The following is a 57671-nucleotide window of genomic DNA, read 5'->3' as shown; positions in this document are numbered from 1 at the left end:
CCGAAAACCGGCGATGCTTGTCGTCAGTTATCAATAAAAAATCTTTTCGTTGATGATGATAGCTTGCTTTTTCATACCATTAACCGCAATAAGGAAAGTTATGCAGCGGACTTAAAAAACCCGGATGATTTAGAAAAGTTGAAGAAATTAATCAGCAAGGCTGATGTAATGACGCATAATTTCCGCCCTGGAGTAATGGAAAAAATAGGATTGGATTACGATCATGTTCAGGCTATCAATCCTAAAATTATTTATGGAGTGGTAACTGGTTATGGAAACGAAGGCCCATGGAAAAATAAACCAGGTCAGGATTTATTGGTTCAGGCAGTTTCGGGATTAACATTTTTATCGGGCGTTGATACAGATGGACCCGTTCCTTTCGGGCTTTCTGTTTCTGATATTATGTGTGGAAATCACCTGGCTCAAGGCATTTTAGTCGGTTTAATCAAGAGAGCAAAAACCAATAAAAGTGTTTTGGTCGAGGTGAGTTTACTGGAGTCGATTTTAGATGTGCAGTTTGAGGTGATCACTACCTATTTAAATGATGGCGGGAAACTGCCAGACAGAAGTGGGGCAAAGGGTAGCGCACATGCCTATTTAAGTGCACCTTACGGGATGTATGAAACAAAAGATGGGTATATTGCCATGGCGATGGGAAATCTTCCGAATATTTGCGCCATTATTAAATGTGATATTTCCGATTTGTATGTCGAGGCAGGTTCAGCCTTCGAGAATCGGGATAAACTGATTGTTCGTTTAGCCGAAACTTTCAAAAAGGAGGAAACCAAAAACTGGGTTAATCTTTTAGAAAGCCACGGAATTTGGTGTGCAGAGGTATTGAATTACCAAACTGCCACGGCGTTAAATACTTATAAAAATCTGCAAATTGAACAACAGTTGGATTTGGGTGAAGACCTGAAAATCAAAACGACAGTAAGCCCTATTAGGTTAGATAATGAAAAATTATTTGCCCCGAAAGCTGCACCAAAACTGGGTTTTGATACATTGGATATTAATAGAGAATTTGAATTAGAGAATCATCCTTAATCGATTGTCATTCTGAGCACAGTGAAGAATCTGTAAGTTCAGAAACACAACTTAAAATAAAAATAAATAAATCGGTCGTCATTTCGACTGAAGCGAAGCGAAATGGAGAAATCTTTGACCACCGTTGAAGATCTCTCCACTACGGTCGAGATGACGACCGCTTTTAGCTCAAAATAGCAACTTTGATAAATAAACAAAATTATGAGACCGCTTGAAGATTATTTAGTTATCGATTTCAGCCAGTTTCTTTCCGGTCCATCGGCAAGTTTGCGCTTGGCTGATATGGGCGCTCGGGTAATCAAAATTGAACGTTTAGGGGTGGGCGATATTTGCCGCACCCTATACACTTCGAATCTGATTATGAACGGAGAATCGTCTGTTTTTCATGCCATCAATAGAAATAAAGAGAGCTTTGAAGTAGATTTAAAGAATGAAGAAGACAGGGATATGGTGCGTGAGCTGCTTAAAAAAGCAGATGTGATGATCCACAATTTTCGCCCTGGCGTGATGGAGCGTTTAGGCTTTGATTATCCTTCAGTTAGCGCTTTAAATCCAGCCATCATTTATGGCGAAGTTTCAGGCTATGGAACAGATACAGAATGGAAAAATAAACCAGGCCAGGATTTACTTTTACAATCCGTTACCGGACTAACATCTCTAACAGGAAATGCGGATAGCGGTCCTGTGGCAATGGGTTTATCTATTGTTGATATGCTGGCGGGTGCGCATTTGGCGCAAGGACTTTTGGCTTGCCTATATCGCAAAGCGATAAGAAATGAGGGCGGTTTTGTGCAAGTAAGCATGATGGAATCGGCCTATGATTTTCAGTTTGAGACGATTACGACCTTCATGAATGATGGCGGTGCTTTACCAGAACGTTCAAAAAGAAACAATGCCAACGCTTATCTTGGTGCGCCTTATGGGATCTATCAAACCGAAAATGGCTATCTGGCTTTAGCAATGGGTTCAATTCCTCAATTAGGACAATTATTAGACTGCGAAAAGCTGGAAGATTATATAGAATTGAAGGAAGCTTTTGATAAAAGAGACGAAATTAAAGCGATTTTGGCAGAACATCTGCTTACCGCAACTACTGAAAAATGGCTTTCCGTTTTAGAACCAGCAGATATTTGGTGTGCTGATGTATTAAACTGGAATGCACTGATGGCGCATGACGGTTTTAAAGTATTAAATATGATTCAGGAAGTGGAGATGGAGGATGGTTACCAATATGAAACCACCCGATGCCCAATTCGAATTGACGGCGAACTGTTAACTTCCAGCAAAGGTTCACCAAAATTAGGGCAAGACAATGAAAGGATTATAAAAGAATTCATTACGCAGAAAACGATTGCCAATGCATAACCAAATAGAAACTTTCAAAATAGCTGTTCGCAAATTTGCTCCGTTTGAATCCGCGATACGGAAATTCTGGGATCAATATTGCGAATTTTCAGGCTGTACCGTGAAGCTGGACATGGTGGTGATGGATTTGCATGAACTCTATGATAAAACCATTTCAAAAAAAGGTTTAGCGAATGGAGATTTTGATATTGCCCACATCAGCACAGATTGGGTTTTGGAAGGTTATTCTCATCAGGATTTTGAAGTGCTCAATCCTTACATCAACAAAAATAAACCTGAAGATTTTCCGAGAGGATGGAGCAAGTCTTTATTAACGTTGCAGCGTTTTGGTTGGGAAGTGGTAGGCTTGCCCTTCCACGATGGACCAGAATGCTTCATCTTCAGGAAAGACTTGTTCGAAAGCGAACTTGAGCAAACAAGATTTTTGGCAAAGTACGGTAAGCCCTTAGAAGTGCCAAAAACCTGGGATGACTTCCATCAAATTGCCCAATATTTTAACCGTCCGGAAGATAATTTATATGGAAGTATTTTTGCCTGCTACCCTGACGGGCATAATACGGTGTTTGATTTTTGCCTGCAATTGTGGACCAGGGGTGGGAGCCTAACAGATAAAAACGGATTTATCCAGCTTAACACAGAGGCGGCAATCAGCGGGTTAGATTTTTACCGAAAAATAGTGAATGACAAAACTGCGGTCCATCCAAAATCAGCCAAATTTGAATCGGTAGCTGCTGGAATTGCATTTTCGCAAGGAGAAGCGGCCATGATGATCAACTGGTTTGGTTTTGCTGCGATGTGTGAAGTAGATGTAAACTCTAAGGTTAAAGGAAAAGTTGATGTTGGTTTGTTACCAGCAGCGGAGGGTAAAAATTCCGCTTCGTTAAATATTTACTGGCTTTACACCATCGCCAAAGGCAGTAAAAATAAGGATCTTGCTTATGATTTTCTTCGCTTTGCATTAGCTCAGGAACAAGATAAACAACTTACAATGGAAGGCGGAATTGGCTGCAGAATTTCAACCTGGAAGGATCCTGAAATCAACGTCATTATTCCTTATTATCACAAATTGGAAACGTTGCACGAGGTGGCAAATATGCTACCGCAAAAACAAAATTGGGCAGCAATTGCCGCTATTATCGATCAAATGGTTTTACAGGCGGTAAATACTGAAACGCCAAGTGAAGCGCTTATTTTAGAAGCACAGAGCCAGATAAATAAAATTGATAAATGAGTATTGATATAAAATATAAACCAGAATTACCATCAACAAAGCAACCAATTATTATCATTGGTGCTGGTGGAATCGTGGCCGATGCACATCTTCCAGCTTATAAAATTGCTGGTTTTGAAGTGTACGGCATCGTGAACCGAACCAAAGAACGGGCCCAAAAATTAGCAGATGCTTTTGGTATTCCGAATGTATTTAATACCGTTGCTGAAGCCGTAGCAAATGCACCAAAAAATGCAGTTTATGATCTCACAACAATGCCTGCGCAATATATCGATGCTTTAAATCAATTGCCAGATGGAAGCGCTGTTTTAATCCAAAAGCCTATGGGTGATGATTTTGCTCAGGCAAATGAAATTTTAGCGCTTTGCCGTTCTAAAAATCTGAAAGCAGCTATTAATTTTCAACTTCGTTTTGCGCCATTTGTAAGTGCAGCTAGATACCTCATTGAAAAAGGACTTATTGGTGAACTTTACGATATGGAAGTTCGGGTGACGATTAAAACGCCTTGGGAAATTTTTCCACATGTGATCATTCATCCGAGGCTTGAGATTCAATACCATAGCATCCATTATGTAGATCTGATCAGATCATTTTTGGGTAATCCGAACACTGTTTTAGCAAAAACTTTGAGACATCCCGCGAAAAATTTATCATCTTCACGCTCTACAATTTTGTTAGATTATGGTGATACGCTCCATGCGGTGATTAATACCAACCACGATCATGATTTTGGACCAAACCACCAGGAGAGTTATATTAAATGGGAGGGGACAAAAGGTGCGATTGTGGCAAAAATTGGCCTGTTAATGGATTATCCTCATGGTGTGCCAGATGTTTTCGAATACTGTATTGTAGAAGAAGGTGAATCGCCTGAATGGCAAACTGTAAAACTAGAAGGCTCTTGGTTTCCGGAAGCTTTTATTGGAACGATGGCAAATTTGATGAGGTATAATGAGGGTTCGAGTGATGTGTTGTATACAAGTGTTGAGGATGTGATTCAAACGATGGCTGTTGTGGAAAGTGCTTATCAATCGAGTGATACCGGAGGGGTAAATGTTTTAGGTTATAAGTTATAAGTTATAAGTTCGGATATAGGCGATTTCAAGAGCCAAAGCACTTAAAGTCGTTCTACTAAATCCAGCCTAACAAATTTTTCGGGATGCACAGTTAAAGCCAAAGCATTAACTTAAATAGAAAAATTTTAAGCTGGGAGTTTTGTTTCTTTTGCGATCAAAAGAAAAAAGCCCGTCTGGCCAAGACAACGAAAATTTTTAAAAAAAAATAAAATGTATTTCAAATCAACATTTTTTGAAGATTACCAATTACAAGATAAACGTACAACGCTTGGACGTACGATCACAGAAACCGATTTCGTTGTTCACGCCGGCCATACAGGAGATTTTTTTCCGCACCACATGGATGCAGAATGGTGTGCTACGCAGCCTTTTAAACAAAGAATTGCCCATGGAACGATGATTTTTAGCATCGGAATTGGATTAACCGCTTCAGAAATTAATCCGGAGGCGATGAGCAAAGGCTACGATAAACTGCGTTTTGTAAAACCTGTTTTTATTGGTGATACTATTCATTCAGAAATCACAATCTCAGAAAAGGGAGATAGCAAAAGACCCGAATACGGAACTGTAACCGAACACGTAGAAATAATCAATCAGCATGGAGAAGTAGTTTTAGTCTGCGACCATTTGCTTGTAGTAAAGAAAAATCATTAGTTCAGTAGTCAATAGTTCATTGGTTTGGGTGCCGATATTGATGATTTTGATAAAATGCCAACAACACGAAATGGACAAATGTATAGGATAGCTTTGCACTAATGAACCAATGACTAATGAACCAATGAACTAACAAATAAACCAAATATAATGAACCACAACACACAGCCAGAAATTGTAACCGAAGGTGATCCTTCATCAGGGAAAAAATACCTGTTGCCTTTTATCTTAGTAGTCAGCCTCTTTTTTCTTTGGGGAATGGCGCACAACCTCGATTCGATATTAATTCCACACCTAAAAAAGGCGTGTAACTTAAGTAATAGTCAATCTACATTGATTGACACTTCAGTGTTTTTAGCTTACTTTTTAATGGCAATCCCTGCGGGTGTGCTTCTAAAACGGTTCGGGTATAAATCAACCATGATTACTGGATTGCTAGCCTTCGCTTTTGGCGCTTTTTTATTCGTTCCTGCGGCAAATAATTTGTCTTACATTACATTCTTAATAGCACTTTTCATCATTGGTTGTGGTTTAACGTTGTTAGAAACCTCTGCAAATCCTTACGCAGCAATATTAGGTAGTCCTGATAAAGCGGCATGGCGATTGAACCTCGCAGCAACATTTAATGGTTTAGCAGCACCTTTGGCAACAGTTGTAGGTCGATTTATTCTTTCTGGTAAATCTCACACCAAAGAAGAATTAGCGGCAATGACGGAAACTGTTAGAAACAATTATTTTCTAACCGAAGCATCAACAGTAAAAACACCATATATTATTTTGGGAACTATTTTGGTTTTAGTGGCCTTGCTATTTTATTTTATGAAACTTCCAGAGGTTAAAACAGCCAGTAAAGATGGTATTTCTCAAGGTAGTTTTTTGGGCGCTTTAAAACATAAACATTTACGTTGGGCAGTAATTGCACAGTTTTTTTACGTAGGTGCACAGGTTTGTGTAACTAGCTTTTTCATCAGGGCAGCACAACAGGCTGGTGGTTTTGATGAGTATACAGCATTGAATTATCTAGGGTTATATGGTACATTATTTTTAGTTGGGCGATTTGTGGGGACAGCTTTATTACGCTACATCGCATCAAACAAACTATTGGCTATTTACGCTGTAATATGTGTTTTACTTAGTATTGTTGCTATAACTGGAACAGGAGTAGTAGTAGTTTACGCTTTGGGCGGTTTGGGTTTCTTCATGTCGATTATGTTCCCAACCATTTTTGCCTTGGGAATAGATGGTATAGGAGAGGATACAAAACCGGGTTCATCTTGGCTCATTATGTCAATTGTTGGCGGTGCGATATTACCATTCGGGATGGGTTCCCTAATCGATCATTACGGAGATAATATCCAAATTGGTTACAGTATTCCTTTAGTTTGTTATTTAATTATTCTTTATTTCGGATTAAGAGGTTATAAAATCGCCCATAAATAAACAATGTTCCGTTATTACTGGGAGGGATAAAAAAATAAATCGTTATTGCGAGGCCTGGAATGAGTAAGCTGAAGCAGTCTGCTTTACGAGAAAGATTGCTTCAATCGATGAAAAATCGATTTCGCAATGACGAAAAATAAATCAAAATGAAACGAGTGTTTAGTAAAATCTTCCTGTTCTTTCTATTGTGTACTTTTAGCTTTACGCTTAATGCACAACAAAACGAAAATGCTAAACCTTGGGTATTCTGGTATTGGGTAAAAGGTGCGGTTTCTAAACCTGGTATTACAGCCGATTTAGAGGCGATGAAAGCCAATGGAATTGGAGGTGCTTACTTGATGAGTATTCAAGGTCCGGATAAAACGCCAGTTTATTCACCACCAGCAGTTCAGCTTACACCCGAATGGTGGAAACTGGTTGAGTTCGCCATGAGTGAGGCCAAACGTTTAAACTTAAAACTTGGAATGCATGTGAGTGATGGTTTCGCCTTGGCCGGCGGACCCTGGATTACGCCTGAATTTTCCATGCAAAAGGTGGTTTGGTCTAAGACTGTGGTAAATAGTGCAACTCCAAAAATTATCCTGCCTAAACCAGAATCAAACGAAAACTATTATAAGGATATCGCAGTTTATGCTTATCCATCGCCTGTGGGCGAAAACATTTCTACCAGAACGGTTATACCTAAAATTACGGCTAGCAATGATGCTGATGCCACAGGATTGATTAAGTCCGGAAATAAGAAAAACTTTGGTTCCAACGAACCGTGTTACATTCAATATGAGTTTGCAAAACCTTTTACTTGCAGAACAGTAACTATTAAAATTAGTGGAAATAATTATCAGGCACAGCGACTGGCAATTGAAGTGAGTGATGATGGAAAAAGCTTTCGATCAATTGGCAGGCTGGAAGCACCACGTCATGGTTGGCAAGATACCGACGAAGATGTAACGCACTCCATTAAACCAACAACGGCTAAATTTTTCAGGTTTATTTACGATAAAAAGAATTCTGAACCAGGGGCTGAAGATTTGGATGCGGCTAAATGGAAACCTTCTTTGAAACTGGTAAATCTTGAGTTAAGTTCATCTGCCCAAATTAATCAGTTTGAAGGGAAAAATGGTTCGGTTTGGAGAATTAGCAAGAGAAGTACAAATGAACAGATTGCAAAAGAACTGTGTGTTCCATTGAATAAAATCATCAACCTCACGGATAAATTAAATGCAGGCGGAACTTTAAACTGGAAAGCACCGAAAGGCGAGTGGACAATTCTAAGAGTCGGACATACATCAACAGGCCATACAAACGCAACCGGTGGTGGTGGAAAAGGGTTGGAGTGCGATAAGTTTAATCCAGAAGCCGTTAAACTGCAATTCGATAACTGGTATGGCGAAGCGCTAAAATATGGCGGACCAGAAATAGCTAAGAAAGTTTTAAGCGTTTTCCATGTAGATAGTTGGGAATGTGGCAGTCAGAATTGGTCGCCATTATTTAAGGCAGAATTTCAGAAACGCAGAGGGTACGATTTAACGCCATACTTGCCTATTATGACCGGATTGCCTGTAGAAAGCGCTTCAGTTTCTGAGAATTTTCTTTACGACATTCGTAAAACCATCTCCGAATTGGTAGTAGATCAGTTTTACAAAACCTTGGCAAAATTAGCTAGAGAACAAGGGGTAACTTTTACGGCTGAAAGCATTGCGCCAACGATGATGAGCGATGGATTGTTGCATTACAAAACTGTTGATGTACCAATGGGAGAATTCTGGTTGAACAGCCCGACTCACGATAAGCCGAATGATATGTTGGATGCCATTTCTGGTGCTCATATCTATGGGAAAAATATTGTTCAAGCAGAAGCTTTTACCACGGTTCGCATGGATTGGAATGAGAATCCTTCGAATATGAAAACATTGCAGGATAGGAATTATGCGCTTGGAATTAACAAGTTGGTTTATCATGTTTTTACGCACAATCCATGGATGGATAGAAAACCAGGGATGACGCTAGATGGTGTAGGGTTATATTTCCAAAGAGACCAAACCTGGTGGAAAGCGGGTAAAGCATGGGTAGAGTACGCTGAGCGAACACAAAACCTGTTACAGCAAGGTAAGCCTGTGGTTGATATCGCAGTTTTTACGGGAGAAGAATTACCCCGCCGTTCAGTTCTGCCAGATCGGCTAGTAGAAACTTTACCTGGCATTTTCGGTGCTGATGTAGTGGAAACAGAAAAGAAACGTTTGGCCAATGTTGGAGAACCTTTGCGTCAGATTCCGTCTGGCGTAACACATTCTGCAAATATCGCTGATCCTGAAAACTGGGTAAATCCGTTACGCGGTTACGCTTACGATAGTTTTAATCCTGATGTATTGGCTACTGCTAAGGTAAAAAATGGGGAGGTAGTTTTTGAAAGCGGCGCAACATATCAAGTTTTGGTTTTTCCCGGGGCGATGAAAATGAATCCGAACTATCAATACATGAGTTTTGAAATTGTTGAAAAGCTTTATGAATTAATAAAGGCGGGGGCCAAGGTTATCGTTGCAGATAAACCTTTATATCAAAATGGTTTAAAACAGGCAAGTAGAGCTGAGTTTGATCTAATAGTTAATGAGATTTGGGACGATAAAATTGCTACTAATCTTATTAAAAGGATAGGCAATGGAATGATAATTAAAGCGCCCTATTATAGTGAGAATTTCGATAAAATTGGCGTCAAAAAAGATTTGAATATTACTGATGTCAACTATGAGGTCACGGATGTTTCACCTGGGTATTCAAAAAACATAACCTATACACATAGATCAGATGGATCAAAAGATATCTACTTTATATCAAACCAAGAAGCTGAAGAAAGAGATTTTAATTTTTCTTTTAGAATAAGTGGAAGGGTACCTAAAATCTACAACTCGGTAAGCAATGATACAATAGCTTTGAAGAGCTGGTCGATTAGAGATGGAAGGACTTATTTTAACTTAAAATTGCCATCGAATGGTTCGGTGTTCGTAATTTTTAATGAAAAGACAAGTTTAACTCAACTGCAAGCTGGGCCAAATTTCAATAAGTTTAAAGCCATTGAAAATATTTCAACGGACTGGCAAGTACAATTCGATCCAGCTCTTGGTGGTCCGTCAAAGCCAGTTGTATTTAAAGATTTAACCGACTGGACTAAACAGGCTGATAGTTTAATAAAATACTACTCAGGAGTTGCCATTTATTCGAAGAGTTTTACATTCAATGGAGATACAAAAAATGCCTGGATTGATTTAGGTGAATTTTCCAGCGTGGCTGAAGTGAAAATCAATGGGATAAATTGTGGCACATTGTGGACAGCACCGCATCGCTTAAACATCAGCAAAGCAATAAAAAAGGGCGAAAATAAAATCACTATTGAAGTTACAAACACCTGGGCAAATCGTTTAATAGGGGATGATAAATTACCTGGAGATAAAAGAATTACGAAGACTACTGCGCCTTTCCGTTTGGAAGGTAAACCTTTAAATCCTTCAGGATTGTTTGGGCCGGTTGTTATTCAAGCGGAAGAGAAATAAAAATAATCGTCTTTGCGAGGCATGAAGCAATCTATAAGAAGTATTGCTCTTGGCTTGCAATGATAGCAAGAAGATAAAATAGCAAGCAATATGATAAACAGATCTGCAATCATCATCCTACTAACGCTACCATTTTTACAGGTTTATGCCCAGGACATGGCGCTTGTTAATACTTCAAATAGTAAATATGCGAAGTTACGAAGTGTTAACATGGCTGATGTAACCTGGACAAAGGGTTTTTGGGCCGATCGGTTTAAGGTTGCGACTGAAACCATGGTGCCCAATATGTGGGCCATTTATAACGATCCAAAAATAAGCCATGCATTTAAAAACTTTGAAATTGCCGCAGGCTTAGATACAGGTGCGCATTCAGGACCATCTTTTCATGATGGGGATTATTACAAAACACTGGAAGCTGTAGCGAGTTTATATGCGTCGACAAAAAATCCCAAACTCAATGAAATGATGGATAAAGCTATTGTCGTGATTGGAAAATCGCAACGCGAAGATGGTTATATCTACACGAAAGCAATGATTGAGCAGCGTAAAACCGGTTCAAAAAATCAGTTTCAAGATAGGCTGAGCTTCGAATCTTATAACATTGGGCACTTGATGACGGCGGGTTGCATCCATTATCGTGCTACTGGAAAAACCACACTATTAAACATCGCTAAAAAAGCAACGGACTATTTGTACAATTTCTACAAATCGGCATCGCCAACACTGGCCAGAAATGCCATTTGTCCTTCTCACTACATGGGCGTTGTAGAAATGTACCGCACAACTAAAGACCCCAGATATTTGGAATTGGCCAATCACTTAATTGCCATTAAAGGTAAAATTGATGACGGAACAGATGATAATCAGGATAGAATTCCGTTCTTGCAGCAAACCAAGGCGATGGGGCATGCGGTGAGAGCGAACTATTTGTACGCTGGCGTAGCCGATTTATATGCCGAAACCGGAAAAGATTCACTTTTGAAAACCTTGAATTTAATGTGGGATGATGTGAATCAGCATAAAATGTATATCACAGGAGGCTGTGGTTCACTTTATGATGGCACTTCGCCTGATGGGACCTCCTACAATCCAGCTGATGTTCAAAAAATTCATCAGGCTTTCGGTCGCGATTACCAGTTGCCAAATTTTACAGCCCATAACGAAACCTGTGCTAATATTGGTAATGTACTTTGGAACTGGAGAATGCTCCAGATTACAGGCGATGCAAAATATGCGGATGTGATGGAACTGGCTTTGCACAACAGTGTTTTATCGGGAATAAGTTTAAATGGAAAAAACTTTTTATATACTAATCCGCTGGCGCAATCTGATGATCTTCCATTCAAACAACGATGGTCAAAAGATAGAGTTCCATACATTGGCCTATCGAATTGCTGCCCTCCAAATGTGGTAAGAACCATTGCCGAAGTAAGTGATTATGCTTATAGTGTTTCTGATAAAGGCTTGTGGTTCAATTTGTACGGTGGAAATAACTTAACTACTAAATTAGCTGATGGCAGTAAGATTTCTGTTGCGCAAACTACCAATTATCCATGGGATGGAAATATTATGATCGCGATAAAAGAAACAGGAAATAAACCGTATTCAGTTTTTCTTAGAATCCCAGCATGGACTCAAAATGCTCAAATTAGTGTTAATGGAAAGGCAGAAAATATTGAAGCAATTTCTGGAACATACGCCGAAATAAATCGGGTTTGGAAAAAAGGTGATGTAATAGAATTGAATCTCCCGATGGAAGCTACTTTGATTGAGGCCAATCCTTTAGTAGAAGAAAATAGAAACCAAATTGCGGTAAAACGCGGACCAATTGTTTATTGCCTGGAGTCAACAGATTTACCAGGCAAAGATATTTTCAACGCTTTTATTCCTACCTCAACGAAATTTACCGCTCAACCAATCAATATTGATGGTGCCGAAATGATGAGTTTGATTGGTAATGCTAAAATTGTGGAACCGAATAACTGGAAAAACGTATTGTATCGTCCGGTTAATAATAATAGCAATGATGCTGAAATTAAACTGGTACCTTATTTTGCCTGGGGAAATCGCGGGCATTCAGAAATGTCGGTTTGGCTACCGGTTAGTAAATAAAATAACGTGATAAGAATGAAACTAAAACTCACCATACTTTTAAACCTCATTTGCTGCATCGTCGCATCGGCAACGGTTAAACCTGCCTCCATTTTTACCGATCATATGGTTTTGCAGCAACAAAGTAATGTGGCCATTTGGGGTTGGGCGAAGGCTTCTGCTAAAGTAAAGATCATCACATCCTGGAACAAGAAAAGCTATTCAGTAATCGCTGATCAAGACGGGAAGTGGAAAGTAAAAGTGGCCACACCATCGGCTGGAGGACCATATGAACTCGAATTAAATGATGGCGAAAAGCTGGTTTTAACAGACATTTTAATTGGTGAGGTTTGGTTTTGCGGTGGTCAATCGAACATGGAAATGCCAATGAAAGGCTTCAAAAGTCAGCCAATAATCGGTTCAAACGAAGCCATCCTTAAATCGGCGAATAAAAATATTAGACTTTATACCGTTCCGCGTTCTTCCATTATCGAACGCCAGGAAAACAGTAAACCATCTCAATGGAAAATGGCGGCACCAGAAACGGTTTCTAACTTCAGTGCGACTGCCTATTATTTTGCTTCCCTATTAAGTGAGTTATTGCAAGTGCCTATCGGTGTCATCAATGACAGCTATGGAGGTTCTTCCATTGAAGCCTGGATGTCGCCAGAAGATTTAAAGGCATTTCCGGAAGTTAAAATTCCAGCCAAAGGCGATACGATAAAAGAAGTAAGCAGAACACCAACAACGCTCTATAACGGAATGCTTTATCCTGTGATTGGTTACGGAATCAAGGGTGCAATTTGGTATCAGGGAGAATCTAATTACGAGCGACCAGATCGCTATGAAGATTTATTTCCAGCAATGGTTTCTTCATGGAGAAAAAATTGGAATAACGGAGAATTTCCATTTTACTATGCGCAAATTGCTCCCTATAATTATGCGCAGCTTCCGCCTTACCACATTGGAGGGAAATTTAACTCCGCATTTTTAAGAGATGCCCAGCGAAAATCTCTAAATAAGATTCCTAATTCAGGAATGGCGGTTTTGATGGATATCGGTGAGGAAAAATCCATTCATCCAGCGAACAAAAAACAAGGTGGTGAGCGTTTGGCTTATCTTGCCTTGGCACAAACTTACGGTATAAAAGGCTTTGGCGCACTAAGTCCCAATTATGAGTCTTTAACCATTGATAAAAATAAAGCAGTAATTAAATTTCAAAATGTAGCCAATGGCTTGACCGCCTTCGGTAAAGAATTAAGTCTTTTTGAAGTAGCGGGAGCAGATCGGAAATTTTATCCTGCGAAAGCAGCAATTACCGGAAGCAGCATTACAGTATCAGCTGAACAAGTTAAAATGCCAGTTGCGGTTCGTTATGCTTTTAAAGATTTCCTGGTAGGCGATTTATTCGGCAATGATGGCCTGCCGGTTTCTTCTTTCCGCACCGATGATTGGGATAATTAACGACACATCATTGCGAAATACAGTTTATTCCGACCTTTCGGGAAAGCAATCTCATCAAAAAGATTTCTCCGCTTCGGTCGAAATGACGACTTATAATTGATTAACAAAGAATGATTTTAACCAAAACGATACCAAGTAAATCAAGTATTCTGGCTAAGACCTTAAATGTTCTCACATTCCTTATATGGTCAAAATTCTATGTATTTCGCTTGGATGTTGCCAAGTTTCTATGTGGGTCAAAAATTTTTATTTCGCTTTTGTGTTTACTAACCTCTACTGCTTTTTCGCAAGAAAAACAACTTGCTAATGTTGTTTGGACTTCCCAAAGTATTAATTCATCAGAATCGATGCCGGTTGGCGGAGGAGATATCGGCCTAAATTTATGGGTGGAAAAAGGTGAAGTTTACCTTTATCTATCGCGTAGCGGAACATTTGATGAAAATAATACGTTACTCAAACTAGGCCGGGTAAAACTTAAATTCAGTCCTAATCCATTCGATGGAAAAACTTTCAAACAAGAATTAATTCTAAAAGATGGATATGCTCAGATTTCCGGAGTTAATGGGGATTTGAACACCCAAATCAAAGTTTGGGTAGATGTTTTCAATCCAATTATTCATTTAGATATTAAATCAAATCAGAACATTAGCACCGAAGCAAGTTATGAAAGCTGGCGTTTTGAAGATCGCATAACTAAAGGCAAGGAAAATAACCAGAATTCGTATAAATGGGCACCTCAAGGGATTGTAAAGACTCTTAAAGACGAGGTTGTATTTAAAAATAATGCCATTCAATTTTATCACCAGAACAAAGCAGAAACCGTTTTCGACGTCGCCGTAAAGCAACAAGAACTTGTTGACAGGAAAGAAGAACTATATAATCCTCTAAATAATTTAATTTTTGGAGGAACAATGAGGGGAGATAACCTATTGGCCGCTGGGAATTACGAAGGGAAATATTTGAATACGCCTTTTAAAGGTTGGACTTTGAAAAGTAAGAAGCCCTCCAAATCGGCTAATATTTCCATTACCCTAACCACTGCAAAAACCAAATCGCTTCAGGAATGGGAAAGAACATTAAATGCAGTGCCAAACAAAATCAATCAAAAAGCAAGTGTTAAATGGTGGAATGATTACTGGCAACGAAGTTTTATCAACATCAGCTCAAAAGATGAAGCAACGAATCAGTCATCAAAAAACTATCAGTTGTTTCGGTATATGTTAGGCTGCAACGCATTTGGAAATTATCCTACTAAGTTTAATGGTGGCTTGTTTACTTATGATCCGCAACTTACAGATACTGCTTTGAAATACACGCCCGATTTTAGAAACTGGGGAGGAGGAACGCACACCGCACAAAACCAGCGGTTGGTTTACTGGCCAATGTTAAAAAGCGGCGACTTCGAAATGATGAAGCCACAGTTCGATTTCTATCTCAATCTACTGAAAAATGCGGAGATTAGGACGCAAGCTTCCTGGGGACATAATGGAGCCAGTTTTACAGAGCAACTGGAAAACTTTGGATTACCAAATCCGGCAGAATATGGCTGGAAACGACCTGCTGATTTTAACAAAGGCATGGAATACAATGCCTGGTTGGAATATGAGTGGGATACCGTTTTGGAATTTTGTATGATGATTTTGGAAACTGAAAGATATGATGGCGCAAATATTGAAACATATCTTCCTTTAATTGAAAGCTCCCTCACATTTTTCAAAGAGCATTATACCTACCTGGCGAAGCAAAGAGGAGCAAAGGCTTTGGATGCCAATGGTCACTTGGTTTTATATCCGGGTTCTGGTGCGGAGACTTATAAAATGGCCTACAATTCCACCTCGACAATCGCTGCTTTAAAAACAGTTCTTGAAAGGCTGATTGCGTATCCCGGTTTATCCGAAAAACAAAAAACAGAATGGAATGAAATGCTAAAAACCGTCCCGCCAATAAGCTTCAGGGAGTTTAATGGTCATGCCACGATTTCTCCTGCTAAACTTTGGGAGCGAATTAACAATACCGAAAGTCCGCAATTATACCCGGTTTATCCTTGGGGAATTTATGGAATAGGAAAGCCGGGTTTAGACACGGCAATCAATACGTTCAAATATGATACAGACGTTTTAAAATTCCGAAGTCATGTAGGTTGGAAACAGGATAATATTTTTGCAGCGAGATTAGGATTGACGGATGAGGCGGCAAAGTTGACAACTGCGAAACTGAAAGATTCCGGTAGGCGCTTTCCTGCTTTCTGGGGACCAGGTTTTGATTGGGTTCCAGACCACAATTGGGGCGGCTCGGGGATGATAGGTTTACAGGAAATGCTACTGCAGGCAGATGGAAAAAGCATTTATTTGTTTCCTGCGTGGCCTAAAGAATGGGATGTTCATTTCAAACTTCATGCTCCATATAAAACGACAGTCGAAGGGACTTTGAAAGATGGAAAATTAGTAGATTTAAAAGTTTTGCCAGAATCAAGAAGGGCAGATGTAATTAATAAAATGTTAGAGTGACGGAGGATTGAATGAGGGAATGTCTTAGCGATTTGCCAATGAACATTTATTCATTCAAAATTCAATCATTGAATAAATAGAAAAATATGGATTTACAGTTAAAAGAAAAAGTGATCGTAATTACTGGTGCTGCAAAAGGTATCGGACGTAGCATTGCAGAAGTTTTTGCCAAGGAAAATGCCATCGCAGTAGTTGTTGGTAGAAAAGCCGATGATAACCAAAAAGTTGTTAATGCTATTGCTGCCCAGGGTGGAAAGGCTGCACAATTTGTTGCTGAATTATCCAATCCTGATGATTGTAAGAAGGTAGTCGCTGAAATTGTTACTCAATTTGGAAGAATTGATGGTTTGGTAAACAATGCAGGTGTAAATGATGGAGTGGGTTTAGAAAGCGGTAATTACGAAGATTTTATGGCTTCATTACACAAGAACGTGGTCCACTATTATTTAATGGCACATCACGCCTTGCCAGAATTGATTAAAAGCAAAGGTGCAATCGTTAATATTACTTCGAAAACAGCGGAAACTGGTCAGGGAAATACTTCAGCATATGCTGCAGCAAACGGTGGAAGAAACGCTTTAACCCGCGAGTGGGCAGTAGAGCTTTTGAAGTATGGAATCCGTGTAAATGCAGTGGTGGTGGCCGAATGTTGGACCCCAGCTTACGAAACCTGGATTGAAACCTTACCTGATGCACAAGCTAAATTGGACGAAATTACCTCTAAAATTCCTTTGGAAAACAGAATGACTACTGCGGAAGAAATTGCCAACATGACTGCTTTCTTAATGTCGTCAAAATCAAGCCATACTACCGGACAAATTATTCATGTAGATGGTGGTTATGTTCATTTAGACAGAGCTTTAGCTAACGCGTAACCCAGTCCGTCATTTCGAGCGAAGTGCAACACAGCCGAGAAATCTATCTAAACAGATCTCTCCATTCCGCTATGCTTCAGTCGAGATGACGATTTTTTTACTCAATCATTAAATTAAAAATGAAAACCCTTACTTGTACAACACCTGGTACCTTCGAATATTCTGAAACAGTTAAGCCGGAGTTAAAGAAAGATCACGCCATTATTAAAATTAAGCGAATTGGCATTTGTGGTACCGATTTACACGCTTTTGAAGGTACCCAGCCTTTCTTTAATTATCCACGGGTTTTGGGGCATGAACTTTCGGGTGAGCTAGTGGAAGCAGACGGCGCTGAAGGTTTTGAAATAGGTGAGGCCGTAACGTTTATTCCTTATTTTAACTGTGGTGAGTGTATTGCCTGCCGCATGAACAAACCAAATTGCTGCGTTAAAATGCAGGTTTGTGGCGTACATGTTGATGGGGGTATGCGAGAATATTTGCAAGTGCCATCGCGTACACTTTTGCATGGTGAAGGTTTGAGTTATGATGAACTTGCTTTAGTTGAGCCGTTGGCAATCGGTGCCCATGGTGTTAGGAGGGCAGATGTTCAGCCAGGTGAATTTGTACTGGTAATTGGTGCTGGTCCGATTGGTTTAGGAACGATGGAATTTGCCCGGATTGCCGGCGCAAATGTGATTACTTTGGATATCAACGAAGATCGGTTGGCATTTTGTAAGGAGAAATTAAAAGTTGCTCACGTGGTTAATGCGCTTGCGCCTGATGTAACGCAACAACTTAGCGATATTACAAACGGCGATATGCCAACTGTCGTGATTGATGCTACGGGGAATCAAAAGGCAATCAATAACGCGATTAATTATATGGCTCACGGGGCACGATTCGTTTTAATAGGCCTGCAAAAAGGAGATTTGATTTTCAACCATCCGGAGTTTCATAAACGCGAATCAACATTAATGAGCAGTAGAAATGCAACCACCGAAGATTTCGAACATGTAATTAAGTCAATGAAAGCGGGATTGGTAAATCCTACAAATTACATTACGCATCAGGTTAAATTTGAGGAGGTGAAAGAGGAGTTTGAAAGTTGGTTAGATCCTAAAACGGGGGTGATCAAAGCAATGGTAAGTATAGATTAGGTTTTGCTTTCATTCTACTGGTTGGTGTCTCCACCAACCAGATTTTAAGATCCTGAAATAAATTCAGGATTATGACCGTTCGTGTATGTGTTTTCTTTTGCCACATTCGCAGATTACTTTTGCTACAAATAGGCAATCCTACTGGTTGGTGTCTCCACCAACCAGAAATAGGAACCCCAAAACTGTTTCCACCAACCAGTTACAAACAAAAAAGCCGATAGTTAAAACTATCGGCTTTAAGATTTGAGCGTTTAAATAATCCTATTTGAAGAAAACCTCGTTCCAGTGTAATTCATTTCTAAACTGGTTAATTTTCGTATCTGCACCAATGTTTACGTATTCCAATCCTGCAATGTTTGCAAAATCCAATAAGTGTTCGGTAGTTAAATTCTGACTGTAAGCGGTGTGATGTGCACCACCAGCATAAATCCAGGCAGCACAGCCTGTTTTCATATCCGGAAGTGGTTTCCATAACACGCGGGCCACAGGTAAATTAGGTAAATCATTTTCTGCCTCAACAGCGGTTACTTCGTTAACCAACAGGCGGAAACGATTTCCCATATCAATTAAAGATGCATTTAAAGCGTCGCCTCCGGCAACATTAAAAACCAAACGGGCCGGATCAGCTTTGCCGCCAATTCCTAATGGATGAACTTCTAAACTTGCCTTGCCAGATGCCAAACTTGCATCAACTTCCAGCATGTGAGAGCCCAAAACCATTGAGTTTGAAGGATCAAAATGATAGGTGTAATCTTCCATAAATGCGTTACCGCCAGCTAAACCAGCGCCCATTACTTTACAGGCACGTACCAAAGCTGCTGTTTTCCAATCGCCTTCACCAGCAAATCCATAACCATCGGCCATTAAACGTTGCGCTGCTATCCCCGGAAGCTGGATCATGCCATGCAAATCTTCAAAAGTATCAGAGAATCCTTTGAAGCCGCCATCTTCTAAAAACTTACGTAAACCCAATTCAATTTTAGCTGCATCGTAAACAGATTGATGTCTGGCACCGCCAGCTTTCAAGTCGGCAGCCATTTCGTAAGTTTCTTCGTATTCCCTCAATAAATTTTGAATTTCATCTTCAGGTATCGCATTAATTACTGCTACTAAATCTCCTATGCCATAAGTGTTTACAGAGAATCCAAACTTCATTTCAGCTTCCACTTTATCGCCATCGGTTACGGCAACAAAACGCATGTTATCTCCGAAGCGGGCGAATATTGCTCCCTGCCAATCGTTCCAACCAGCAGCGGCACGGCACCAGATATCAATTTGTTTGGCTACTTCTTCATCTTGCCAATGGCCAACTACAACTTTACGATCTTTGCGCATTCTGGTTACCATAAAACCAAACTCACGATCACCGTGTGCACTCTGGTTCAGGTTCATGAAATCCATGTCGATGGTACTCCATGGAATGTCGCGATTAAATTGCGTATGCAAATGCAACAGTGGTTTCTGCAAAACATTTAGGCCTCTAATCCACATTTTAGCAGGAGAAAAGGTGTGCATCCAGGTAATTACACCGATACAGTTTTTATCGATATTGGCTTGTTGCAATGTTTCGAAAATCTCTTCAGTGCTTTTCACAATAGGCTTGTAAACAACCGAAACAGAGATTTTTCCATTCTGGTTTAGTGAATCAGCAACTTCTTGTGCATGCGCTGCAACTTGTTTTAAGGTTTCTTCACCATACAAATGTTGTGTACCTGTGATAAACCAAACCTGTAATTTTTTTAAATCAATCATTACTCTATGTTATTTTAATTTTATTCAATTCTTCTCAGTCTGTATGCTCACAGACCAAAAGATTTATCATTTCTAGGTGCAGATAATAGCTTTATCATTTTTGAAAAGCAGATTTCTGTTTCCATCGGTCCGCTAGTCCTGCTTTCCGTTTTATCCCGATGAACTATCGGGATGCTCACTCCAATCAGGTTTATTTTACTTCGGTAAACCTTTTAATCCTAAACCCGATAGCAGCGGCAGCCCCAGCTTTTTCTGCTGGGCTAAAGCAAAAGGCGGGACTATCGTAACCGAATCACCACTGCAATTGCTTTCCAAATCATTTTCAGATTTCTACAAAAATTTGAACCTCAACATTCTCAACTCCGAACTCACTTATTGTCCGTAATAAGCGCCTGTACCATGTTTGCGCTCATAATGCTTTTGAATTAACGAATCTTTTAACTTCGGCGCCTGAGGATTGATTTGCTGGGTTAACAAAGCCATTTGTGCAACGGCTTCTAAAACAGCGCTGTTATAAACTGCTTTCTCGGCCGTTTTTCCCCAGGTAAAAGGAGCGTGGTTACCCACTAAAATCATCTCCACTTCTTGATAACTCAAACCCAAACTTTCGAAATGATTCATAATCTGAAAGCCTGTTTCATATTCGTAGTTGCCTTTTATCATTGCATCGTCCATTGGTGGTGCACAAGGGATATCAACCGTCAAATGGTCGGCGTGGGTTGTTCCATAAATTGGAATGGCCTTTTGCGCTTGTGCCCAAGCTGTTCCATAAGTAGAATGTGTGTGAACAATTCCACCTACATTTTCCCAATGTTTATACAAAACCGCATGGGTTTTGGTGTCAGATGATGGACGTAAACTTCCTTCAACAGTATTGCCATCGAAATCAACAATCACCATTTTATCGGCTGATAAATCTTCGTAAGGTACACCGCTCGGCTTAATGGCAAATACACCTTTAGCCCGGTCAGCGGCACTCACATTTCCGAAAGTGAACAATACCAAGCCAAGTTTAGGCAACTGCATGTTGGCTAAATAAGCCTGCTCCTTTATATCCTGATAGTTGCTCATGATAAGTACGGTTTAACATCTTTTTTATTGTAACGCTCCAGGTATCGGCCTAAGCCAAGATACTGCTGGTAATGCATGCGGTACATTTTCTGTTTCTTCACATTTGGCTTGTACTCTTTTTCAAAACCAGTTCCCATAGCAGCCATGGCATCCTCAATGGTTGGGTAAATGCCAGCGGCAACAGCTGCAAACATCGCTGCACCCAAAGCGCAAGTATGTTCGAAACGGTGGATTCTGATTGGCATTTCCAAAACATCGGCCATCATTTGCATAATGTATGATGATTTTTTAGCTACTCCGCCAATGCCGATAATCCCTTTAACCGGAACACCTTGTTCTTTAAAACGATCTACAATTGCTTTAGCTCCAAAGCATGTTGCAGCAGCTAAAGCACGGAAGAAACGAGGCGCATCGGTACCAAGGCCTAAACCGGTAATGGCGCCTTTAAGTTCCTGATTGGCATCTGGAGTTCTTCTGCCGTTCAACCAATCTATTGCTAACTCAGCATAGTCGTCGTCTTCAAGTGCATCAGCTTGTTTACTCAAATTAGCAATTATTTTGCCTTCCAATTCTTCTTTCAAAGCAACTGCTGTTGCTTCATCAATAAGTTCAGATGCTGTTAACAGATGATTTAAAGGCCAGCTGATTAAGTTTTTGAACCATGCGTAAACATCGCCAAAAGCCGATTGACCAGCTTCCAAACCGGCCATGCCTGGAATTACGGAGCCATTCACCTGGCCACAAATACCATTAATCAGTTTACCATGTAAATCCTGATTTGGGGCAACCAAAATATCGCAAGTGCTGGTTCCCATTACTTTGCTTAAGTAATAAGGTTCAATCTGTCCGCCGACAGCGCCCATGTGGGCATCGAATGCGCCAACGCCTATGACTACATCAGTATTTAAGCCTAATTTATTTGCCCATTCCTCGCTTAATGTTCCAGCTGAAACATCAGAAGTATAGGTATCAACAAAAAGCTTTTCTCTAAAGCCAGCCAAAAGTGGGTCTAAACTGCTAAAGAAACTTTCCGGCGGTAACCCATCAAATTCTTCTGCCCATAAAGCTTTATGTCCGGCAGCGCAGCGACTACGTTTCATCGTTGCCACATCAGTTCCTCCTGTTAATAAAAAAGGAATCCAGTCGCAATGTTCCACCCACGATTCTGCGTTTTTTTCGATGGACGAATCAATTCTTAAAATGCGCAATAGTTTAGACCAAAACCATTCTGAAGAATAGATGCCGCCAACGTATTTCAAATAGTTTACAGGAAATTTCGTCGCATGTTCATTAATTTCGGCAGCCTCTTTAACTGCAGTGTGGTCTTTCCAAAGTACAAACATGGCATTTGGATTTTCCTCAAAACCTGGCTTTAATGCAAGGGGAGTACCTGATGCATCGACAGCAACCGGACTGGATCCGGTGGTATCAATGGAAATACCTTTAACCAAATGGGCAATATCCGCTCCACCGGCTTTTGCCAAACAATCTTTAATGGTGTGGGTTAAACCCTCAACATAATCTAAAGGATGTTGCCTGAATTGATTGATGGATGGCTTACAATATAAACCCTTTTGCCACCGTGGGTATAGAAAAACGGATGCAGAAATTTCTTTTCCTTTAGCAGTATCTACTAAAACGGACCGAACAGAATCCGTCCCGTAATCAACGCCAATTACATAGTTTGCTGTGCTCATAACAATAAATAATCGTCAAATTAACGTTTATTTATCTAAACTAAAAAATTTTAAACATTTTTTTAATCCACAATTACGAAGCATTCTTGTTTGCAGGCGTTTAAGCACTTTTGGGTTTAAATATGCATAATAGATTAAATAATTATCATATTGTTTTTACATGCGAAAGCCCTGCATTGCTGCAAGGCTTTTTAGTATTGTTTTTTAAAATTAAACCTTTTTTGGAGGAAGATCGAATGCTATAGCTTCATGTTCAAAATGCCCGTTATGTGCGCCATCGCAAAAAGGTTTGTTTTTTGATAATCCGCAACGGCAAATAGAAACAATTTCTCTGCCTTGCAAACCATAAGCATTACCGTTTCTATCTACAATTTCAAAATCACCTTCAATTTTCACTGATCCGTTATTGTTGATCGTTAGTTTTGTTTTTGACATAAATGTTTTGTTAGTATGTTACAAAATTAACTTAAACAGAATTGATTTCCCTTATTAGTTTACAGTTTAGAATTGTTCCGCGTAGGCGTTAATGTTTTACAAATACCAATTGAAGGATGGCGAATAATTAAAACCTACAGGCGGATATTCATCAAAGAAAATTTTTGTCTTCTTTAATTGTATAATTAACCAAATTCTCTTTAAATATCTTAATTCGATACATGAAACAAGTGTTTGGTAAGCGATTTATTTTGGTAGTGCTGATTGGCTTAGTCCTCCTGGCTTTCTTCTTCGTCTCTTTATTTGACAAAGGCGAGAGTGGGAATAGCGGCATGTCACTCAAGTTGCAAAAGTTTATACCTTTTGGCGCTTTTTTGATTTTAGAAACATTTTTGATCGCTCAAGCACTGTATTTTTTTGTCAAAAAGAGAGTTAGTGACGGACTGCAAAATATTTATGCAGCAGCTTTACTTGGAGTACTGCTTTTTCTAATTATGTATATCGGACACACATTTATTACTTCTTAAGATCATGAAATTTTTAATCTCTTGTACCTGTTGTTTTTTATTTTTCACTATTGGTTTCGCACAGGAAGTGAAAACAACCTTTTATACCGGTAAAGTTAATAACCGATCGGTTAGATTGTATTTAAAAGAAGAGGGAAATGATTGTGGAGCAACCCCACTATATTCTGGCATTTATCAATACGGCAATGGCAAAAACTGGATCGAATTACTGATTCAAAGTGATGAAAAAGGCCGCTTCGGGATGACAGAGTATCGGTTTACAGGAATGTTAATCTTGAAAAAAACTCCTAATGGTTTGGAAGGGATTTGGATCAGTCCTGACGGCAAAACACAATTAAAAGTTGTACTGAAGAAACAAGCATTATCGCCAAAGTTGAAGGAAGAATTGGAAGAGGGTTTAGAACGAACACACTATGAAAATTATGATTGTTAAAAGATACTTGATAGATCTCTCTGGATGCATCAATTTTCAATGTTACTAATTAATAAAATATGTTTAAACGCCTCATTAAGTTTTTCATTCTATTAATCGTCTTTATACAGAGTGTTCAAGCACAGGTTAACATCCTGGAAAATAACAGAGCACTCCTCAACAAACTTGCACAATTTGCCTATGTTGGTAAATTGGACAGCAACTTCATCAAATACAAAGCCGAAAGGAGCTCTGGTTATGGCATTGCATCTCGAAAAACAGGAACAGTAATTTTTCCCTCAAAAAATGGTAATGGCTATTCAATGGCCTCCTACGGTAAATACCTCGCCATTGAAAAGCGTAGTAATTTGGGAAACGAATTATTTGGTCTAATAGACGAAAAGGGAAAAGTTATTCTCGACTTTAAATATGATTTGATAGGCAACTTTTTAGTTCCGATGCCCGATAGTTTAGTGATTGTGCAAGTGGGAAATAAATTTGGGGTTTTTAATACAAAGACTGCGCTTTTATCGCCGATAATTTACGATAACACAAACAATGTGTTGAACGACTATGATGCCAGTCGTAATGGTACTTCGATTGAAGCGGCCAAAAGTATTTATAGCCAATTAGGCTTAGACGGTTTTTATGTTCAGCCAGTTAGCGTAGATTATATCGAGCCCAATGCAAAAATTATTGTTAACGACAATGTTGCTTATCTGGTGAACAAAAAGGGCGATAAAATATCAAAAAACTATGATTACGATTTGGAGTCTTTCTATAAAGCACATCCTTATGAATTTTATTTAGGCGCTGTTAAAGATACTGGAAGTAAAAATCCAGAGGCTCGAAAATTATTTCTCATTAATGGTCTTGGCCAGGAAGTTGCTGAAATTTCGTCTCATCGAAATAGTGGCAATCGCTATCTTATCGATTTGATCCCCAAGCGAAGCTATTATTTCATCAATACCGAGAAAATAATCACCATTCCTGATGGTTATGAGAAATTTGTTGAGCTGTATTTGTCTGAGGGTTTTATTGGTTTTGTAAACTTAAAAACCAAACAGAAATTATTTGTCGATCAATACGGAAATCAACTCACTATTGGCGAACCGCCAGTGCCCAAAAAAGCCATTTTAACTCAGCAATTAACTGATTTTGAAATCAACGATTTTAAGAAATTGGTTACAAAGCAGCTGTATTTAGGGCGTGTTACGAAATACCAGTACACCAATACTGGCAAACTGTTTAAAGAAACTGGTTTCAATTGTGAAGGTTCCGACCAGCCCATACTAGGATGGGAAGACACTTACTATTATGATAACAATAATAAGGTAAAAAGGATTACGAGATATCAGGGTGTTAATGAACCATTTGATTTGGATCCAAATGAAGCAGCCCCTGCGGTAAAAAAAATATACAACGCCAAAAAACAATTGGTAAGTACCACCAGTACAGTTGGAGAAACAAAATATGAAGAACGATTTACCTATGATAATTCTGGCAATGTAAAAGAAACAACCAAGTGGTATGATGGAAAGTTGATTTCGAAAAGTATGTTTAAGTACAATGCCAAAAGCCAGGTTTTAAAGGAGGAGGTTTTTCGCGATGGTAAACTTGATTACACTTACACCACTGGTTACGATAAGCAAGACCGAAAAATAAAATACGATATGATTGACAGCCGAGGAATAAGCACAAGCATTTGGTTTTACAGATACAATGGTAACGGCCAATTGCAGTATAAAATTGATTTGTATAGTATGCCCGAAGAGAAAAAAATGGAAGTAATGGAAGCTGCTCCACCATTGCCACCAGCACCTGAAAAGCGTACGAATTAGAAACAAAAATGATTAGTGGTTGATCTGACAAGAAAAAAACGCAGTTGAAAGTTTGACGCTAAAAAGGTATTAACCAAAGTTAAAGAAGGGTTGGAGATGTCTCGTAATGAATGTACCATGAAAACACAATTGAACTAAACTACTATTTATGAAGAAATTTATCTTAGCAAATTTTATACTTCTTGCCCTGCTTGGTTGCAATGGCGAATCACAGGAAAAAACGAAAGCCGATAAAATGAAGGAAATTATTGCGGCAAACAAAGCTGATGTCGATTTGCTGCTTGGCAGCAGTCCGAAAAAGTTTTCGGCAAAAACGGTTGATGGAAGCACATTTAATTCTGCAGAGCATGATGGTAAGTACTGGATTGTATTTGTTTATCAAAATAGCTACCTCAAAAAATCAGAAAGTTATGATCTGGTGGCTGAACTAAATACACTGCACCAAAAATATGGCAATCAGTTTCCTATGGTTGGAATTGTGAATGGGTTTTCAGATGATGCTACAACTATGACGAAAAGTGTTATAGACGCTAAGTTCAGTTTCAAACAAATTGACAATACACAGGGGCCGGGAAAAGAGAAGGCAATTAAAGAGAACGTTTATTGCACACCGGCAAAAATCCTGATTGATCCGAAAGGTAAAGTAGTTTACAACGGGTGTGGCGGGAACACAGACACCTTTGATGTTTTGCTCGATAGTTTGGTTAAATCAAAGAAACTTTAATTTCCATGTTGATGGAACAGGATGAACTCGAATTAAATAAAACGAAAAATAGTAATCTTAGTATTGTATTAATTTTAGCAAATTTTTCCTTGTTAGTGGCTTTTGCTTTCAGCGCAGGCGAAGAAGGAAAAGAGCTGGGCTTAGGCGTTTTGGGGATTGGTATCTTGTTTTTGTTAGGTGGCTACGCATTTAGCTATCATGGAAAAGGTTACAGAATTGGTAAATGGCTATTTGGCATTGCGCTAATCATTGCTATTATATTTTTTGGCTTGTTATGGTATTCATGGCAACTAAGTAAGGGCTTTAACCATTAATAGTATGAAGATCAATCACATCAACAAGTTGTATATTGGTTTTGGCGTCTTACTGCTTGCAGGTATCATTTATCGTTTTTTAACTTACAAGAGCTGGGAGAGATATGATTATTCGGCAACTGTTACTGCGCCAAATACATTTCCGATAGCAATTTCTGAGTTGTACTTGATCACGCCAAATGATGATTTCGAGCCTATAGATTCTGAATACTTGTCTAGTTTTTCAACAAATTGGCAAATTGATTACACGGCCAGCACACATGCGAAAACACAAAGATTGCCAAGCAGTATTAAAATAAGTTATTTTTCATTCAGGGATAAGCTCTTTTATAGTGATAGCCTGCAACTGCCAAAACGTAGCATAGAAAAAATATTCGATTCAGCTCGTCAGAATAAACAGTTTTTAATATTATCTGATTATGCCGGCAGGCGGAAAGGTTTGTCGTTTATGGTTGGAGTTGCAAATAAAGGCAATGTAATTATATGGTTAAGGGGAGTAAATTTGGAGCAGGAAATTTTGCGTGTCAAATTAAAACCAAAAATCCCAAAGGCAGCTGATTTTTACTTCGATGGAAAAATATCGAAAGAAGCGTATTTTGAAGAAGCTTTCAGCAAACTATCAGATAGTGTGAAAACGCTGCTTAAAAATGGTTATGACAAAGATGCAAACTATATCGATTCGCCTTCTCGATATCTAGAGAACAACAAAGAACTTTGGGATTACCAAAAGAAAAACGGATTTATAGATTAACGCTATGAGAAATACATTATCTAAACATAGTTTTATCTTGATCTGTTTTTTAATTTTTATAAACCAAAAAATACACGCACAGCTAAATATTTTAGAAAACAACAAAGCCCTAATTGAAAAACTAGCTAAATTCCATTTTATTCATGAAATAGACAGCAACTTTATACAATATCAAACCAAAGAAAGCGCTTCTATTAATTACGGTTATGGCGTTGCGAATAAAAAAACCGGAGAAATTATTTTTCCGGCTCAAAAAGAAATTTCTGGTTTCATTAAATCATATGGTAAATATATCGCGATACGCCAGCTTAATAATTTAGGCAAAGAAGTATTTGGGTTGATAAACGATACCGGGAAAATCATTCTCAATTTTCAATACGATAGAATAGGCAGTGTTTTTGTGGCGCTACCAGACAGTTTACTTACAGTACAAATGGGGAATAAGTTTGGCGTGTTCAATACCAATACACAAATTCTATCCCCAATAGTTTATAATAATATCAGCAATGCATTAAATGATGGTTATGCTTACCATGAGGGTGGTGCAAGTCAAGCAGATGAAATTGTTTACAGCCAGCTAGCGTGGTTAAAAGGATATCGTGCAAAGCAAAGTCTGGTTGAGGATAGAGAGCCTAAAGCCAAAATAATACTTAAAGGTGATGTAGCATATCTAGTAAATAATAAGGGCGAAAAAATATCCAAAAATTACGATTATGATATGGCGTATTTTCATCGATCACACCCTTCCGAATTTTATACAGGTGCAGTTAAAGATACAGGTAATACTAACCCAGATGCCCGAAAATTGTTTCTAATTAATGGTGATGGAAAAGAAATTACAGAAATTTCCAAAGCAACAAATGATGCTGACCGCCATTTTATAGAATTAGACCGTTACAAATCTTATTATTTTATTGAAACTAATAAAACTGTAACTATCCCGAACGGGTATTACAGGTTGGTATATTGCTATTCCAAAGAAGGTTTTTTGGGCTTCCGAAACATCAAAACTGATCAAAAATTATTTATTGATAAGTACGGTAACCAAATCATTGTAGGCTTGGCGCTTCAGCCTAAACCAATCATTATTACACCGAAACTTAGTGAAGCTGAAATAGAAAAGTTTAAAAAATTAGCCACAGTAAATCATCGCCTTGGCCGGGTTATTAAATATCAATATAATGAAAAAGGTAAGGTGTTTAAAGAAACAGGTTTCGATTTCGACTACATTCCTTTGCCAGAGTTAAGTTGGGACGAAACTTTTTATTACAACAAAGTCGATAGCGTAACAAAAGTTACACGTTACACTGGTGGAGATGAAGTTTATGAATTGTCTGATGACAACAAGCAAGGTAAAACTTCAAAGACTTATGATACAAAAAAACAGGTTGTGAAAACCGTTTTTTCTAGTGATAATTACAAATATGAGGAACACTTTGTTTACGATAAATTTGGCAGATTGGTGGAACGTACTGAAATAACTAACGGCAACGTTGGTGGTAAAATGTTATTTAAATACGATGAAAAAGGTAGGCTCATTGTTGAAAATTTGTATAGAGATAAGCAATTAGTGTATACTTATAAAACCAGCTATGATGCTAAAAATAGAAAGATAAAATATGATATGATTAACGCCAAGGGAACTATAAGTGGAATTTGGCTATATGAATACAATGATAAAAATCAGTTGCTTTATAAAATTGATTTGTACAGTCTAACGGATGATAAGAAGCTGGTTGAGGCAACAGAGGGCAGACCAACTTTGCAACCAGCGCCAAAAGAGGAAAACTAGAAAATGAGAAAGATATTATTGCTATTGGTCATTGTGTTTTTTGCTGGTTTGGTTTACAACATATACCCAGAAAATAAACTTCCATCAGATGTGTTGGTAGATTCGTTGGTAGTTTCTAAATCTCAACATAAAATGTTCGTTTATCAGCAAGGGAAATTGCTTAAAACCTACCAAGTTTCTTTTGGCGATAATCCGGTTGGACATAAACAATTTGAAGGTGATGAAAAAACACCTGAGGGACATTATACCATCAACGCCAAAAATGATAAAAGCGGCTACAATAAAAATTTAGGTATTTCTTATCCTAATGTGCAAGATATCAATTATGCAAAGTCGATAGGAAAGTCTACAGGTGGCGATATCAAGATTCATGGTTTACGAAATGGTCTAGGTATGATTAACAAATTTCAAAGGTGGTTTAACTGGACGAATGGATGTGTTGCCTTAACGAATTCTGAGGTCGATGAGTTATATCGCTCCGTGAAATTAGGAGCGGGAATTCAGATCAAACCATAAAATAAGTGAAATGAGAAATTTAATTATACTTATATTTTTGTTTAGTATAGCTGCTTGTCAACCAAAGGAGAAGAAACACTCAGGTAAAGAGGTGAAGGCTTTTCCGAAACAACAGAAAAAGCAAATCAAAATCGAAAATCCTATCGTGGGAAATACGAGTGATAGTAAGGTCTTTTATCAATGCGATCCAAATTGTATCTGGGAATATTACCATCCGTTTGCAGATACCAGTTATGTTTTTGCAGTTCGAAATTGTGGGGAAGAATACCTGGAAAAAGGAAAAACAGCCCGAATATATTTTGGTATAGATAGGGGGCAAACTGATAAAATAATCTGGGGAGAAAATGTACTTATCAAAACCCAAAAAGATTTTATAGAATACAAAGATTTCAATGGAGATGATGTAAATGATATTGTTATCTTCTCAGAAACAGGTGCGAGAGGTTCAAACTCACATTATTTTTTATATCTAGTAGATAGCAAAAATCATAAGGTTAATCGCGTGCTAAATTTTGAGAATATTGTTAATCCAGAATATAACAAGAAATATAATGTAATTCTAGGTTATGGTTATTCTGGGACAAATAACTATAGCGTTTACAAAATTTCTAAAGCCAATAAAGTTTACCAAATTGGTGCAGGTTTTGAGGATGATTTCGCCGGAGACGAGGAGGTATTGGATGGTAAGATCAAAGATATTTTAGATAAAAATCGAAAATGAAGAAAATATTGATGCTTTTTGCAGCGTCGCTATTATTTGCATGTAATGGTGGCGACAAAAAGAAAGATGCGAATACCCAAAATGTGGTGCAGGAAAAAGCTGCCGATACCACTCAAATAAAAGTAGCCAATACTTCAAAATACATCCCGGTAAAAACTTGGGTTGATGATTTTAAAAATTTTAGGTCTGCTGTTTTAACAAAGGATAAGGCCAAGCTTAAAACCTATTTTAAATTTCCTGTATTAACTACCGAAAATTCTAGTTTGTGGTATTTAATTCAATTGAGCGATGGGGAGTGGAAAAAGCGAAAGTTAAAATATGGAAGCAAAGCCGATTTCTTTTACGAAGAGGATCTCGACCGTTACCTTAACCTGATTTTTGATCCCGACTTTGTGAAGACCATCACCAAAATAAAAACCGCTAAGCTTTTGAATGAGCAGCATTCAGAATCACCAATATTTACCAAAGGAGACTATACCTATCAAATGTTAGCTGATTTTTACGTAGAAGAACAAAACGCCCTGTATTTAAATATGAGTTTTGGGAGCACCGGTGTTGATGAAAACGGAGAGCATGTAAGTGAGGGAGAACACAACAACATTTATATGTTTGAATTGGTCGACAATAAACGAATCATTTTTAAAGGCTTTACTGCGGCAGGTTAATCATTCGAAATCTGTTAATTAAACATTCTAAGGGTTGTAAAATATATAAAGCATAAGCGAATAATAAACAATTCCTCGCAAATAATAATTGAGCGATTTCGCTAAAATGAAAATTTATAGTTTGGTGTTTATAAAATGATATAAGCATGAGAACGCTAAATTTTTTCTTCCTATTTATTGTCCTATCACTTGTTTCCGCCTGTTCAAATTCGCCTAAAAGCGATGGAGTTGATTACTTCTCCAAATCTGGTATCGAAATCCCAAAATATAGTAATGATGAAGTAAATAATCATCTAAATGATTTCAAAAATCTTTGGAATGTACTCTCAACTGCGGTGAAAAATGATGACAAATCATATTCTCCGGAGTTAAGCATACAGTTTTCTGACTGGACAATAAAGGCACTTAAATTAGAAGATAAGCTTAAACGTGATGAACGCAAAACGTATTACGGATTTATAGAGGACCTTACTAAAAAGTGGGATGAAAAAAGAAACAAACTAGATTAATTAAAATGGCTCCAAAAATGATTTTGAAGATTACTCCTTTATTCCTGCTGCTTTGTTTGGCTAAACCAATTTTTGCACAACTGCCCGAAGAAATAAAATGGAAACATTTGCAAAAGGATTACAATGCCGATAGTAGCGAATTGGTGCTCAGCTTAAATAACAAACTTTTACAAGGCAAGTACAAAATTCCATTTGATGAAGGCGGATTTGCACTTTACAATATCAAAAAAGGAATAATTACTGGCGAGGCGTTTTGGTATTCGCAAGGCGGAAGAATGGAATGCAAACTTTACTACAAAAACGGCGTTCGTAACGGGATAAAAGAAAATTACGATAACGAAGGCAAAGTTTGGTTACGCCAGGAGTATAAGGATGGCAAAAAAAACGGTGCCAGCGAAATGTACAGCGGTGGTAAATTATCAAATAAATCTGTGTACAAAGCCGATAAAAAACACGGTTTATCTCAAACCTTTTCAGGCGACCAAGTAATAACCGAAGCTTATTATGAAAACGATTTGAAGAATGGAACTTCTAAAACTTATGGTTCAGATGGGAAATTAACTATAGAAATTAATTACAAAAATGATAAGCGAAATGGTGTTTATCGAGTTTATAACGATGGACAAATCATGACCGAAACCAATTATAAAGATGATTTGCAAAACGGTTTATCCACCAATTATGCTTTGGGTAAAAAAAATATGGATGTCGAATTTTTGAACGGAAAACGTCATGGCGTTTCACACATGTACAAACCAGATGGATCAGTGCTTTTTACACATTACTATCTTAATGGAGAAAAAGTAACAGAAGCAATTTATAAACAAGCGCAAAAATAAGGTAAGTATAAAACGTTCCAAAAAATCTTGAAGAAATTATCATCGCAAACGACTTCCTTAGAAATTGCGCAGTCGTTAGCCAAACTTAAAAGCGTTTGGGTTGCTAGATTTATGAGGTTTACGCCACAAGTATTAGTATAAACTTGAATTGGCTAAATACAACTAAAATTAGTATCAAACGGCTCAGACTTACAAATTTAAATACTACAATAACAATAAATTTTAAAGTTAACAAAAAACAAAATGAAGAAAATGCTATTTATCGCTCTTGCATCAGCTATGCTTATTTCATGTAGCCAAAACAAAGAAAAAGGAAAAGTTGTAACGTTTGAAGAATACCATGCCTTAAATCAAAAAGAAGAAAATAATGGGAAACGATTTGCCATTGTCGGTTATCCTTTTATTGACGGCGATATCACAGTAAAAAGTACATTGTCTAACGATAGCCAATTGCCGCATATCGCTTTTTATGATGAGCCAGGTGGAAAAGGAAAAATGATTGCATCGCTACCTATGGCTAATGGAAAAGGGAAAAATGAATTTGACGCACCCGGTACATTTACAATGGATCAGGTTGTATTTTACGATAACGAGGGAAAACCCTTAAAATACACAGATAAAATGGAAGTATCTTTTACTATGGATTTACAAGTTGATAGAAGCAAAACAACTATGAACGACAAATCTGTTTATTACGGCGGTCCAAGCGAAACCAGAATAGATAAAGCGAATTAAAAGGTTAATTGAAACTGAACAGTTTAATACCAAAGGTTAATTTTTCATCAAACCGTACATATAGCATGAAAAAGTAATAATTCCATTCACACTAAAAAGAATTACAGCCGCTGAACCCCAAAAAAGCCCCAAACACGGGTGAGTACGCTTGGGAATGGGAACAAATTAGAATAGACCCGATTAAACAATATTACTATTAACATAGTGCCTGCGATAGGTTAAAGAAAAACGAAGTCACCTTTAAAATATCGCAGGTTATAATCATTTTTCTTATGGGATTTTTTGATAAAATATTCGGACAAAACGATAAAGCTGAACAGCCAAAAGAAACATTGCCGACACCAAGTATACCAATCTGTAAAACCGAACAAGAACTTATAGAACAGTTTTGCGGTATTGCGTTCGATAAGCAAATTGATTTAGGCGATGTAATCGGCAGCAATAATTGGAATGTTGACATGACGAAGGGAGAAATTAGCTTTGGTGCAGACTTGGTGTTTCCTATCCAGGTTTTAGGAACATTTTCACATTCATCTCAAACCTGGCTTTGGGCCTGGGCAAATACAAAATCAGAATTGCCTGAAAGCATTATGCAACAAGCAAACCAACTAAAAAAATATGGTGACGAAAACGATATAGATCTGCTAAGTATTAACCAATTTGATGCAACAATTGCCGATTTACACTTAATTGGATCGGTAGCTTCGGGCATGTTTAACACAAGTGGTTATTATATCGCCGACTATGGTGAAGGTGCGATGGTGGTTACCATACAAAGTGAAAAAGTAGATAAAATTCGTCAGCACAATCACCACAGAATTGCGACAGTTTTTCCGCAACTCATTTCGCAATTTGAGATGAACCACAATTTGGCGCTAACGAATTATTTAAACGCAAAAGGTTACCAAATTTCTGAGAATGGAGCCAAGTTAGTTGCTGCAAAAAACGGACAAACGATTACAGCCGAGTTCGATGAGCTATCGAGATTAACAAAGTTGAACGGATAAAAATCCAGCACAAAATGATAGAAATTTTTAAACAAAAAAGCGAACAATTATTTAATCAAGTAAAAAACGATGAAAGGTGGGATATCAATAACCAAACCTTGTTTAATGTTTTTGCTTTAAGTTACTATGGCTATAGTTTCGGCGTCGGAAATTTATTATGCTTTTTAGACCCAACCGAAATAAATGCGTTTGTAAAACATAAATTAATAGAACTAGGGGGTGCAGAAAAATATATAAGTGGTTTAATTGACTTTGCCTACGATACTTTTTTACAACCAACAGAGGGGGTTAATGCCCAACTGGTAGGAATTGGACACAGTCATTTTGCGGCAGAAGACACAACTGAACTAACCAAAGCAATATTTAATAATGCAAAAAGTATTCAACAAGCTTAGGCTTATCATCTAAAGAAATCAAAATGAAAAATTCCTATTCAGTTTTAATGCTTTCCCTAATCATAATGCTTTTTGCTGCGTGTGGCCCAACTATTTCTGGCAAGGATGAGCAAGCTTTTAAAACATCAAAAGCTAAAATGGAAGAAAAATTAGACAAAGAAGAAAAAGAAAACCTGGAGAAAGCTTTGCGGATAATCGTTGTAAAAGCGATGAAAGAGAAATGGAATTCCCCGAAGAAATATGGAGGAAAATCATTCGACAAAATTTCCATGGAAATGATTGATGGCAAAAGCTACAGCGCCATCATCAGCTATGCTGAAGACTTTTTAAAAGCCGACCGAGATGAAAAAATAGCCAGCAAAAAAGCCGAAATTGATAGTTTAGAAAAAGATAAGCTTAAAGCAATTGAAATAATTAAGAAAATAGATGCTTTTAAATTGACTAAAATCTCCATTAGTGAAGATGTGTTTTTTTCCGATGATCCCAAACAGCCTTTTTTGGATTTAACTTTTACAAACACTTTTAAAGAAAATTTAATTGGAGAGTATATGTTTTACATTAATATTTATTCCAAAAAAACAGGAGAATTAATAGCTTCAGAAGGTCAGGGAGGTACTTGGAATGATGATTATGTTTTAAAACCAAATGAAAATTTCGATTATCACCAACCCTTGCTACATAATGCGGTTCAACATTCTAACTTATGGAAAACTGCAAAATATCCTATCACCGATTTTTCTCCATATGATTTGGTAATCAAAGCTTATGCCACTAAAATAACAACCAAAAAGGGTGGAACCATTGAAAGACCAAAAGCCGATGCAGCTTATTTTGATGCTGAAATTAAAAAGCTAAACGAAGAAATTAAAGCACTTAAAGAAACAAAAGCAACTTTGGATGAACTGGAATTGACGGATAAGAAGTAAAGATGAAAAAACTGATATTAATCTTAATTATCGCTTTGTTTTATGGATGCAGCCAAAACCCAACATTTACAAAAGATAAAATGCTGACTGATTTTTTAGCTGTTGATGCAATAGAAAAAGCGGAAATTCATAATAATTACGGAACGTTTTTACTGAACAAAATACAGCTAGAAAACCTGAAAACAGCATTAAAAAAATTGAATTACGAGCCAAATCAAGACATTAAAGTTGGTGCAAAAGGAGTTTCGTTTACTATTAATAAAAAAGAATACCATTTATCTATGCGTACCAATGGAGAAATGGCAGAGATATTTGTAAATAACGAAAGCTTGGTTTTTAAAACAAATGGTTTAAACCTCGATAATTATAAGAAAGATTAGTTTAATGTTACTGGTTACGCTGATAGAGGAATAATTGACACGAAGCTAAAATAATTAAGTATCTCAACAAAACCTCGAAAAACGCCATTTAAGAAACGCAAATGAAGAATATATGGATACTTACAATGCTCTTACTGGTGCAATTTTTTGCTTTTGGACAAAATGAAGAGAAAAGCTATTACGACAATGGTAAATTAAGACAGCTAGGCTTATACGATGCGAATAACGAAAGAACTGGTGAATGGAAGTGGTATCATGAAAATGGAAAATTAGCGACGATTGGAAAATACGAAAATGATAAGCAAACAGGCGAATGGAAAGATTATTTCCCAAATGGAAAATTAAGTGAAATAGGAAGATGGGATAACGGAAAACTAACAGGAAAATGGGAAAGCTACTATATTGATGGTAAAATATATAAAACAGGAGTGTATGCCAATGGAAATGAAACAAATGAGTGGAAAGTATATTCCGAAAATGGTCAATTGTTGGAAATAGGAAGCTATGAAAATGGAAAAAAAATAGGCGAATGGAAAAAATACCACGAAAACGGACAACTCTTATCTATCGGAAATTACGAAAACCAAAATAAAACGGGAGAGTGGAAATATTACTATGAAAGTGGGCAATTAGAACAAATTCAACATTACAAAAATGGTATTGAAGTTGAAGAATGGAAATCGTTTTATGAGGATGGAAAACTTGCAAGTATAGAAATGTATAACAATGGACAGCTGATTGGGCTGTCAAAAAGATACCACGAAAATAACCAATTATGGATAATTGGGAACTATGAAAATGGCAAACAAACTGGCGAATGGAAATGGTTTCATGATAATGGAAAACTGAAAACTGTTGGTAGTTATATTAATGGAAAAAGCGCTGGCGAGTGGCGAGCTTACCATGAAAATGAGCAATTAGAAAAAATTGGGCAATATGATGAAAATGGAAAACGAACAGGCGAATGGAAAACATATCACGATAACGGAAAACTGGAAAGTATCGGAAAATCTAGTAATGGAAAGCAGATTGGTGAATGGAAATATTACGATAGGAAAGGCAAGTTAATTAATCAAAAACTTTAGAAATGGTAAATACACAACAGCAAATTTGCTTAAAAGTTAAAAAGCATTGATCAACAAATCTGATTGGCATCGAAACTGAAAAACGTTTAAAAAAATGAGCATAGATGAATATTCTGAACTCTACTTAACTATAAAATTGATTTTTGCCGTTTCAGTTTTTTTTGGACTTATTGGTTTTTCAATTGCCTTTATTTCGCAGTTCGAAATCAAGTTTTTGAAATACAGAAAAGTTGGAATTATATTAATATTCAATGCGATTTTTTTTGGCTTTTTAACCTACAACATCTATACAAATATGATAGAAAAGATTAGAAACGAAGTTAAAATGATAGTAAGTGATGTAGGTACTAAAATTTACCACCAAGAGGATGTGTTTAGCAAATTCTCTTCGAAAGAACTGAAAAATGAAATACTAAAAATGAAAGACTATAATTCTCATCATTCTGGTTATGGAGAAGGTATGAGTTTGACAATAGTGAATAAGAAAATAAAAACTTTTCATCTCACACTTTACAGGGATACACAAATAAGTAATGAATATTGGGTGTTCTCAGATAAATACGATTTTATGACAACTGACGATGAGATTGGAAGAATACATAGTGATATTTTAAATTAAACTGTGCTAACGTTTACCGCTTAATTTTCAACTATGATAAAAATTAGGGCATTAATTTGTTTATTTCTCAGCTTTATAGCTGTAAGCCAGCAATCATGCATCTCTAGGCTTAGGCGGCCAGAAATTACTGGCGTAATTGTAGATTACGATAAAAACCCCATTGCCAATTGCAAGGTTGGAGAAGCTTTAACAGATAAAAATGGAGGGTTTAAGCTTGCTGAAGAGCGTTACAATGCATTTTTGTTGACTGAAATATTTGCTATGGAAGCTCCTCCCTTAATGGTTTTTGAGCCGGTAGAAAAAGAAGGTTTTGAAAAAGATGCAGTTTCAATGTATAGTACAAGAGGCGGTGGGCAATCAAAAGGTGCGAAATATAAAATTGATACTATTTTTTTAAGAAGAACCAACCAAACATTTGATATATCAGCTTTGCTAAAAAATAGCGATTGGAAATTAGCCTTTACCAAACAGGCTGATACCGTTTATTTGCTTAAAGATGGTTTTAGAGAATGGTGTAAAACAGATAGGTGCAGTCCGTTTTACAGCGAGTATCAAGGGCTTGTAGACAACGCCTATACTGGTGCTAAAAATCTTCCAGAGGGAATGATTAGGAGAATGATAGAGGTGAGGTTTGATGCAGAAAAATCACCATTTAAAATAAATATGATTTGCGAATATAATAGCACTTTTGATGGGCCAAACAGACCAGCAGATACCACAAATTCAAAAGGGAGCTATCAGGTTTTGAACAATACGAAAATGCTATTCGATGCAGGTAAACTCAAAGAGCTTACGGGGAAATACAATATCTCTGATGTAGATTTATATCAAATGAAATTAACCAAGGTGAAATGAAAAAAATCGGCTTACTTTTATTCATTTTATTTGGCTTAGCAAAAATTGTTACGGCCCAAACTAAAACAGACAGCTTATATAAAAAAGCCGATGAACTTGCTCGTTTGGTTTATAGCATCGATAACCCCTATGAATACGATCCGGTAAGAATTATTTATACGGATAGTATCAAACCCAAACCTTTTAATGAGGTCAGCTACAGTTGGGCCTTATCACTTTTTAAACTGCAAAAAGATAGGATCGAAATATTTGGAGATAAATTCTCTATCTCATATAACAATATCAAAATTGAACTTTTTAAACCTATTAAACAGGTGATCTCCATGTGCCCAAAATTGGAATTAAACTCAAATGATGGTAAAAATTTTCGTTCCAAAAATGGTTTGGTTAGCCTTTCCACTGTTAAATATAAAGGTGTTGATTATATCGTTGAAATGCAGGTTAATGACAGCAAATTGAATGACAGGGAAGTAAAAAATTATGGTATTATATTGGTCGATGGGTTTCCGGTAACGCATAACCATGATCCAATAGAAACCACGGATGCATTTAATAAGAAAGCAATTGATATGGCCCATCAAATTAGTGGTTATGGTAGATATGGATCTTACAGGTTTAGGTTGCGAAAGGTAGATAATGAATTGCTACAGATTGCCAGTTTAACTTATTCGAAAGCATACATCGAAAAATTACAGCAGAAAAGTATTAATTTTTCTTTTAGATGGGAAAATGATTTTGCTAGACATATTTATAAAATTGGTTTTTATATTGATGGTATCGATCCAGATAAGAAAGAACTAGAAGCACCAAGAGCGAATTAAAATGACGGTAATCATCATCTTGTTTTTTATTATTTGCCCCAATGCTGGCTATCTGTTTTACAAGCAGGTAAGGCAAAATGCAAAACCTGCAATTGTGGTTGGGGAGTTTATTTTTATAGGTCTTTTTATCCTGTCTATTAGTTTATTTGGTATGATCTGGCTTTTTAATGGCGATGATTATTATACCTCAATAGATGTGGTAGATGGTGGCTATACGCCACTCGCTTTCAAGCACTTGCCAACACTCTTGGTGTTTTTTACACTTGCCATTTTCAGCCTAATTAAACTTTGGTATAAGCGCAATAATTTGCCGCCTTTGCTATTTTCAATCTGTGTAGTTTTTGTGATTATTGGTCTGCCTATAAGCTTGTCTGTTCTTATTCAAACGGGTAGTAATACAATACACAATAAAGGAGAGTTTTTCTTTGTACCACTACCATTCTTTTACATTGTTACAAGCATTATCATTTTAAACAAAATTGTAAGCAACGAAATTAAATTTTCGCCCACTAAAATTTATCGCAACAAATATCTAAACCAGCTAAACCAAAAACTAGCCCAAGCCAAAGTACTTCCTTTATGGATTTTTTTGATGATTTTGCCAGTTTTCGCCATAGTAACAGCTATTTTAATACTCTTCGGGCAACATGTCAATTCTATAACTAAAGTGTTTACAGAAACCACTACCTGGACATTCTCGCAAAAAACACATCCTCCATTTTTAGACCATAAAGGGCATTACCTCTGTACAGTTGCTGTTTGCGGAACACCTGCAATTGTAAAACCTTTACGGCTTGGCAAAAGACATGGGCACGAAATTATTGTGAACAGACAGTTGTTAATTGCCAATGCTTTTGAAGAATTGATACAAGAAAACGCACCTCGTTTACACAAAGTGATTAGAGGTTTTTACGATAAATATGGCTATCCGCTATCAAAAAAAATTACTACAGCCAAGGCTTCAAACGCAGTTTATATCTTAATGAAACCTTTAGAATATTTCTTTTTAATGGTGTTGTACTTGTTTAGTGCCAAACCCGAAGAAAAAATAAACAAACAATATGAAATTTAAGATAACTGCCATTTTCATGTTGTTTGTCTCGTTCAGTTGCATCGGGCAAGAAGTAAAACCTACAAAAATGGAAGAGAAAACGAGCACAGTTCCTGTAGAACCTTTAGGTTTAATTAAACAGCGTAAACCAGTTGGCGATTTTATGCCCGATTTTAATGTAGAAACAGATTTTTTAATAGCAAAAATTGGTGATCAGCAATACGCCATTAAATCTTCCGACTTAGTGCCATTAGTTTTAGATGTGAGTTGGATGAGCAGTATTCCACGTTGGAACGCCTACATCAGTTATTACAAGGAAGGCAGGTCTGTTTACACCAATGCGCAATATGTATTAAATATCGACCCGAAAAATCTTGACCCCAAAATTTTTAAAAAGCTCAACTATCAAAAGGAAATAATTAAAGACGAAGAAACGTATGTAGCCAAGCGAAAAGAACTTGAAAAATCTAATGAAGGGAGATGGTATGAAAGAAAACGTTACTTTATTGAACACGAGACGAATAAATACTTCCTGTATTTTATTGTGCATATCCCTTTAACTCTTGCCGAATTAACGGCCTTGCCCTCGAAGTTAGCAGATTATAATCCCGCTGAATATTACCGTGCAAACGGTAAAGAGAAATTCGAGAACAGTATTAAAAGTAGGACTATCGAATATAATCGTTGCGAATATTATTTTACAACAGCTGATAAAAACGAGAGAGTTTATGGAGGTTATAATGCCAACAACGAGGGCCAGTTTCTGGTGCCGGTAAAAGTTTATTGCAGGTTAACTATAGATAATTGTCGAGCAAAATTTGATGCCAAGACGATGCAACTGTTTTACGGCAAACCCATTGGGATTTATAAAGGAGCAGAGGAAAAAAATGAAGCGTATATTTTAGAATGGTTCGATTTTTAAAACGATTGACATTCTCTAATAGAAAGATATGGGTCATGTGTCCCGCTTAATTAAGCCAAGGTTTTTAAAGCGGTCGTCATTGCGAGGAACGAAGCAATCTCATTGCTGTTTAGCTTTCTACTTTCGAAAAGGAGATTGCTTCGGGCGATGAAAAATCGACCCTCGCAATGACGAAGCTTTTTTAACTTAATGACATTGAGGAGAAAGTGGGAGGATTAAACAACATAAACTAGAAAACAAACAATGAAAAAAATACTTATCATACTATTATCAGCACTGTCTTTTTTTGAATTAAAAGCGCAAGATGCCAAAGTTACTTCAATTATAAATTTCACTGGATTGATCGATAAATATCCGATAGAAATGAAATTGGAAATGAACCAAAAGAACGATAGTATAGCTGGCGAATACTACTACAAAAAGAATGGCAATACCGAGAAAATAATTCTCGAGGGCAAATTAATAGATGGCGAACTCAACTTGCAAGAAAGCACCTACAATATCGCAAAGCGGAAATATGAAATCACAGGGAAATTCAGACTTAATTATATAGACCAGATTTATTTGAGCGGCAGTTGGCAAAAACCTGGTAAAGACGCAGCATATCTAACCGTAAAACTGACAGCTAGAGAAAATTTAAAGGCATTTAATCCTTCCAATTACGTTTTTCAGTACTCCCGAAACCGAGCGAAGATAGATAACCTTCCAGCCGATGCGCAATATTATTTCAATCTGGTTTTGCTCAAGGTCTTCGTAAACAAAAGCCAGCGCTGGATTTTTACAGATTTTCATGATGTTTTTATGAAAGAAGCCGAAGTTTTGCTCGAGGATCTGAATTTTGATGGTTACCTCGATATTAAAATCCCCATCTATTACCCAGGCGTAGCCAAAGGCGATTACTCTTTCCTGTATTTTATCTATCAACCCGAAAAACGTGGATTTATCCAAAGCAAACAGTTGAATGATTTAGGTGTGATATTTTTTGATGCCGTTAAAAAAGAAGCCCAAACCATAGATGCAGATGGAAGCGGAAACGAAGGAACCCAATATTACCGCTGGCAAAATGGAAAACTGTTTCTGGTGAAAGAAGAAAGGGTTTACGAAAACGACAGCTACACGCATTTCACTTATTATAAAATCGAAAACGGAAAATCTGTATTGGTTAAAACCGAAAAGAAAAAATAAAAAATGTTATGCAGTGCTTTTTGCGAATAATAAAGCAAGAGCAACACATTTGTACAAGGCTAGAGCGAATAATTATTATCTATAAAGAGAATAGAAAAGGAGGTTATCTTCAATAAAAAAACTCTCGAATATGGAAAATAATAAGGCAATTCAAAATGCCGAGCGAATAAAGTCTGCTGCGATCGGATTTATTGGCGCTGGAATATTTAGTCAAGGCACATTGTATTTTCAACCTCAATCTAACTACAACATTCCCCGCATTTTATATCCTGTATTTATTTATTTAGGAAATACTGGTCTGGCGGTAACAATGGTTTTGCTCGGGCTTGCACTATTGTTTTTCGGCCTTAGGAAATGGATGGGCCATGGAGGAAAAACTGGCCTATACGCCTTGGTTTCGTTGGCCTCGCTTGCACTGTTTTTTTCTATTTTAATTTTTGCGGGAAAGAAAAAAACGAGCACAGAGGAGTTAGTGAAAACTTCCGAAGAAAACCGACAAAAGGGAATTGATAAAATCAATGCCATGGAAAAACCGGATTTCGGTAATCCAGAGGTTGATCAGCACTTCGCTGCTTTCGAGACACTTTTAAAAGAGTATTCAACTGCCTTTAAAAATAAAAACAAAGCCGAAATTGATGCAAAGGAACAAGCTTATATGGATTGGAGTAGTAGATCAGCAGGTTTAATCCAAAAGCTAGAAACGTCAGAACAGAAACAGCAGTTTGCCCTGTATTTGGCCAAATTATCCATGAAATGGCAGGAAGTGGAGTAGATACTTTTTCACCGTAGCGTCATTGCGAGGAAGCATGACGAAGCAATCTATTTTGCGGGATAGATTGCTTCGTAACCTCGCAATGACGACCTACTTTATAAATTAACCTACCAAAAAAATGCAAATCACTTTAAATTACGCTTACACTCAAGACCAGCTTAAACGAGCTTACCGCTTTAACGTTTTCCCAACGCCACGGGCGAAGTTCTTTTTATTATTTCTAAGCTGTTTTATTTTTGGGGTAGGCATTTCATGCTGGTTTATATCTGAGCCATCTACATCGAATATCCTGCTTATAAAAGCTTTAAAGAACATTATGCTAGCAACATGTTTAATTTGGTTGTCTGTGCTGCTCGCTGTTGCGCTAAATTATTATTACCTGCCAATTTATGCTTTTAAACAAAGCCCATTTTACAGAGGTAATTTTACCATTAATTTATTTACAGAAGGATTGGCTTTTAAACAGCAGCTTGTTGAGAAAGAAAGTAGTAGCAATCGAGATGGCTTTGTGTATTGGGGAGCATTTACCAAGAAAGCTGAAAATGAAGAGTTTATTATGCTGTTTCAGGGCAGAAAGCATTCAATTTTGCCCAAGTCATCGTTTTTAAGTATTGCTGAGTTGGAAGAATTTAGATCGTTTTTAATGGAACAAAAACATATTAAAACAAAGAAGTTTAATGGGGCAGAAATTTGGATAAAGAACTAATGTAATGACTATTTATAGGAAAAATATTCTAGTAATCATACTGGCAATTGCCGGCTTTATCTTAAGTATTGTCTATGGATATTTTTTTCGCAATTTCATCCAACAACCTGATTTCAAGTTGAAAGACAGCCAATATAAATTGCTGCCAGAAGGGGTAAAGACGGAAAGATACAGTGTGACTCGTCTTTTCAAAAATTCCTACAGAGATAATCTTTCGAAGCCTTATTATTTCGCTTCAAGAAAGAATATCATTCTTATTAAACATCATGAAGATAAGAGGAAACAATCATTTTATAAAATAGATAGCTTAGGAAATGTGGCCGATAGCATTACATTCAACAACGATTATAGTACTATTCTCCGTGGCGATTATATATTGCAAAACACAGCATATTCAAGCTGGATATTAGATGGCGATACCACCACTAAAAAATACATTGAGCTTAATGCCAGTGTTGACTGGCCGAAAGATAAAGTTGAAGAGGAATTTTCCAGACTAAATCAAAAAGCTACAGACGTGTTCTATTTCAAATTCGATCGCTTATGGAAGTACGATGATCCAAATAGAAACCGTGAAATAGATAAGGCCATATTTTTAATTAACGGAAAATGGGTTGCACTTTATGGTAAGAAATTATATGTAAATCTTGATGACCTCCCTGATGCTCAGCTACCAAATCTGGTTCCTGATAGTAAAGCCTTTGATAAACCCAATTCAATCGTCTATGTTGCTGATTATCAAAAAATAAACCGGGTGAAAAAAAACAACTGGTATGGGTTCGCTTACATCAATTTATTTTATAAAACAGATACAATTAAAATTAAGGCGAAGTTATTCCAGAATGAAAAGCCAAAAAACGATCAAGGGAAGTATCCTACATACAATTTTGGCTACTATAAACCTAAAAATCTGCCATACGCACTCCTCTATGAAGATGATGTTTATTATATCATTAAACCCAAAAATAGCAATGAAAATTAAGCTGTCATTTATTAAAGCCTTTTTAATTGCATTAACAACCACCATTGGTTTTCTGATTTATGTATTCATAAATCCTGAGTTAAATAGCGGTTATGGTGGCCTGTTTTTTTTTAGCATTAGCCCAGCTATATTAGTTGGTGTAGTTGTTTATTGTTATATCATTAAATTTTTCGATCATGCAGGTTTATTGGCGCCACATTTCATCTTTAGGTTCTTGGTGCCATTTTTAGTGATCTCGCTGGTGATTTGGATTGCTGTCAACACTGGAGACGATCCATTGATCGAGGCTTTTCAACAATACAATTTCCATGATTATATTAGTTACTTTTTCAATTTCGCTTTGTCGGCTCTTTTGCCATTGGCAATAGTTTTTGCGGCCATCACGGGAATGCTGGAGATAGGTAATAATGAAGCTATACAAGAATAAATAAGCAATAAAATGATGAAGAAATATTTAATGCTGTGCATAGTTTTTGGTCTTTTGGCTTCAAGCTGCCAAAGTGAGCCCAAACCTATTAAAGCGAATAACAAACGCGATGTTAATGTATCCAAGTTCGATACAGCTACCAAAACTATTCATGTTTTTGTAGCGCTTTGCGATAACAAATATCAAGGTATTGTTCCTGTACCAAAAGCCATTGGCAATGGCCAAGATCCCGATAATAATTTGTATTGGGGATGTGCAAATGGAATCAGGAGCTATTTCAAAAAGAGTAAAGAGTGGAAGTTGCTGAAAACGCAAAAGTTGGATAAAATACGAATGGAGCGTTTGGTTTTTAAACACGTTAGCAAAAATTACTACCTCGTTGCAGATGCGTATGACGGGCAATACATTAAAAAAACAACTACAGATTTTCTTTATAGTGCCGCGGGGCAGTTGAAAGATACTATCAACATAAATAAAACAACCATTGGGATAAACGGTAATGCAAAAATGGTGGCTTACATAGGCCATGATGGTTTAATGGATTTTCAGCTGGATGAAAATTTTAGCAACGCTGATGGCAAACAACGAGATGCCATTATTTTGGCCTGCATCAGCAAAAAATATTTTGCACCCCATTTAAGCCAGGCAAAAGCAAATCCACTACTGTGGACAACCGGATTAATGGCGCCCGAAGCTTATACTTTACACGATGCTTTGAGCAGTTATATTGCTGGTGGAACTGCCGATCAAATCCGCACCAAAGGCGCTATGGCTTATACCAAATTTCAGAAGTGCAGTTTAAAAGCATCTAAAAATTTATTGGTTACCGGATATTAATTAAGAGTTAAAAGCTCAATTAACCCTATGAAAGGATTCACTTTAATTTTGTTTTTATGCTATGGAATAACCACTTTGGGGCAGCAGAAAAAGGTTATCTCAGTAGGGTTTATAGCCACTTATGATCAGCTTCCAAAAATAAAATTCGAGCAAAGCAATCAGGCCGAATTCGATCAAATTAAACCAGCTAAACAATTTTCGAAACCCTTACTTAAACCATCAAAAACACATCATCTTATTCTAACGAAAGAAAAACTTTTCCAGTTAAAAAAGTACAAAGATTATGGGTTAGCAGGAGGTTTTTGCGGCTATGAGTATTTAGGATACTATTCAAAGCTGAAAATATATGCACTTAGCGATAATTCAACTTCAGAAAATTTAGGATTTGGCACCATGGTACTAATTGATAGTATCACAGCTTACCAATACCAAATAATTTCAATAGGTGATGGCGCAGTAGAAACGCCCATTGCATCTCCTAATGGCAAGTATTTTCTTTACTTTTATAACTGGATTTACGACCCTAATAGTTGCTTTATTGGTCTGTTAAAAGTGGGAGATAGACAACAGCCACAAAAATTTTTGAGAGAATACTCGAGCTTCGAAACTAAAAATTGGGCAGTAGAAAAAATAAAATGGATCGATGATCAAACCTTTATTGTTAAAGCTTTTAAAATTGACAAAGCAAACGGCAGAACAAAATCATTTCACTATTTTAAAAGCAAAATAGAATGAAGAATTTAATTATAGTAATAGTATTAAGCTGTTCTTTTATTGCATGCACTGAAAGTAAAAAAACAGAGAACCAGACAGTTACAGTTGAAGATACCGCAAATGTTTTACCTTCTAAAAAAGCTGAAGGAAAGATGCTCAATCAACATAAATTGATTGAAGAGTTGACGAAGCTACAATCTGCGCTAGAAAATAAAAATCCAGAAGAATTAGGGAACTTTTTTCTATTCCCCGTAAGAGATACTGCTTTAATTATTTCTGAGGTAAACCCAGATTTTGATCTACAACGGTCAGCCAATAATAATCAGTTAACCGAAGAAATGTTAATCCACCACTTCTCCAGATTATACGATTATTGGGATTTAACTGAGTTCTCAAATCTTTTTAAGCATTTGAATTTGAAAGAATTGGAGTATAAAGATAACATCAGTAATACCCATCATATCAAAGATGATGGCTGCTATTATATCTATTCCATTAAGGTAATAAATAAAGAAGTCATCATTTCTTATGGAACAAATTCTGATGATGTTTATAGACAACAGCATCCGGATGAGGAAGAGGTTTGTGAAGAATACCAGTGGACATGGATTTTTTTATGGGATGGTCACCATCTTCAAGTTAAAAAACAGCTAATTGCAGGATAATAGACTTGCAGGCGGAGAATGATGTGTCAATACCTTCGCTGTATTGGTTATAGCTATTTATTGGAGGAGTTTGAGATCAATCCACTGATTGTTTGAATTTTGTAAGTAATACTTTGATTGATGCAAGACGACTAACAATTTGCTATTACTTTTGTTGAAGTATAATTACCTAAAATTTAAAAAATGATTGCAACAAAAGGATACGCGGCACAAAACCCAGGTACAGATTTAGCACCCTGGAATTTCGAACGCCGGGAAGTTGGACCACATGATGTTCAATTTGAAATTTTATTCTGTGGCGTTTGCCATTCAGATTTACACCAAATTAAAAATGATTGGTTTCCTGGAATTTTTCCGATGGTTCCTGGTCACGAAATAGTAGGTAGAGTAATAAAAGTTGGAGACCACGTAAAGAAATTTAAAGTAGGTGATTTAGCTGGAACAGGCTGTATGGTTGATTCTTGTCAGGTTTGCGAAAATTGTAAGCAAGATCTGGAACAATATTGTCTGGAAGGAAATACCCAAACTTACAATGGCTTGGAAAGAGACGGGAAAACTCCCACTTATGGCGGTTACTCTGATTCAATCGTGGTAAGAGAAGAATTTGTATTGCATGTCTCTGATAAATTGGATCTTGCAGCTGTTGCTCCACTGTTATGTGCTGGGATCACTACATACTCTCCATTACGCCATTGGAAAGTAGGTAAAGGACATAAACTTGCCGTTCTTGGGCTAGGTGGTTTGGGGCATATGGCCGTTAAATTCGGCGTAGCCTTTGGTGCTGAGGTAACGGTTTTAAGTACATCGCCTAAAAAAGAAGAAGACGCGAAAAAACTCGGTGCTCATCATTTTGTAGTGACTACAGATGCTGAACAGGTTAAAGCGGCTACTGGAACTTTCGATTTCATTTTGGATACCGTTTCAGCGGAACATGATTTCAATATGTATTTATCGCTACTTAGAACTAACGGTGTGCACATTTGCGTAGGTGTTCCACCAAAACCAGCAGAAATTGCTGCTTTTAGTTTATTAGGCGGAAGAAAAAGTTTGGCAGGTTCCGGGATTGGAGGCATTGCCGAAACTCAGGAGATGTTAGATTTCTGTGCGGAAAATAACATCGTTTCTGATATTGAAATGATCGATATGAAAGACATTCAGACTGCTTATGAACGTATGGAAAAAGGAGACGTTCGTTATAGATTTGTAATTGATATGGCAACGCTATAAAAAACAGAAATTTAAGCCCGAAGCCCAGTAGACGTTAATTTACTGGGCTTTTTGTGTTATAAATCGACATTCATTCTCGTTTAGCTTTAGTTTACCATTATTAGATATTTCTCTCACAAAAAGCTTCGCTTCAGCTGATAAAGCGATCTGCCTCTTGGTTCAATTTATATTTTTTTTAAAATTTATGATGATAAGATTGTCCATCTTTATGTAGCGACTCGTCCATGTGAATTAATGTTCGGTACAATTATTTTTGGCTTATACCATTTATAAACATGTTTCTGAGCATTAAAAAAATATACTATCCGAAAGCTTTGGCGTTTTTGCTGTCAGCCCTTTTCCTGAACTTTGCTTCAGCACAGCAAAAAAATTATAATATTGATATTTCCAATGCCGCAGAAGAGATTGTTAATGGTCAACTTAATCTGGGAGGTGTTGATCCACAAGGAAATAAAATCGAGGTAAACAACTACTTCATATCCTATAATAATCAGGCTATAATTCCAATTACTGGGGAGTTTCATTTTAGCAGATACGCTGAAAATTATTGGGACGAATCTATTAAGAAAATGAAGGCAGGTGGCATCTCTATGATTGCTACCTATGTTTTCTGGAACATGCATGAAGAAAAAGAAGGTAGCTTCAATTGGACTGGTAACAGAAATCTCAGAAAGTTTCTTCAATTATGCAAAGCGAACGATGTTCAGGTGATCATCAGGATCGGGCCATTCTGCCATGGAGAAATTAGAAACGGTGGTTTGCCAGACTGGTTACTGTCAAAGCCATTTTCAATTAGATCCAATGATGCTGGATATTTGGCCCATGTAGATAAGCTGTATAATGAAATTGGTAAACAAATGAAAGGGCTGTTTTTTAAAGATGGCGGCCCCGTTGTAGCCACGCAGTTAGAAAACGAATACCAGCACTCTGCTGCGCCATGGGGAATATCTTATCCTGGAGAGCCTTACGATTTCACGGCTTCAGCAAGAGATCGTGCTGTTACCCATCAGGGTGTAGCGGTTTCCGATATTAAAAATCCATATACCGCACTTGGTCAGGATCATATGAAAATGCTTAAAAGTCTTGCCATTAAAAACGGGATAATAACCCCATTGTATACCGCTACCGGTTGGGGAAATGCTGCAATCGTTGAAAATGAAAGCCTGCCCGTTACTGCTGCTTATGCTTATCCAACATGGACAGAGAAGGCCGATATTTCACCTTTTTTCTTGTATAAGGATATGACCAAAGTTCCCGATTACGCTCCGATAAGTTATAATCCGCAAGCTTACCCGGCATTTGCAGCAGAGCTTGGTTCAGGAATTATGAGCACCTACAGTAGAAGACCCACCGTTGCTGCAGAAAGTATGGATGCCTTAATTAATAGGTGTTTAGGAAGTGCGGCCAATGGCCTGGGTTATTACATGTATCATGGTGGGTCTACACCAAGAGGTGAATTTTATTTTAGTGATGAAACTTATGGTTACCCGAAGATTTCATACGATTTTCAGGCTCCTATTGGTGAGTATGGGCAGATTAGGGCGGCGTTTCACCGCTTAAAACTGATCCATTTCTTCTTGAAAGAATTTGGCTATCTTCTGGCTCCGATGGCGGTCACATTACCGCCAGATAATGAGAAAATTAAACCAGAAAACTTAGAAACGTTACGCTATTCGGTAAGGTCTGATGGAAACAGTGGTTTTCTTTTTATCAATAACTTTCAGGATGATGCAAAACCGACCGATAAATCTGGATTAGTAGTAAACCTCAATACCAAAACCGGAAAGATTTCTATTCCAGTCAATATAAAAAGTGGAGAGAATGCTATATATCCCTTTAACCTCAATATTAACGGGGCAAACCTTAAGTATGCAACTGCCCAGCTGCTCACCAAGTTTAATGGTGTAAATCCTTATTACGTTTTTTTCGCTAATGGGCAACAACCTGCAGAGTTGGTGTTTACAAAATCAGCAGGGCTTAAGATAGTTAACCTCAGCAATTGTAAGGTTTCGCAAGCTGGGAACACAATCAAAATTCTACCAGATCTAAAGTCTTTCGCAGAGGTCAGCATAGAGCTGGCGGGGAAAAAGACCAAGGTCTTAATCATTTCAAAAGCAAAAGCGCTGCAATCCTATATAATATCAGCTGATGATCAAAAAGCCATTTGCTTTTCTGAGGCCATTATTTTAAAAGATAAAGATCAATTGCAGTTACTCTCTTTAGGAAAAGCGAATTTTAGTTTATCAGTCTATCCCAAGGGAAGTTTAGTTTTTGAAAATACTTCTGAGATGAAGGTCCAGAAGGATAATTTTCCTACTGATGACTACACGGTTTCAGTTCCTGAGGTTAGTCCTGTATTGGATAAAAATTTAACAGCAGAAGATAAGGTTCAGGTTAAGCTGCCGGTTTTAGAAAAGGGATTGAATGATATTTTTCTAAATATTGATTACTTGGGTGATGTTGGCTTAGCTTATCTTGATAATACGCTTGTTGCAGATGATTTCTTTAAAGGGCTTCCATGGAATATTGGTTTGAAGCAGTTTATCGGGCAGTCGAAATCAAATGAACTTCAGTTTTATTTCAGGCCTATTTACAAAACAGCCCCATACTTGGTAGATCTGTTACCACAGGCTCTACCTAAGTTTGAAAAGGACTCTAAATTAGTCGATATTAAACACTTAACCTTTGTTCCAGAATACACTTTTACCATCAAAATAAAATAGAATGACACAGACAAATACTGGATTTCACAATGGTTATATCATAGGAATTTCTTTTATCTCAGCGCTTGGCGGATATTTATTTGGTTTTGATTTCGCGGTGATTTCAGGGGCGTTACCTTTTTTAAGAACTGAATTTCTGCTTAATGCCTGGTGGGAGGGTTTTCTTACGGGCTCATTGGCTTTAGGTTGTATTGTCGGCTGCCTCGCTGCTGGAAAAATTGCAGATGGATATGGGCGAAAACCAGGCCTTGCAATCGCTGCAATCGTGTTTGCTGTTTCATCTGTTGGCATGGCTTTTTCCACAACCTTAAGCGTATTTGTAGCCATGAGGTTTGCGGCAGGTATAGGTGTAGGTATGGCGTCGATGTTGAGCCCGATGTATATTGCCGAAGTATCTCCTGCAAAAGTAAGAGGAAGAAATGTGGCCATCAATCAACTCACTATTGTTATTGGAATATTGATTACCAATTTGGTTAACTACAAACTCGCAGATATTGGACCTGATGCCTGGCGATGGATGTTTGGCTTGGGCGTTGTGCCATCAGTTTTATTTTTGTTAGGCGTGATTTGGCTGCCAGAAAGCCCTAGATGGTTAATTGTTTCCGGGCAAGCTGAAAAAGCAAAAGCCATCCTGAACAAAATTGGGACCCCCCAATACGTAGAATCAACAATGAATGATATTCAGCGTTCCAATGCTGAAAATACAGGGAAACAAAGTTATGCAGCTGTTTTTGCAAAAGCGGTACGCCCTGCAGTTTTGGTGGGGATTACCCTTGCAGTATTTCAGCAATTATGTGGAATCAATGTCGTCTTCAATTATACTTCAACCATCTTTGAATCTGTTGGGGCCAGCTTAGATAGGCAGCTTTTTGAAACCGTTGCAATCGGCATTGTAAATCTTGTATTTACGTTCTTTGCCATGTGGCAGGTAGACAAACTCGGGCGGAAACCTTTAATGCTTTTCGGTTCAATTGGTTTATCGATTACCTATATTATACTGGCATATTTGCTACAAAGTGGTGCCGCTGCGGGTTTAGTTTCTGTTTTCGTCCTCATTGCGATTAGTATGTACGCCAGCTCTTTGGCGCCGGTTACCTGGGTATTGATTTCTGAAATATTCCCCAATCATATTAGAGGGCTCGCTTCTTCTGTAGCAATTGTATCGCTTTGGGGAGCTTATTTTATTCTAGTTTTCACCTTTCCAATTTTAGCCGAAAAACTCGGTACTTATGGGCCCTTTTACCTGTATGCGGTGATATGCTTTCTTGGGTTTTTATTCGTGTTGAAAAAGGTAAGGGAAACTAAAGGAAAAACGTTAGAGGAATTGGAAAGCACTTTTGTAGGACATTAAAATTAACATCAATAATGAGTATTTCAGAGGTAAAAGTTTGGCAGGAAGAAGTGATCATTCCTACTTACGGTATCGGTAAACCTGATAAAAATCCTATGTTTTTCGAGAAACGTGTCTATCAGGGGAGTAGCGGCGTGGTGTATCCAAACGCGGTAATCGAAAAGATTGAAGATGAAAAAACAGACAAGGCCTACAAAGGCTTGTTTTTGGAAAATCGTTATATCAAAATTATGATCTTACCCGAATTGGGTGGGCGTATCCAAATGGCTTACGATAAAATAAAAAAACGTCATTTTGTATATTATAACCAGGTGATTAAACCAGCGCTGGTTGGATTGACCGGACCGTGGATTTCGGGCGGAATTGAATTCAATTGGCCTCAGCACCATAGACCAAGCACCTTCGAAGCGATTGATTTTGATACCAGCGAAAACAGTGATGGAAGCAAAACTGTGTGGATAAATGAGGTGGAAAGGATGTTTGGAACGAAGGGATTGGTCGGTTTTACCCTGTATTCAGATAGGGCATACGTGGAGATTAAGGCCAAATTGTTTAATAGGACACCATTACCGCAAACTTTTTTGTGGTGGGCAAATCCAGCCGTAAAAGTTAACGATGATTATCAATCCATTTTCCCACCGGATGTGAATGCCGTTTTCGACCACGGCAAACGTGATGTTTCTTCCTTCCCAATTGCAACAGGAACATATTACAAAGTAGACTATTCTCCTGGAACAGATATTTCCAGATATAAAAACATTCCCGTTCCAACCTCATATATGGCCATCAACTCCGATTACAACTTTATGGGGGGCTATGAGCATGACTCAAAAGGGGGGCTATTGCATGTAGCCAATCACCATGTTTCGCCAGGAAAAAAACAATGGACCTGGGGTTATAGTGATTTCGGGCAAGCTTGGGATAGGAACCTTACTGATGAAGATGGGCCCTATATTGAACTGATGACGGGAGTATTCACTGATAATCAACCTGATTTTACCTGGCTGATGCCTTACGAGGAGAAAACATTTACCCAATATTTTCTGCCTTATCGCGAACTTGGACAAGTAAAAAATGCAACAAAAGATATCTTACTCACTGTAACTGCTGAAGAAAGTAAACTCAACTTTAAAATAATGGTAACCTCTATTCAGCCTGCAAGTAAAATCATCGTTTCCATTGGAGGCAAATTGCCTTACAACAATCAGGTAAATCTTCAACCCGAAGAAATTTTCGAGGATTCGATTGCGATTGAGGCTGATTTTGATGAGAAACAGCTGTTGTTTCAGGTTTTGAATGAGCAGGGAAATGAACTGATTCGTTATCAGCCCGCTGAAAACAAAAAAAATGAGATGCCAGAAGCGGCTAAGCCAGCCTTAATGCCGAAAGAAGCGAAGAGCAATGAACAGCTTTTTTTGATTGGTCAACATTTGGAGCAGTACAGGCACGCTACTTTCAGTCCGGTTCCATACTATGAAGAAGCTTTAAACAGAGATGCGTCTGATTTGCGCAACAACAACGCACTCGGACTTTGGTATTTACGCAGAGGTCAGTTTGAAAAAGCCGAACCCTATTTTCAAAATGCTGTTGCAACATCAATAGGTAGAAACCCCAATCCTTACGATAGCGAACCCTATTACAATTTGGGCTTTTGTCTAAAATATCAGGATCAAATTAACGAGGCATATAGTGCTTTTTATAAAGCTACGTGGAGTAAAGCATGGCAGGATACCGCCTTTTTCTCTATTTCCCAAATTGATGTTTTCCGCGGAGATTATCAGCTGGCTGATGAACATATAGATCAGGCTTTGAACCGAAACATGGGAAATAGCAAAGCCTGGGCACTGAAAGCAACGGTGTTACGATATTTAAAAGATTATGAAAAAGCCTTGCTAGTTTGCTCAATCGCTATAGAAAAAGATCGTTTTAATTTAGGGGCGAGGTTTGAACGGTATTTGATTAATGAGGCAATCGGCAATATCGAGGAAGCCAATCTGAATCTTAATCAAGTGTTGATTTTATCTCGGGGTACTGAACATAATTTGTTGGAATATGCCATCGACTATGCGGCTGCAGGATTATTTAGAGAAGCCGGCAGGTTTTTAAAACTGGCCGAAAGAAATGGAAATACTTCTCCAATGGTATATTATTACCTCGCTTGGTTCTCTGCTCAATCTGGAACGATCGAGATTGCAAACCGTTATGTTGAACTCGCTTCTAAAGCGAATTCCTATCTCTGTTTTCCAAATAAACTTACGGATATTAAGGTTTTGCAATATGCCATCGCCAATCAAACATTAGATGCTAAAGCACCGTATTATCTAGGTAATTTATGGTACGATAAACGTCAATACCATGAGGCCATCAAAAGTTGGGAACTGTCCGTTTCGATTGACGATCAGTTTCCCACTGCTCATAGAAATCTCGGTATTGCTTATTTTAACAAACTTAATCAGCCGAATTTAGCATTGGCTTCTTTTCAAAAAGCCTTTAATTTAGATAAAACCGATGCACGGGTATTGATGGAACTCGATCAGTTGTACAAAAGATTGAACTATGGAGTTACTGAGCGCCTGAAATTTCTGGAGGAACATTTAGAAATAGTCTTGCAACGTGATGATCTGTATTTGGAACGATTGTCTATCTATAATTTTATCGGTCAACATGAAAAGGCCTACGAGTTAATCATGTCCAGAAAGTTTCATCCATGGGAAGGAGGTGAAGGCAAAGTTTCTGGTCAATACTTGTACGCCTTAATTGAAATGGCCAAAGCTTATGGTATGCAAAGTAAGTATGATCATGCACTTTCTTTGCTTCAGGAAGCGCAGACATATCCACACAATTTGGGTGAAGGAAAGTTATATGGCGCAGCAGAAAATGATGTATTTTATTGGTTAGGTGTGTGTTACGAAAGGTTAAGTGAATCGAATACCGATGAAGAATATTGTAACATTGCAATCGCTTGTTATCAAAAGGCGACTGAAGGAAATTCGGCTTTAGGGGCGGCAATGTTTTACAATGACCAACAGCCCGATAAAATATTTTATCAGGGTTTGGCCTGGAGAAAACTCGGAGAGGATGATAAAGCTAATATTATCTTTAATGATTTGCTTTCTTATGGACAAACCCATCAGGAAGATCAGGTGGTATTAGACTATTTTGCTGTTTCATTGCCTAACCTGTTAATTTTTGATGATGACTTGAATGTGCGGAATAAAATTCATTGTTTGTATATGTCAGGACTTGGACTCGCGGGTTTAGGGAAAATAGATGAAGCGGTCAAAACTTTCAATTCTATTATTGATTTGGATGCAATGCATTTCGGAGCGAAAAGTCATTTGCTGCTTTTGGCTACTGAAGGTTTGGGAAAGTTGGCAAGTACATAATTAATTAGAGACATGATCTACTTCGATTTTTCATTTTTGTCGCCTCAACTATCTCTTATTTTATTGCCTTTTTAATCGCTCTTGTTTGTTGCTAAGACCGTTTATGTTGGTTTTTATATATAGCAGGAGCGATGCCCATCATTTTTTTAAATAATCGTGAAAAATAATATTGATCAGAGAAACCCACCTCTACACAGATTTCCTTGATATTCAAATCACTAAAATATAAAAACTGGCAAGCCTTCTGTATTTTCAACTCGTTAAAATATTGGTTAGGAGAACGTCCGGTTTTTGCTTTGAAAAGTCTGGAATAGTGGGTTACAGACAAGTGTTGTGCGGTTGCCAGATCCTGAAGCGAATAGTTGAGTGCAATATTTTGTTTCATAAATGCAATCGATCTGGCAACTTTATCCAATTCGGTATGGGATGGATTAATCTCTTTGAAATAGATTAAATGTGCCAAAAAATTCTGTAGGCTCAAGTTTACAATTTCTAAATCTCTATTCTCAAAGCTGTTCCCGAGTATTTTCAACATCATCTCAAATTCTCGAAATCTTTTTTCGTCATACGCAGAGAAAACAGGGGTTTGAATATTTTCCAAGTATCGACGATAAAAAATATCAGCACTGGCGCCTTTAAAATGTATCCAATAAAGTGTCCACGGGTTGTTTTGTGAACTTGCGTATTTATGCCCAACTTGTTTCGGCAGAATGATGAAATGATTGGGATTAAGCTTAAAGTTTTGATCCTCAATGGTTACAGACCCGCTCCCTGTGATACAATAGAGCAATATGTATTCGCTACACCCGAGTTTACGCTCCCTGCTATGGTAAATCGCATGTGGATAATAGCCTATGGCTGTGAGATACAACTGATTAATTAAATCATTCTTAACAACAGAAT

The 57671-nt window shown here is 37.5% G+C and carries 52 protein-coding genes (2 of these 52 cut by a window edge); 47 read left to right on the top strand and 5 right to left on the bottom strand.

Features of this window, described 5'->3' with window-relative positions:
* The 12 genes from ACZZZK_RS01995 to ACZZZK_RS01940 all read left to right on the top strand — a co-directional run.
* Nucleotides 1–1047, top strand: partial view of a CaiB/BaiF CoA transferase family protein gene (locus tag ACZZZK_RS01995; RefSeq protein ID WP_463482615.1) — the 3' portion only. 114 nt of this gene lie to the left of the window's left edge; the window shows 1047 of its 1161 coding nt (coding positions 115–1161); its start codon lies off the left edge, out of view; it ends in the stop codon at nucleotides 1045–1047.
* A 201-nt stretch (nucleotides 1048–1248) separates the two neighbouring features.
* Nucleotides 1249–2412: a CaiB/BaiF CoA transferase family protein gene (locus tag ACZZZK_RS01990; protein WP_463482614.1), complete on the top strand. Its 1164-nt coding sequence runs from the start codon at nucleotides 1249–1251 to the stop codon at nucleotides 2410–2412.
* Nucleotides 2405–3643, top strand: coding sequence for an extracellular solute-binding protein (locus tag ACZZZK_RS01985; RefSeq protein WP_463482613.1), 1239 nt, complete (start codon nucleotides 2405–2407; stop codon nucleotides 3641–3643). The genes ACZZZK_RS01990 and ACZZZK_RS01985 overlap by 8 nt, the downstream gene beginning before the upstream one ends.
* A complete protein-coding gene (locus ACZZZK_RS01980) occupies nucleotides 3640–4719 on the top strand; it encodes a Gfo/Idh/MocA family protein (RefSeq protein ID WP_463482612.1) in 1080 nt (359 codons plus the stop codon). The genes ACZZZK_RS01985 and ACZZZK_RS01980 overlap by 4 nt, the downstream gene beginning before the upstream one ends.
* A 210-nt stretch (nucleotides 4720–4929) precedes the next feature.
* Nucleotides 4930–5373, top strand: coding sequence for a MaoC/PaaZ C-terminal domain-containing protein (locus tag ACZZZK_RS01975; RefSeq protein ID WP_463482611.1), 444 nt, complete (start codon nucleotides 4930–4932; stop codon nucleotides 5371–5373).
* A 150-nt stretch (nucleotides 5374–5523) separates the two neighbouring features.
* Complete coding sequence (gene fucP / locus ACZZZK_RS01970; protein ID WP_463482610.1) at nucleotides 5524–6813, top strand: L-fucose:H+ symporter permease; 1290 nt, start codon at nucleotides 5524–5526, stop codon at nucleotides 6811–6813.
* A 146-nt stretch (nucleotides 6814–6959) separates the two neighbouring features.
* The gene (locus tag ACZZZK_RS01965) at nucleotides 6960–10358 is read left to right on the top strand and encodes a glycosyl hydrolase (protein ID WP_463482609.1); all 3399 of its coding nucleotides are present in this window, start codon (nucleotides 6960–6962) and stop codon (nucleotides 10356–10358) included.
* Between the two features lie 90 nt (nucleotides 10359–10448).
* Complete coding sequence (locus tag ACZZZK_RS01960) at nucleotides 10449–12470, top strand: aceric acid hydrolase (RefSeq protein WP_463482608.1); 2022 nt, start codon at nucleotides 10449–10451, stop codon at nucleotides 12468–12470.
* Nucleotides 12471–12485: 15 nt separating this feature from the next.
* On the top strand, nucleotides 12486–13913 hold the full coding sequence (locus tag ACZZZK_RS01955) for a sialate O-acetylesterase (protein WP_463482607.1): 1428 nt from the start codon (nucleotides 12486–12488) through the stop codon (nucleotides 13911–13913).
* Between the two features lie 257 nt (nucleotides 13914–14170).
* On the top strand, nucleotides 14171–16420 hold the full coding sequence (locus tag ACZZZK_RS01950) for a DUF5703 domain-containing protein (RefSeq protein ID WP_463482606.1): 2250 nt from the start codon (nucleotides 14171–14173) through the stop codon (nucleotides 16418–16420).
* A gap of 86 nt (nucleotides 16421–16506) precedes the next feature.
* Complete coding sequence (locus tag ACZZZK_RS01945) at nucleotides 16507–17295, top strand: L-fucose dehydrogenase (protein ID WP_463482605.1); 789 nt, start codon at nucleotides 16507–16509, stop codon at nucleotides 17293–17295.
* Nucleotides 17296–17414: 119 nt separating this feature from the next.
* Entirely contained in the window at nucleotides 17415–18431 is a 1017-nt protein-coding gene (locus ACZZZK_RS01940; protein ID WP_463482604.1) for a zinc-binding alcohol dehydrogenase family protein, read from the top strand.
* Between the two features lie 261 nt (nucleotides 18432–18692).
* On the opposite strand, the gene araA is transcribed toward ACZZZK_RS01940, so the two are convergent.
* From araA to ACZZZK_RS01920, 4 genes are all read right to left on the bottom strand, one after another.
* Nucleotides 18693–20183: an L-arabinose isomerase gene (gene araA, locus ACZZZK_RS01935; RefSeq protein WP_463482603.1), complete on the bottom strand. Its 1491-nt coding sequence runs from the start codon at nucleotides 20181–20183 to the stop codon at nucleotides 18693–18695.
* A gap of 372 nt (nucleotides 20184–20555) precedes the next feature.
* Nucleotides 20556–21254: an L-ribulose-5-phosphate 4-epimerase gene (locus tag ACZZZK_RS01930; protein WP_463482602.1), complete on the bottom strand. Its 699-nt coding sequence runs from the start codon at nucleotides 21252–21254 to the stop codon at nucleotides 20556–20558.
* A complete protein-coding gene (locus ACZZZK_RS01925; RefSeq protein WP_463482601.1) occupies nucleotides 21251–22951 on the bottom strand; it encodes a ribulokinase in 1701 nt (566 codons plus the stop codon). Before ACZZZK_RS01925 ends, ACZZZK_RS01930 begins: the two co-directional genes overlap by 4 nt.
* Before the next feature lie 210 nt (nucleotides 22952–23161).
* On the bottom strand, nucleotides 23162–23386 hold the full coding sequence (locus ACZZZK_RS01920) for a CDGSH iron-sulfur domain-containing protein (protein ID WP_056849153.1): 225 nt from the start codon (nucleotides 23384–23386) through the stop codon (nucleotides 23162–23164).
* A gap of 221 nt (nucleotides 23387–23607) precedes the next feature.
* Here ACZZZK_RS01920 and ACZZZK_RS01915 point away from each other — a divergent pair, with 221 nt between their 5' ends.
* From ACZZZK_RS01915 to ACZZZK_RS01745, 35 genes are all read left to right on the top strand, one after another.
* On the top strand, nucleotides 23608–23913 hold the full coding sequence (locus tag ACZZZK_RS01915) for a hypothetical protein (RefSeq protein WP_463482600.1): 306 nt from the start codon (nucleotides 23608–23610) through the stop codon (nucleotides 23911–23913).
* A gap of 4 nt (nucleotides 23914–23917) precedes the next feature.
* Nucleotides 23918–24346 (top strand): hypothetical protein, encoded by a 429-nt coding sequence (locus ACZZZK_RS01910; protein ID WP_463482599.1) that lies wholly within the window; start codon nucleotides 23918–23920, stop codon nucleotides 24344–24346.
* A 59-nt stretch (nucleotides 24347–24405) separates the two neighbouring features.
* The gene (locus tag ACZZZK_RS01905) at nucleotides 24406–26166 is read left to right on the top strand and encodes a WG repeat-containing protein (RefSeq protein ID WP_463482598.1); all 1761 of its coding nucleotides are present in this window, start codon (nucleotides 24406–24408) and stop codon (nucleotides 26164–26166) included.
* 148 nt (nucleotides 26167–26314) lie between these two features.
* Entirely contained in the window at nucleotides 26315–26890 is a 576-nt protein-coding gene (locus ACZZZK_RS01900) for a peroxiredoxin family protein (protein ID WP_463482597.1), read from the top strand.
* Nucleotides 26891–26901: 11 nt separating this feature from the next.
* Nucleotides 26902–27204 carry a hypothetical protein gene (locus ACZZZK_RS01895; RefSeq protein ID WP_463482596.1) on the top strand — a complete coding sequence of 101 codons (303 nt, stop codon included), beginning with the start codon at nucleotides 26902–26904 and terminating at the stop codon, nucleotides 27202–27204.
* A 4-nt stretch (nucleotides 27205–27208) separates the two neighbouring features.
* Nucleotides 27209–27955: a DUF2931 family protein gene (locus ACZZZK_RS01890; RefSeq protein ID WP_463482595.1), complete on the top strand. Its 747-nt coding sequence runs from the start codon at nucleotides 27209–27211 to the stop codon at nucleotides 27953–27955.
* A gap of 4 nt (nucleotides 27956–27959) precedes the next feature.
* The gene (locus tag ACZZZK_RS01885) at nucleotides 27960–29747 is read left to right on the top strand and encodes a hypothetical protein (RefSeq protein ID WP_463482594.1); all 1788 of its coding nucleotides are present in this window, start codon (nucleotides 27960–27962) and stop codon (nucleotides 29745–29747) included.
* Nucleotides 29748–29750: 3 nt separating this feature from the next.
* A complete protein-coding gene (locus tag ACZZZK_RS01880) occupies nucleotides 29751–30263 on the top strand; it encodes a L,D-transpeptidase family protein (RefSeq protein WP_463482593.1) in 513 nt (170 codons plus the stop codon).
* A gap of 10 nt (nucleotides 30264–30273) precedes the next feature.
* A complete protein-coding gene (locus ACZZZK_RS01875) occupies nucleotides 30274–30984 on the top strand; it encodes an XAC2610-related protein (RefSeq protein ID WP_463482592.1) in 711 nt (236 codons plus the stop codon).
* A complete protein-coding gene (locus tag ACZZZK_RS01870) occupies nucleotides 30981–31649 on the top strand; it encodes a hypothetical protein (protein WP_463482591.1) in 669 nt (222 codons plus the stop codon). The genes ACZZZK_RS01875 and ACZZZK_RS01870 overlap by 4 nt, the downstream gene beginning before the upstream one ends.
* A gap of 146 nt (nucleotides 31650–31795) precedes the next feature.
* On the top strand, nucleotides 31796–32158 hold the full coding sequence (locus tag ACZZZK_RS01865; protein WP_463482590.1) for a hypothetical protein: 363 nt from the start codon (nucleotides 31796–31798) through the stop codon (nucleotides 32156–32158).
* Between the two features lie 17 nt (nucleotides 32159–32175).
* Nucleotides 32176–32997, top strand: coding sequence for a toxin-antitoxin system YwqK family antitoxin (locus tag ACZZZK_RS01860; RefSeq protein ID WP_463482589.1), 822 nt, complete (start codon nucleotides 32176–32178; stop codon nucleotides 32995–32997).
* A 243-nt stretch (nucleotides 32998–33240) separates the two neighbouring features.
* Entirely contained in the window at nucleotides 33241–33732 is a 492-nt protein-coding gene (locus ACZZZK_RS01855) for a hypothetical protein (protein ID WP_463482588.1), read from the top strand.
* A gap of 272 nt (nucleotides 33733–34004) precedes the next feature.
* Nucleotides 34005–34739: a DUF6882 domain-containing protein gene (locus ACZZZK_RS01850; protein ID WP_463482587.1), complete on the top strand. Its 735-nt coding sequence runs from the start codon at nucleotides 34005–34007 to the stop codon at nucleotides 34737–34739.
* A gap of 14 nt (nucleotides 34740–34753) precedes the next feature.
* Complete coding sequence (locus ACZZZK_RS01845) at nucleotides 34754–35134, top strand: hypothetical protein (protein ID WP_463482586.1); 381 nt, start codon at nucleotides 34754–34756, stop codon at nucleotides 35132–35134.
* Nucleotides 35135–35157: 23 nt separating this feature from the next.
* Complete coding sequence (locus ACZZZK_RS01840; protein WP_463482585.1) at nucleotides 35158–36060, top strand: hypothetical protein; 903 nt, start codon at nucleotides 35158–35160, stop codon at nucleotides 36058–36060.
* 2 nt (nucleotides 36061–36062) lie between these two features.
* The gene (locus ACZZZK_RS01835) at nucleotides 36063–36440 is read left to right on the top strand and encodes a hypothetical protein (RefSeq protein ID WP_463482584.1); all 378 of its coding nucleotides are present in this window, start codon (nucleotides 36063–36065) and stop codon (nucleotides 36438–36440) included.
* 101 nt (nucleotides 36441–36541) lie between these two features.
* Nucleotides 36542–37525 (top strand): toxin-antitoxin system YwqK family antitoxin, encoded by a 984-nt coding sequence (locus ACZZZK_RS01830; protein ID WP_463482583.1) that lies wholly within the window; start codon nucleotides 36542–36544, stop codon nucleotides 37523–37525.
* 94 nt (nucleotides 37526–37619) lie between these two features.
* The gene (locus tag ACZZZK_RS01825; protein ID WP_463482582.1) at nucleotides 37620–38144 is read left to right on the top strand and encodes a hypothetical protein; all 525 of its coding nucleotides are present in this window, start codon (nucleotides 37620–37622) and stop codon (nucleotides 38142–38144) included.
* Nucleotides 38145–38177: 33 nt separating this feature from the next.
* Nucleotides 38178–38999 carry a hypothetical protein gene (locus ACZZZK_RS01820; protein ID WP_463482581.1) on the top strand — a complete coding sequence of 274 codons (822 nt, stop codon included), beginning with the start codon at nucleotides 38178–38180 and terminating at the stop codon, nucleotides 38997–38999.
* Entirely contained in the window at nucleotides 38996–39820 is an 825-nt protein-coding gene (locus ACZZZK_RS01815) for a hypothetical protein (RefSeq protein ID WP_463482580.1), read from the top strand. Before ACZZZK_RS01820 ends, ACZZZK_RS01815 begins: the two co-directional genes overlap by 4 nt.
* 1 nt (nucleotide 39821) lies before the next feature.
* A complete protein-coding gene (locus ACZZZK_RS01810; RefSeq protein ID WP_463482579.1) occupies nucleotides 39822–40892 on the top strand; it encodes a DUF6688 domain-containing protein in 1071 nt (356 codons plus the stop codon).
* Nucleotides 40882–41793, top strand: a complete 912-nt coding sequence (locus tag ACZZZK_RS01805; RefSeq protein WP_463482578.1) for a hypothetical protein — start codon at nucleotides 40882–40884, stop codon at nucleotides 41791–41793. Before ACZZZK_RS01810 ends, ACZZZK_RS01805 begins: the two co-directional genes overlap by 11 nt.
* Before the next feature lie 243 nt (nucleotides 41794–42036).
* Entirely contained in the window at nucleotides 42037–42978 is a 942-nt protein-coding gene (locus tag ACZZZK_RS01800) for an XAC2610-related protein (protein WP_463482577.1), read from the top strand.
* A 130-nt stretch (nucleotides 42979–43108) separates the two neighbouring features.
* On the top strand, nucleotides 43109–43750 hold the full coding sequence (locus ACZZZK_RS01795) for a hypothetical protein (protein ID WP_463482576.1): 642 nt from the start codon (nucleotides 43109–43111) through the stop codon (nucleotides 43748–43750).
* Nucleotides 43751–43868: 118 nt separating this feature from the next.
* Nucleotides 43869–44456: a YcxB family protein gene (locus ACZZZK_RS01790; protein ID WP_463482575.1), complete on the top strand. Its 588-nt coding sequence runs from the start codon at nucleotides 43869–43871 to the stop codon at nucleotides 44454–44456.
* A 4-nt stretch (nucleotides 44457–44460) separates the two neighbouring features.
* The gene (locus tag ACZZZK_RS01785) at nucleotides 44461–45438 is read left to right on the top strand and encodes a hypothetical protein (protein WP_463482574.1); all 978 of its coding nucleotides are present in this window, start codon (nucleotides 44461–44463) and stop codon (nucleotides 45436–45438) included.
* Nucleotides 45428–45865: a hypothetical protein gene (locus ACZZZK_RS01780; protein WP_463482573.1), complete on the top strand. Its 438-nt coding sequence runs from the start codon at nucleotides 45428–45430 to the stop codon at nucleotides 45863–45865. Before ACZZZK_RS01785 ends, ACZZZK_RS01780 begins: the two co-directional genes overlap by 11 nt.
* A 12-nt stretch (nucleotides 45866–45877) precedes the next feature.
* A complete protein-coding gene (locus tag ACZZZK_RS01775; protein WP_463482572.1) occupies nucleotides 45878–46702 on the top strand; it encodes a hypothetical protein in 825 nt (274 codons plus the stop codon).
* 27 nt (nucleotides 46703–46729) lie between these two features.
* The gene (locus ACZZZK_RS01770; RefSeq protein WP_463482571.1) at nucleotides 46730–47437 is read left to right on the top strand and encodes a hypothetical protein; all 708 of its coding nucleotides are present in this window, start codon (nucleotides 46730–46732) and stop codon (nucleotides 47435–47437) included.
* A complete protein-coding gene (locus ACZZZK_RS01765) occupies nucleotides 47434–48081 on the top strand; it encodes a hypothetical protein (protein WP_463482570.1) in 648 nt (215 codons plus the stop codon). Before ACZZZK_RS01770 ends, ACZZZK_RS01765 begins: the two co-directional genes overlap by 4 nt.
* A 183-nt stretch (nucleotides 48082–48264) precedes the next feature.
* Nucleotides 48265–49308: an NAD(P)-dependent alcohol dehydrogenase gene (locus ACZZZK_RS01760; RefSeq protein WP_463482569.1), complete on the top strand. Its 1044-nt coding sequence runs from the start codon at nucleotides 48265–48267 to the stop codon at nucleotides 49306–49308.
* A 275-nt stretch (nucleotides 49309–49583) separates the two neighbouring features.
* A complete protein-coding gene (locus ACZZZK_RS01755; RefSeq protein WP_463482568.1) occupies nucleotides 49584–52031 on the top strand; it encodes a beta-galactosidase in 2448 nt (815 codons plus the stop codon).
* 1 nt (nucleotide 52032) lies between these two features.
* Nucleotides 52033–53382, top strand: coding sequence for a sugar porter family MFS transporter (locus ACZZZK_RS01750; protein ID WP_463482567.1), 1350 nt, complete (start codon nucleotides 52033–52035; stop codon nucleotides 53380–53382).
* A 14-nt stretch (nucleotides 53383–53396) separates the two neighbouring features.
* Nucleotides 53397–56768, top strand: a complete 3372-nt coding sequence (locus ACZZZK_RS01745; protein WP_463482566.1) for a DUF5107 domain-containing protein — start codon at nucleotides 53397–53399, stop codon at nucleotides 56766–56768.
* Between the two features lie 91 nt (nucleotides 56769–56859).
* Here ACZZZK_RS01745 and ACZZZK_RS01740 read toward each other — a convergent pair whose 3' ends face one another.
* Nucleotides 56860–57671: the 3' portion of an AraC family transcriptional regulator gene (locus tag ACZZZK_RS01740; protein ID WP_463482565.1), read on the bottom strand. The gene runs 85 nt beyond the window's last position; 812 of the gene's 897 nt are visible here — the last part of the coding sequence; its start codon lies beyond the right edge, outside the window; it ends in the stop codon at nucleotides 56860–56862.

Source organism: Pedobacter sp. AC163 (genome assembly GCF_979258665.1).
This window is presented reverse-complemented; position numbering and strand designations above follow the sequence as displayed.

Coding starts and splice junctions, on each gene's coding strand:
- ACZZZK_RS01990 (WP_463482614.1), top strand. CDS start 1,249: ATGAGACCGCTTGAAGATTATTTAGTTATCGATTTCAGCCAGTTTCTT.
- ACZZZK_RS01985 (WP_463482613.1), top strand. CDS start 2,405: ATGCATAACCAAATAGAAACTTTCAAAATAGCTGTTCGCAAATTTGCT.
- ACZZZK_RS01980 (WP_463482612.1), top strand. CDS start 3,640: ATGAGTATTGATATAAAATATAAACCAGAATTACCATCAACAAAGCAA.
- ACZZZK_RS01975 (WP_463482611.1), top strand. CDS start 4,930: ATGTATTTCAAATCAACATTTTTTGAAGATTACCAATTACAAGATAAA.
- fucP (WP_463482610.1), top strand. CDS start 5,524: ATGAACCACAACACACAGCCAGAAATTGTAACCGAAGGTGATCCTTCA.
- ACZZZK_RS01965 (WP_463482609.1), top strand. CDS start 6,960: ATGAAACGAGTGTTTAGTAAAATCTTCCTGTTCTTTCTATTGTGTACT.
- ACZZZK_RS01960 (WP_463482608.1), top strand. CDS start 10,449: ATGATAAACAGATCTGCAATCATCATCCTACTAACGCTACCATTTTTA.
- ACZZZK_RS01955 (WP_463482607.1), top strand. CDS start 12,486: ATGAAACTAAAACTCACCATACTTTTAAACCTCATTTGCTGCATCGTC.
- ACZZZK_RS01945 (WP_463482605.1), top strand. CDS start 16,507: ATGGATTTACAGTTAAAAGAAAAAGTGATCGTAATTACTGGTGCTGCA.
- ACZZZK_RS01940 (WP_463482604.1), top strand. CDS start 17,415: ATGAAAACCCTTACTTGTACAACACCTGGTACCTTCGAATATTCTGAA.
- araA (WP_463482603.1), bottom strand. CDS start 20,183: ATGATTGATTTAAAAAAATTACAGGTTTGGTTTATCACAGGTACACAA.
- ACZZZK_RS01930 (WP_463482602.1), bottom strand. CDS start 21,254: ATGAGCAACTATCAGGATATAAAGGAGCAGGCTTATTTAGCCAACATG.
- ACZZZK_RS01925 (WP_463482601.1), bottom strand. CDS start 22,951: ATGAGCACAGCAAACTATGTAATTGGCGTTGATTACGGGACGGATTCT.
- ACZZZK_RS01920 (WP_056849153.1), bottom strand. CDS start 23,386: ATGTCAAAAACAAAACTAACGATCAACAATAACGGATCAGTGAAAATT.
- ACZZZK_RS01915 (WP_463482600.1), top strand. CDS start 23,608: ATGAAACAAGTGTTTGGTAAGCGATTTATTTTGGTAGTGCTGATTGGC.
- ACZZZK_RS01910 (WP_463482599.1), top strand. CDS start 23,918: ATGAAATTTTTAATCTCTTGTACCTGTTGTTTTTTATTTTTCACTATT.
- ACZZZK_RS01905 (WP_463482598.1), top strand. CDS start 24,406: ATGTTTAAACGCCTCATTAAGTTTTTCATTCTATTAATCGTCTTTATA.
- ACZZZK_RS01900 (WP_463482597.1), top strand. CDS start 26,315: ATGAAGAAATTTATCTTAGCAAATTTTATACTTCTTGCCCTGCTTGGT.
- ACZZZK_RS01895 (WP_463482596.1), top strand. CDS start 26,902: ATGGAACAGGATGAACTCGAATTAAATAAAACGAAAAATAGTAATCTT.
- ACZZZK_RS01890 (WP_463482595.1), top strand. CDS start 27,209: ATGAAGATCAATCACATCAACAAGTTGTATATTGGTTTTGGCGTCTTA.
- ACZZZK_RS01885 (WP_463482594.1), top strand. CDS start 27,960: ATGAGAAATACATTATCTAAACATAGTTTTATCTTGATCTGTTTTTTA.
- ACZZZK_RS01880 (WP_463482593.1), top strand. CDS start 29,751: ATGAGAAAGATATTATTGCTATTGGTCATTGTGTTTTTTGCTGGTTTG.
- ACZZZK_RS01875 (WP_463482592.1), top strand. CDS start 30,274: ATGAGAAATTTAATTATACTTATATTTTTGTTTAGTATAGCTGCTTGT.
- ACZZZK_RS01870 (WP_463482591.1), top strand. CDS start 30,981: ATGAAGAAAATATTGATGCTTTTTGCAGCGTCGCTATTATTTGCATGT.
- ACZZZK_RS01865 (WP_463482590.1), top strand. CDS start 31,796: ATGAGAACGCTAAATTTTTTCTTCCTATTTATTGTCCTATCACTTGTT.
- ACZZZK_RS01860 (WP_463482589.1), top strand. CDS start 32,176: ATGATTTTGAAGATTACTCCTTTATTCCTGCTGCTTTGTTTGGCTAAA.
- ACZZZK_RS01855 (WP_463482588.1), top strand. CDS start 33,241: ATGAAGAAAATGCTATTTATCGCTCTTGCATCAGCTATGCTTATTTCA.
- ACZZZK_RS01850 (WP_463482587.1), top strand. CDS start 34,005: ATGGGATTTTTTGATAAAATATTCGGACAAAACGATAAAGCTGAACAG.
- ACZZZK_RS01845 (WP_463482586.1), top strand. CDS start 34,754: ATGATAGAAATTTTTAAACAAAAAAGCGAACAATTATTTAATCAAGTA.
- ACZZZK_RS01840 (WP_463482585.1), top strand. CDS start 35,158: ATGAAAAATTCCTATTCAGTTTTAATGCTTTCCCTAATCATAATGCTT.
- ACZZZK_RS01835 (WP_463482584.1), top strand. CDS start 36,063: ATGAAAAAACTGATATTAATCTTAATTATCGCTTTGTTTTATGGATGC.
- ACZZZK_RS01830 (WP_463482583.1), top strand. CDS start 36,542: ATGAAGAATATATGGATACTTACAATGCTCTTACTGGTGCAATTTTTT.
- ACZZZK_RS01825 (WP_463482582.1), top strand. CDS start 37,620: ATGAGCATAGATGAATATTCTGAACTCTACTTAACTATAAAATTGATT.
- ACZZZK_RS01820 (WP_463482581.1), top strand. CDS start 38,178: ATGATAAAAATTAGGGCATTAATTTGTTTATTTCTCAGCTTTATAGCT.
- ACZZZK_RS01815 (WP_463482580.1), top strand. CDS start 38,996: ATGAAAAAAATCGGCTTACTTTTATTCATTTTATTTGGCTTAGCAAAA.
- ACZZZK_RS01810 (WP_463482579.1), top strand. CDS start 39,822: ATGACGGTAATCATCATCTTGTTTTTTATTATTTGCCCCAATGCTGGC.
- ACZZZK_RS01805 (WP_463482578.1), top strand. CDS start 40,882: ATGAAATTTAAGATAACTGCCATTTTCATGTTGTTTGTCTCGTTCAGT.
- ACZZZK_RS01800 (WP_463482577.1), top strand. CDS start 42,037: ATGAAAAAAATACTTATCATACTATTATCAGCACTGTCTTTTTTTGAA.
- ACZZZK_RS01795 (WP_463482576.1), top strand. CDS start 43,109: ATGGAAAATAATAAGGCAATTCAAAATGCCGAGCGAATAAAGTCTGCT.
- ACZZZK_RS01790 (WP_463482575.1), top strand. CDS start 43,869: ATGCAAATCACTTTAAATTACGCTTACACTCAAGACCAGCTTAAACGA.
- ACZZZK_RS01785 (WP_463482574.1), top strand. CDS start 44,461: ATGACTATTTATAGGAAAAATATTCTAGTAATCATACTGGCAATTGCC.
- ACZZZK_RS01780 (WP_463482573.1), top strand. CDS start 45,428: ATGAAAATTAAGCTGTCATTTATTAAAGCCTTTTTAATTGCATTAACA.
- ACZZZK_RS01775 (WP_463482572.1), top strand. CDS start 45,878: ATGATGAAGAAATATTTAATGCTGTGCATAGTTTTTGGTCTTTTGGCT.
- ACZZZK_RS01770 (WP_463482571.1), top strand. CDS start 46,730: ATGAAAGGATTCACTTTAATTTTGTTTTTATGCTATGGAATAACCACT.
- ACZZZK_RS01765 (WP_463482570.1), top strand. CDS start 47,434: ATGAAGAATTTAATTATAGTAATAGTATTAAGCTGTTCTTTTATTGCA.
- ACZZZK_RS01760 (WP_463482569.1), top strand. CDS start 48,265: ATGATTGCAACAAAAGGATACGCGGCACAAAACCCAGGTACAGATTTA.
- ACZZZK_RS01755 (WP_463482568.1), top strand. CDS start 49,584: ATGTTTCTGAGCATTAAAAAAATATACTATCCGAAAGCTTTGGCGTTT.
- ACZZZK_RS01750 (WP_463482567.1), top strand. CDS start 52,033: ATGACACAGACAAATACTGGATTTCACAATGGTTATATCATAGGAATT.
- ACZZZK_RS01745 (WP_463482566.1), top strand. CDS start 53,397: ATGAGTATTTCAGAGGTAAAAGTTTGGCAGGAAGAAGTGATCATTCCT.